The organism is Corallococcus sp. EGB (assembly GCF_019968905.1).
Classification (GTDB): domain Bacteria; phylum Myxococcota; class Myxococcia; order Myxococcales; family Myxococcaceae; genus Corallococcus.
In genome coordinates this window covers 4569236-4626906 of the sequence record NZ_CP079946.1, presented here as the reverse complement: position 1 = coordinate 4626906, position 57671 = coordinate 4569236, and the positions used below count along the sequence as shown (strand labels likewise).

47 protein-coding genes (2 of these 47 running past the window's edge) are annotated in these 57671 nt (G+C 71.2%); 15 read left to right on the top strand and 32 right to left on the bottom strand.

Going from position 1 to position 57671, the window contains the following annotated elements:
* Positions 1-882, bottom strand: partial view of a DUF1015 family protein gene (locus KYK13_RS19340; RefSeq protein ID WP_223646302.1) — the 5' portion only. It extends 264 nt beyond the left edge of the window; the window shows 882 of its 1146 coding nt (coding positions 1-882); the start codon lies at positions 880-882; the stop codon falls past the left edge of the window.
* 67 nt (positions 883-949) lie between these two features.
* A complete protein-coding gene (locus tag KYK13_RS19335; RefSeq protein WP_223646300.1) occupies positions 950-2173 on the bottom strand; it encodes a hypothetical protein in 1224 nt (407 codons plus the stop codon).
* A gap of 95 nt (positions 2174-2268) precedes the next feature.
* On the opposite strand from KYK13_RS19335, the gene KYK13_RS19330 reads away from it, so the two are divergent.
* Both KYK13_RS19330 and KYK13_RS19325 read left to right on the top strand, forming a co-directional pair.
* Positions 2269-3741, top strand: a complete 1473-nt coding sequence (locus KYK13_RS19330; protein ID WP_223646298.1) for a deoxyribodipyrimidine photo-lyase — start codon at positions 2269-2271, stop codon at positions 3739-3741.
* Between the two features lie 104 nt (positions 3742-3845).
* Entirely contained in the window at positions 3846-4169 is a 324-nt protein-coding gene (locus KYK13_RS19325; RefSeq protein WP_223646297.1) for a polyhydroxyalkanoic acid system family protein, read from the top strand.
* Between the two features lie 30 nt (positions 4170-4199).
* Here the strand turns inward: KYK13_RS19325 and KYK13_RS19320 are convergent, their stop codons facing one another.
* The 6 genes from KYK13_RS19320 to KYK13_RS19295 form a co-directional block, all read right to left on the bottom strand.
* Positions 4200-5981 carry a protein-glutamate O-methyltransferase gene (locus KYK13_RS19320; RefSeq protein WP_223646296.1) on the bottom strand — a complete coding sequence of 594 codons (1782 nt, stop codon included), beginning with the start codon at positions 5979-5981 and terminating at the stop codon, positions 4200-4202.
* Positions 5975-7006: a chemotaxis protein CheB gene (locus tag KYK13_RS19315; protein ID WP_223646295.1), complete on the bottom strand. Its 1032-nt coding sequence runs from the start codon at positions 7004-7006 to the stop codon at positions 5975-5977. Before KYK13_RS19315 ends, KYK13_RS19320 begins: the two co-directional genes overlap by 7 nt.
* 10 nt (positions 7007-7016) lie before the next feature.
* A complete protein-coding gene (locus KYK13_RS19310; protein ID WP_223646294.1) occupies positions 7017-9314 on the bottom strand; it encodes a hybrid sensor histidine kinase/response regulator in 2298 nt (765 codons plus the stop codon).
* A 68-nt stretch (positions 9315-9382) separates the two neighbouring features.
* Positions 9383-10645: a methyl-accepting chemotaxis protein gene (locus KYK13_RS19305; RefSeq protein WP_223646293.1), complete on the bottom strand. Its 1263-nt coding sequence runs from the start codon at positions 10643-10645 to the stop codon at positions 9383-9385.
* A 5-nt stretch (positions 10646-10650) separates the two neighbouring features.
* Positions 10651-11073 carry a Frizzy aggregation protein FrzB gene (locus KYK13_RS19300; protein WP_223646286.1) on the bottom strand — a complete coding sequence of 141 codons (423 nt, stop codon included), beginning with the start codon at positions 11071-11073 and terminating at the stop codon, positions 10651-10653.
* Positions 11070-11552, bottom strand: coding sequence for a chemotaxis protein CheW (locus tag KYK13_RS19295; protein ID WP_223646284.1), 483 nt, complete (start codon positions 11550-11552; stop codon positions 11070-11072). The genes KYK13_RS19300 and KYK13_RS19295 overlap by 4 nt, the downstream gene beginning before the upstream one ends.
* A gap of 180 nt (positions 11553-11732) precedes the next feature.
* Here KYK13_RS19295 and KYK13_RS19290 point away from each other — a divergent pair, with 180 nt between their 5' ends.
* Entirely contained in the window at positions 11733-12602 is an 870-nt protein-coding gene (locus KYK13_RS19290) for a response regulator (protein WP_223646282.1), read from the top strand.
* A 19-nt stretch (positions 12603-12621) separates the two neighbouring features.
* Here the strand turns inward: KYK13_RS19290 and KYK13_RS19285 are convergent, their stop codons facing one another.
* Positions 12622-13320, bottom strand: a complete 699-nt coding sequence (locus tag KYK13_RS19285) for a hypothetical protein (RefSeq protein ID WP_223646280.1) — start codon at positions 13318-13320, stop codon at positions 12622-12624.
* 32 nt (positions 13321-13352) lie between these two features.
* Entirely contained in the window at positions 13353-14663 is a 1311-nt protein-coding gene (locus KYK13_RS19280; RefSeq protein WP_223646278.1) for a radical SAM protein, read from the bottom strand.
* A 181-nt stretch (positions 14664-14844) separates the two neighbouring features.
* On the opposite strand from KYK13_RS19280, the gene ald reads away from it, so the two are divergent.
* The 4 genes from ald to KYK13_RS19260 all read left to right on the top strand — a co-directional run bounded on the left by ald (position 14845) and on the right by KYK13_RS19260 (position 19732).
* The gene (gene ald, locus KYK13_RS19275) at positions 14845-15972 is read left to right on the top strand and encodes an alanine dehydrogenase (RefSeq protein WP_223646277.1); all 1128 of its coding nucleotides are present in this window, start codon (positions 14845-14847) and stop codon (positions 15970-15972) included.
* A gap of 259 nt (positions 15973-16231) precedes the next feature.
* Positions 16232-16873, top strand: coding sequence for a sigma-70 family RNA polymerase sigma factor (locus tag KYK13_RS19270; protein WP_370645426.1), 642 nt, complete (start codon positions 16232-16234; stop codon positions 16871-16873).
* A 52-nt stretch (positions 16874-16925) separates the two neighbouring features.
* The gene (locus tag KYK13_RS19265; protein ID WP_223646275.1) at positions 16926-17777 is read left to right on the top strand and encodes an anti-sigma factor; all 852 of its coding nucleotides are present in this window, start codon (positions 16926-16928) and stop codon (positions 17775-17777) included.
* A gap of 188 nt (positions 17778-17965) precedes the next feature.
* Entirely contained in the window at positions 17966-19732 is a 1767-nt protein-coding gene (locus tag KYK13_RS19260; protein WP_223646274.1) for a response regulator, read from the top strand.
* A 53-nt stretch (positions 19733-19785) separates the two neighbouring features.
* Here KYK13_RS19260 and KYK13_RS19255 read toward each other — a convergent pair whose 3' ends face one another.
* The 6 genes from KYK13_RS19255 to KYK13_RS19230 are packed head-to-tail and all read right to left on the bottom strand — an operon-like array spanning position 19786 to position 26551.
* Complete coding sequence (locus KYK13_RS19255; RefSeq protein ID WP_223646273.1) at positions 19786-20928, bottom strand: hypothetical protein; 1143 nt, start codon at positions 20926-20928, stop codon at positions 19786-19788.
* The gene (locus KYK13_RS19250; RefSeq protein ID WP_223646272.1) at positions 20925-21695 is read right to left on the bottom strand and encodes a type III pantothenate kinase; all 771 of its coding nucleotides are present in this window, start codon (positions 21693-21695) and stop codon (positions 20925-20927) included. Before KYK13_RS19250 ends, KYK13_RS19255 begins: the two co-directional genes overlap by 4 nt.
* 12 nt (positions 21696-21707) lie before the next feature.
* On the bottom strand, positions 21708-22709 hold the full coding sequence (locus KYK13_RS19245) for a biotin--[acetyl-CoA-carboxylase] ligase (protein WP_223646271.1): 1002 nt from the start codon (positions 22707-22709) through the stop codon (positions 21708-21710).
* Positions 22710-22725: 16 nt separating this feature from the next.
* Positions 22726-23361, bottom strand: coding sequence for a hypothetical protein (locus KYK13_RS19240; RefSeq protein WP_223646269.1), 636 nt, complete (start codon positions 23359-23361; stop codon positions 22726-22728).
* 4 nt (positions 23362-23365) lie between these two features.
* Positions 23366-24283, bottom strand: a complete 918-nt coding sequence (locus KYK13_RS19235) for a HEAT repeat domain-containing protein (protein WP_223646267.1) — start codon at positions 24281-24283, stop codon at positions 23366-23368.
* Between the two features lie 54 nt (positions 24284-24337).
* The gene (locus KYK13_RS19230; protein ID WP_223646266.1) at positions 24338-26551 is read right to left on the bottom strand and encodes a restriction endonuclease; all 2214 of its coding nucleotides are present in this window, start codon (positions 26549-26551) and stop codon (positions 24338-24340) included.
* Positions 26552-26648: 97 nt separating this feature from the next.
* On the opposite strand from KYK13_RS19230, the gene KYK13_RS19225 reads away from it, so the two are divergent.
* On the top strand, positions 26649-28844 hold the full coding sequence (locus tag KYK13_RS19225; RefSeq protein ID WP_223646264.1) for a PQQ-binding-like beta-propeller repeat protein: 2196 nt from the start codon (positions 26649-26651) through the stop codon (positions 28842-28844).
* Positions 28845-28885: 41 nt separating this feature from the next.
* Here KYK13_RS19225 and KYK13_RS19220 read toward each other — a convergent pair whose 3' ends face one another.
* Positions 28886-29815, bottom strand: a complete 930-nt coding sequence (locus KYK13_RS19220) for a hypothetical protein (protein ID WP_223646262.1) — start codon at positions 29813-29815, stop codon at positions 28886-28888.
* A 35-nt stretch (positions 29816-29850) separates the two neighbouring features.
* On the opposite strand from KYK13_RS19220, the gene KYK13_RS19215 reads away from it, so the two are divergent.
* The gene (locus KYK13_RS19215) at positions 29851-30903 is read left to right on the top strand and encodes an alpha/beta fold hydrolase (protein ID WP_223646260.1); all 1053 of its coding nucleotides are present in this window, start codon (positions 29851-29853) and stop codon (positions 30901-30903) included.
* Here the strand turns inward: KYK13_RS19215 and udk are convergent.
* The 3 genes from udk to KYK13_RS19200 form a co-directional block, all read right to left on the bottom strand.
* A complete protein-coding gene (udk, locus tag KYK13_RS19210; RefSeq protein WP_223646258.1) occupies positions 30900-31538 on the bottom strand; it encodes a uridine kinase in 639 nt (212 codons plus the stop codon). The genes KYK13_RS19215 and udk overlap by 4 nt on opposite strands.
* Before the next feature lie 67 nt (positions 31539-31605).
* On the bottom strand, positions 31606-33252 hold the full coding sequence (locus tag KYK13_RS19205; RefSeq protein WP_223646256.1) for a DUF692 family multinuclear iron-containing protein: 1647 nt from the start codon (positions 33250-33252) through the stop codon (positions 31606-31608).
* 34 nt (positions 33253-33286) lie between these two features.
* A complete protein-coding gene (locus tag KYK13_RS19200) occupies positions 33287-33763 on the bottom strand; it encodes a helix-turn-helix domain-containing protein (protein ID WP_223646254.1) in 477 nt (158 codons plus the stop codon).
* A gap of 86 nt (positions 33764-33849) precedes the next feature.
* Between KYK13_RS19200 and KYK13_RS19195 the strand changes: the two genes are divergently transcribed.
* Entirely contained in the window at positions 33850-34635 is a 786-nt protein-coding gene (locus KYK13_RS19195) for an SDR family NAD(P)-dependent oxidoreductase (protein ID WP_223646252.1), read from the top strand.
* A 9-nt stretch (positions 34636-34644) separates the two neighbouring features.
* On the opposite strand, the gene KYK13_RS19190 is transcribed toward KYK13_RS19195, so the two are convergent.
* The 3 genes from KYK13_RS19190 to KYK13_RS19180 all read right to left on the bottom strand — a co-directional run bounded on the left by KYK13_RS19190 (position 34645) and on the right by KYK13_RS19180 (position 37695).
* Complete coding sequence (locus tag KYK13_RS19190) at positions 34645-35757, bottom strand: tetratricopeptide repeat protein (RefSeq protein WP_223646250.1); 1113 nt, start codon at positions 35755-35757, stop codon at positions 34645-34647.
* A complete protein-coding gene (locus KYK13_RS19185; protein WP_223646248.1) occupies positions 35754-36947 on the bottom strand; it encodes a DUF4331 family protein in 1194 nt (397 codons plus the stop codon). Before KYK13_RS19185 ends, KYK13_RS19190 begins: the two co-directional genes overlap by 4 nt.
* 409 nt (positions 36948-37356) lie before the next feature.
* On the bottom strand, positions 37357-37695 hold the full coding sequence (locus KYK13_RS19180) for a hypothetical protein (protein WP_223646246.1): 339 nt from the start codon (positions 37693-37695) through the stop codon (positions 37357-37359).
* A 215-nt stretch (positions 37696-37910) separates the two neighbouring features.
* Between KYK13_RS19180 and KYK13_RS19175 the strand changes: the two genes are divergently transcribed.
* The 4 genes from KYK13_RS19175 (at position 37911) to KYK13_RS19160 (ending at position 44281) form a co-directional block, all read left to right on the top strand.
* On the top strand, positions 37911-38714 hold the full coding sequence (locus tag KYK13_RS19175) for a GNAT family N-acetyltransferase (RefSeq protein WP_223646237.1): 804 nt from the start codon (positions 37911-37913) through the stop codon (positions 38712-38714).
* A 93-nt stretch (positions 38715-38807) separates the two neighbouring features.
* Positions 38808-41222 (top strand): YfhO family protein, encoded by a 2415-nt coding sequence (locus KYK13_RS19170; RefSeq protein WP_223646235.1) that lies wholly within the window; start codon positions 38808-38810, stop codon positions 41220-41222.
* Positions 41223-41363: 141 nt separating this feature from the next.
* On the top strand, positions 41364-42617 hold the full coding sequence (locus KYK13_RS19165) for a hypothetical protein (protein WP_223646233.1): 1254 nt from the start codon (positions 41364-41366) through the stop codon (positions 42615-42617).
* A 203-nt stretch (positions 42618-42820) separates the two neighbouring features.
* Positions 42821-44281, top strand: a complete 1461-nt coding sequence (locus KYK13_RS19160; protein ID WP_223646231.1) for an ATP-binding protein — start codon at positions 42821-42823, stop codon at positions 44279-44281.
* Positions 44282-44290: 9 nt separating this feature from the next.
* Here KYK13_RS19160 and KYK13_RS19155 read toward each other — a convergent pair whose 3' ends face one another.
* From KYK13_RS19155 to KYK13_RS19135, 5 genes are all read right to left on the bottom strand, one after another.
* Positions 44291-44470 (bottom strand): hypothetical protein, encoded by a 180-nt coding sequence (locus tag KYK13_RS19155; RefSeq protein ID WP_223646229.1) that lies wholly within the window; start codon positions 44468-44470, stop codon positions 44291-44293.
* 70 nt (positions 44471-44540) lie between these two features.
* On the bottom strand, positions 44541-45080 hold the full coding sequence (locus tag KYK13_RS19150; RefSeq protein ID WP_223646661.1) for a carboxypeptidase-like regulatory domain-containing protein: 540 nt from the start codon (positions 45078-45080) through the stop codon (positions 44541-44543).
* A gap of 106 nt (positions 45081-45186) precedes the next feature.
* Complete coding sequence (locus KYK13_RS19145) at positions 45187-47454, bottom strand: collagen binding domain-containing protein (protein ID WP_223646227.1); 2268 nt, start codon at positions 47452-47454, stop codon at positions 45187-45189.
* Positions 47455-47511: 57 nt separating this feature from the next.
* The gene (locus KYK13_RS19140) at positions 47512-48324 is read right to left on the bottom strand and encodes a TIGR02452 family protein (protein WP_223646226.1); all 813 of its coding nucleotides are present in this window, start codon (positions 48322-48324) and stop codon (positions 47512-47514) included.
* Positions 48325-48328: 4 nt separating this feature from the next.
* On the bottom strand, positions 48329-49174 hold the full coding sequence (locus KYK13_RS19135; RefSeq protein WP_223646225.1) for a hypothetical protein: 846 nt from the start codon (positions 49172-49174) through the stop codon (positions 48329-48331).
* 357 nt (positions 49175-49531) lie between these two features.
* Between KYK13_RS19135 and KYK13_RS19130 the strand changes: the two genes are divergently transcribed.
* Complete coding sequence (locus KYK13_RS19130; RefSeq protein ID WP_223646224.1) at positions 49532-52681, top strand: adenylate/guanylate cyclase domain-containing protein; 3150 nt, start codon at positions 49532-49534, stop codon at positions 52679-52681.
* A 12-nt stretch (positions 52682-52693) separates the two neighbouring features.
* Here KYK13_RS19130 and KYK13_RS19125 read toward each other — a convergent pair whose 3' ends face one another.
* The 4 genes in view from KYK13_RS19125 to KYK13_RS19110 are tightly spaced (at most 48 nt apart) and all read right to left on the bottom strand, a layout consistent with a single transcriptional unit that may run on beyond the window.
* Positions 52694-54310: a M28 family metallopeptidase gene (locus KYK13_RS19125; protein ID WP_223646223.1), complete on the bottom strand. Its 1617-nt coding sequence runs from the start codon at positions 54308-54310 to the stop codon at positions 52694-52696.
* A 42-nt stretch (positions 54311-54352) separates the two neighbouring features.
* Positions 54353-56377, bottom strand: a complete 2025-nt coding sequence (gene mdoH / locus KYK13_RS19120; protein ID WP_223646222.1) for a glucans biosynthesis glucosyltransferase MdoH — start codon at positions 56375-56377, stop codon at positions 54353-54355.
* A gap of 48 nt (positions 56378-56425) precedes the next feature.
* Entirely contained in the window at positions 56426-56941 is a 516-nt protein-coding gene (locus KYK13_RS19115) for a hypothetical protein (RefSeq protein WP_223646221.1), read from the bottom strand.
* Positions 56929-57671 carry the final stretch of a glucan biosynthesis protein gene (locus tag KYK13_RS19110; protein WP_370645425.1) on the bottom strand. 760 nt of this gene lie beyond the right edge of the window, so 743 of the gene's 1503 nt are visible here — the last part of the coding sequence; the start codon falls outside the window, past its right edge; its stop codon occupies positions 56929-56931. Before KYK13_RS19110 ends, KYK13_RS19115 begins: the two co-directional genes overlap by 13 nt.

Below are 57671 nucleotides of genomic sequence, written 5' to 3'. Positions count from 1 at the left end.
CAGCGCCAGGTCCAGGCTGCGCAGCGTGGGGTTTCGCGGCGCGCCCTTCAGGTGCGCCAGGTCCAGTCCCTGACGGAAGCGTAGGATGCGGCCCCGGCCTCCCGGCAGCACCAGCAGCACCGCGTGCTGTCCGGGTACCAGCGTGGCCAGCCGCTCGCGCGCCGCGGACAGCCCCGCGGGCGTGGTGAGGGGCGCGTCCAGCTCCATCACCCGTGCATAGGCGGACACCAGGGTGAGGAAGGTGTCCTCCTGGAAGGTCTCCACGCCCTTCAACGCGCGGTGGATGGGACAGAGCTCCAGGCCGGGCTCGGACAGGGGCACCACCGCCGCCAGCGTCTGGCCCTGCTCGCTCAGGGCCGCCAGGGGCCGCATGGGGGCCTCGTCCAGCACGGCCTGCAGGCGCTTGGACACCGGGGACGGTTCGATGCGCAGGAGCGACACCGGGTTGCCGTCGTACTGCCCCTTCCAGACGGAGATGCCGCGCTCGGCGGCCTCCGCCAGCAGGGCGCGAAGGGCGCCGTGGTCATCCGCCACCAGGGTGACGGCGGGCTCCACCTCCCACGCGCGGGGACGGTAGGGGTCCTGCTCCAGCGACGGCACCGCGTCCGGCGTCAGCGCGCACAGGAGGTAGCGCACCGGGGGGCCAGAGAAGCGGCCCGCAGGGCCGTGCAGCTCCACGACGTAGAGGGCGGGGCGCGCGTCCTTCAACAGCCCGCCCGAGTCCCGGAGCCGGCGCAGCTCCGCGCTCGGGTTGGCGGCCTCCAGCAGGGGCCGAACGTGCGTGGGCAGCGGGGCCGCGTTGCCGCGAGGAGGACCATCCCCGGGCTCCAGGGAGGAGCCCAGCGAGGTCAGGAGGGCCGAGAACGGGAGGACGCGCGCCATACCCGGGAAAGGTGGTGCCGCCCTCCCCCGCGCGCCATCACGCCTGCCCGCCCGCAGGCCAGGCCGTCTACCACCAGACGTTCTTGTAGGGCCGGTCCTTGGCGCCGTGCGAGCTGCGCACGACGGAGCGGTCCACGCTCTCCTCCCACAGGAGGCTCACGGTGGTGATGGCGCCCGCGGAGCCCAGGAAGGACAGCACGTAGGGGGTGGACTGGTTGAAGCCGCCCAGCACCAGGCCGGAGATGAGCAGCACCGCCGCGCCCACGCCCGCGCCGAACATGTCCGCGCGCAGGATCTGCGACGCCGTGGGGTTGTAGCGCATGGTCGCCAGGGCCAGCACGCCCGCGCCCACCCCCGGGGAGATGAGCAACATGTCCTTCCACGTCTTGCCGGAGATGGACGTGCCGGAGAAGTGAACGATGGCGAGGAACAGCGCGCTGTATGCCGCCGCCCAGCCCGCGCCAGAGGCCACCAGCAGGCCATCCGAGAGCGGCAGCTGCCCGCCGCCGATGCCCGCCGTCAGCCACGCGCCCAGCTCCGCGCCCAGGAACGCGGACCAGGTGAGCACGCCCGCGTCCTGGGTGATGAGGTCCATGAAGCCCGCGAGGAACATCCCGCCGATGCCCGAGTTGAGGATGGTGAAGTTCGCCATGGGCGTGTCCACCCAGTTGTTGAACTGCCACCACGCGGACGCACCGAAGCCCAGGCCCGCGCCGATGAGCGTGCCCGCGAGCATGGTCTCGCGCGAGGTGCGGTCGAAGTTGAACTCCTTGGAGAAGGCCTGCGTGAAGAAGCCGCCCAGCGCGCCCAGGGCCGTGTGGTGCAGCACGAAGCGCAGGCTGCCGGGGCCGGACAGGAACGGCCCCTGGCGGCGCTGGCCGTCCAGGTACATGCCGGTGTCCTCCGGCGGCGGGCGGATGCGCGAGGCGGCCGTCGCCGTCTCGTCGCGGAGGGACTCCGGGCGCACCTCCCGCGCGCCCTCCGTCAACGGCGCCTGCGGCTCGGTGCGCAGGCGGTCTGGAGGCGCGAGCGGCGCGTCGCTCGCGGGGGGCGGCACGTCCGACGGCTGACCGTACGCGCCGTTGGAGGGCGCCACCGGCTGCGGCTCTTCCTGAGGGGCCTCGGCCTGCGACGACGGCGCGGGGTACATGCCCGGCGCGGGCGGAGGCGGCGGCTGCGGCGCTGGATAGACGCCCGTGCCCCCCGCCTGCGCGAGGGCGAGGCCCGGCAACGTCAGCATGGCGACCGCGAGGACGGTGACAGGGAGGTTCCAGGTTCGACGGAGTGACACGCGAGGGGCTCCTTGGGTCCGGCCGTCCGGCAGAAAACCACAACCGGTGCGCACGTGTTGGTTTTCCGCCGCGCGTCGAAGATTCTCGCGAGCCCATGCCTGAAGGCATCTCGTGGTCCGAACTCGGCGTCGACTCCGCCCGCGTACAGGCGGTGAACGCAGTCCCCTTCCCTCCCGGCCAGCGCGACTTCGTCCTCTACTGGTGCATGGTCAATCACCGCTGGGAGGAGAACCACGCGCTGGATGCCGCCATCGCGCTGGGCAACCACCTGGGCCTGCCCGTCGTCGTCTATCAGGCCATCCGTCCAGACTACCCCTACGCCTCGGAGCGGCTACACGCGTGGGCACTGGAAGGCATGGCGGACATGGCGAAGGGCTGCGCCGCGCGCGGCCTGCCGTACTGGCTGGAGCTGCCGCGCACGAAGAAGGAACACACGCACCGGATCGCCAGCCTGGGCCGGCGCGCCGCGGCCGTGGTGTCGGACCTGTTCCCCACATACATCATCCCAGGCCACCTGCGCGGCGCGGCCCGAGCGCTGCGCGTGCCGCTGCTCGCGGTGGACGCGTCGTGCGTGGTGCCCATGCAGCGCATCCCCGCGGCCCAGGTGGGCGCGTACGCGCTGCGCCCCAAGCTGCGCAAGCTGTGGCCGGAGTACCTGGAGCGCACGCTGCCGAAGCGCCGCCCCCACGTGTCCGGCGCGAAGCTCCACCCGGACTTCGAGCTGTCCGACGCGGTGGAGGCGCGGGCCGCGCTGGACACGTTCGCGCTGGACCATTCCGTGAAGCCGCTGCCCGAGCGCGGCGGACGCAAGGCGGGCCTCAAGGCCCTGGACGCGTTCCTCGACCAGCGGCTGGAGGGCTACGACACGGGCCGGAACAATCCGGGCCTGGGCCAGCAGTCCAACCTGTCGCCCTACTTCCACTGGGGCAACCTCTTCCCCGGCGAGGCGGCGCGCGCGGCCATCGCGGCGAAGGGAAAGGACCACCCGGCGGTGCAGGCCTTCGTGGAGGAGCTGCTCGTGCGCCGCGAGCTGGGCTTCAACTACTGCTTCCACACGCCCGGCCCGAAGCAGCTGAGCGTGGACTCCCTGCCCGCGTGGGCGCGCGAGACGCTGACGCGCCACCGGAAGGATCCGCGCCCGCATCTCTACACGGACGAGGAGCTGGAGCAGGGCCGCACCCAGGACGCGCTCTGGAACGCAGCCCAGCGCGAGCTGCGGGAGCGCGGGCGGATCCACAACTACCTGCGCATGCTCTGGGGGAAGAAGATCCTGGAGTGGAGCGCCACGCCCGAGGAAGCGCTGGCCCGCATCGCGAGGCTCAACGACACCTACGCGGTGGACGGACGCGACCCGGCGAGCGTGGCCAACTTCATGTGGGTCCTGGGGCTGCACGACCGGCCCTTCCAGGAGCGCCCGGTGATTGGAAAGGTGCGCCCCATGAGCTCCCAGCGGACCGCGGCGAAATTCGACCTGGGTCCATACCTGGAGCGCTGGGGCGGCCCCCGGACCGAGGAGTCGAGGCCGGTCCCCCGGAAGGCGGGGAGGCCCCGCGGAGCGGCCCGGTAGGTCGCCGGTGGACATCCCCCTGAAGACAGCGGTTCACTTTCCCGCCCGGGGTCACTAAACCGGACGGACGCACCCGCTTTCGCGGAATGAATCAGGAGTCAGCCATGGGCACGATGAAGTTCGAGGTCCCCCACAGCCTTCCCAAGGACGAGGTCAAGAAGCGCGTCGAGCAGCTCCTGCAGTACTGGGGCAACAAGTACGGCGTGAAGTCCGACTGGCAGGGTGAAGAAGGCGCGAAGCTGGTCGGCAAGGTGATGGGCATCAACCTGGACGCCAGCTTCGTCATCACGGACAAGGCCATCTCCGGCGAGGGCACCGACCCCGGCATGCTCCTGCGCAACCAGGCCAAGACGTACATCCAGAAGAAGTTCGGCTCGGTGCTGGATCCGTCCAAGAGCCTGGAGCAGGTGAAGAGCAACCTGGACTGACGAAGCCCGACGTGCGCCGGGCCGCGGTCTTCAGCCCGGCTGCTCCTCCAGCGCGGCCAGCGCATAGCGGGCCGCGCGGGAGATGGACTCCGCGGAGTCGAGCATCTCCGGGTAGTGCCCCGCCAGCGGGCGCTGCGGATACTTCAGCTGCGCGACGGCGTTGCGGTAGCTGCGCCGGGCCGCCTCGAAGTCCTGCGTGCGCTCCTGCACCTGGGCCAGCAGGTAGTGACCGATGGCCAGCGTGGGCTCCAGGAACAGGGCCTTGGCCAGCTCGGAGCGCGCCTCGGCCAGGCTCCCCGCCTGCATCGCCGCCACCCCGCCGAAGATGCGCGCCTCCACGCACAGCGGCTCGCGCTGGAGCGCCTGCGCGAACGTGTCGCGCGCATCGTCGATGCGTCCGGTGAGCGAGTACAGGTTGCCCAGCGTCAGGAGCGCGTCCAGGTCGGAGGGCTCGTCCACCAGCAGGCGCTTCACGCCGTCGATGGCGGCCGGGAAGTCGCCCTGCGCCATCTTGCGCACGGCCATGTTCAGGCGCTCCGCGGGCGGCAGCAGCTGCGGCCACGAACCACTGGGCCGCGCGGGAGGCGCCTCCGCCAGGGGCCGGGACGTGGGCGGCTCCACGCGCACCGCCGCGAAGGAACCGGAGGGCCGGTCCGTCCCGGGCCGGCGCGGGGGCTCCACCGTGCGGGACGGCTCGGCCCCAAGCGCGGGGAACTCCCCCGTGCGGGTCGGCGCCGGTCGGACGGCGGGGTACTCGCCGGTGCGGCGCCCCGTCAGCGCCCCCACCGCGGGCAACTCCAGGGTGGGCCTGCGCACGGGCGCGTCCGGAGCCCGGGCCGCGTCGGTGGCGCTCGCGGTGCGCAGCCTCGCCGCGGTCTCCGCGCTGGCCTGCATCCGCTGACGCAGCTCCAGGGCGAAGGACTCCGGGCTGCCCGGACGGGCCTCCGTCAGCGGCGCCAGGGGTGGCAGCGCCTGCGGGCGTTCGCCCAGGGGGCGCCGGTACACGAACGCGCCGTCCACTTCGATCATCTCGAAGCGGTCATAGACCTTGAACAAGCTCTCCGAGTACCCGAGGAAGAGCAGCCCGCCCGGCCGCAGCGCCGCGAGGAAGCGGTCCATCAACCCGCGGATGGTGGGCAGGTCGAAGTAGATGATGACGTTGCGGCAGAGGATGAGGTCCAGCGACGCGGGCGCCACCTTGTCGAACACCGGCGCGGCCAGGTTCTGACCGTCGAAGCGGATGTACTCGCGCAGGATGGGCGACGCCTCGTAGCCGTCCTCCACCGGCCGGAAGAAGCGCTTGAGCCGCTCCTGTCCAATGGCCATCGCGCGCCGCGAGGAGAAGCGCCCCTGCCGCGCGGCCTCCACCGCGGCCAGGTTCAGGTCGGTGGCCCACAGGTCCACCTCCACCGCGAGCGCCCCCAGCTCCGCCATCACCAGCGCCAGGCTGTAGGGCTCCTCGCCGGTGGCGCAGCCCGCGGACCAGATGGACACCTTGCGCATCTCGCGCCGCGCCCGCGCGAGCAGCTCCGGCAGCACGCTCTCCTCCAGCGCGCGGAACTGCTTCGCGTCGCGGAAGAACTCCGTGTGCCCCACCGTCACCAGCGGCAACAGCGCGCGCAGCTCCTCCTCCCCGCTCGCGCTCATCAGCTTCTGCAGGTACTTCTCCGGGTCGCTCAGCCCCAGCGCGGGCATGCGCGTGGACAGGGCGAGCCGCAGGCTGTGGTACCCATCCAGGGTGATCTTCAGCCCCGCGCGCTCGAGCAGGAGCGCGGACAGCTGCTGGAGCACCTTGTTGCCCACGTTCAGCACGCGTCCACCCACTGCACGAGCGTCGGCGCGATGACGTCCAGCGGCAGCACCTGCTGCGCCGCGCCCAGGAGCACCGCCTCGCGCGGCATGCCGTAGACGATGCAGGTGGCCTCGTCCTGCGCGATGGTGCGCCCGCCCCGCTCGCGAATCTCCTTCAAGCCCCTGGCGCCGTCGCGGCCCATGCCCGTCAGGATGACGCCGATGCACCGGCGGCCGAAAGCCTCGCCCGCCGAAGTGAGCAGCATGTCACACGAGGGACGGAAGCCCCGCAGGGCAGGTCCAGTATCCAGTTCCAGACGGCCGTCCGACTTCACCAGCAGATGTCCTCCCGAAGGGGCGATGTACACCGTGCCCGGCTCCATGAACGCATCGTGCGTCGCCTCGACGACGCGCAACGCCGTCTCCGTGGAGAGCCAGTGCGCCAGGCCCTCCGTGAAGCCCTGGCTGATGTGCTGACAGTAGGCGATGGGCGCGGGGAAGCCCCGCGGAATCATCCGCAGCACCGTCGCGACGGCCTTCGGCCCACCCAGCGAGGCAGCCAACGCGACCAGGGGAAACGGCGCGGTGGGCCCCTCCTGCACGGCCGGCCTGGATTGCCGGGACGAGGATGGCGGAGAGCGGATGCCCTTCACCTGGGACAGCATCACCAGCTTGCGGTTCACCGCGTGCCAGAAGTCCGGCCCCGGGCTCATGGGCCGGTCCATCACGTCCAGCGCGCCCAGGGCCAGCGCCTGGAACGCCTGCTGTCCGGTGAGCACGCCCGGGTGCAGCGCGAGGATGGGCGTGGGCCGCATGGCCATGATGCGCTCGATGGCGCCCAGCGCCTCCGAGGACGTCAGGTCCACCAGCAGCACGTCCGGGAAGTGCCTGCGCACCACGCCCTCGGCGCCCACGAAGTCCGCCTCCGGCGGGCCCACGGCCACCAGCGATTCGCCGTCGAAGAGCCCGCGCACCAACGCGCGCAGACCCCGCCCCACCAGGAGTACCCGGAACGCGAGCCCCGTCACCGCCGTGCCGCCGCCCACAAGAGGCTCCTCAGGTCAGCCGATCGATGGACTGCGCCAGGCTCTCCACGCCCAGCTCGCCCTTCACCAGGTACGCATCCGCGCCCGCGTCCAGACCGCGCCGCTTGTCCTCCGGCGACGCGAGCGACGACAGGATGATGACCGGGATGCGCGCCACCGCCGGCGTGCCCTTCAGCCGCCGCGTGAGGGAGAAGCCGTCCAGCTTCGGCATCTGCACGTCCGTGAGGATGAGGTCGTACGTGTTCGTCTGCACCTTCGCGTACGCCTCCTCACCGTCCTGTGCCTCCTCCACGGAGTGGCCCAGCGCCTTGACGAGCGCGCCCTCCGTCGCGCGAGCGATGGGCGAGTCGTCCACCAGCAGCACGCGCAGCCGGCGCGTGGCGGGGGCCTGGGTGACGGGGCGGGCCATGCGGCGCACCTCCGTCATGATGTCCGGCACGTGCAGGAGCACCGCGATGCGCCCGTCCTCCAGCGCGGCCGTGCCCGCGATGAACGGCGCGCCCTTGAGGAACTCGCCGCCGCAGGGCTTCACCGCGACCTCGCGCTCGTCCACGAAGCCGTCCACCACCAGCGCGGCGTAGTCGTCGCCGTGGCGCACCACCACCGCGGGGGGCTTGTCGAAGCGGTTGCCGCCGTTGAGGCCCAACAGCGGCCCCAGCGCCACCAGCGCCGTGGGCTTGCCCCGGTGCCGCACCGCCAGCGTGCCGAAGACCTCCATGCGGTCATCCGGCTTGACGCGCATGACGGCCACCACGTCCGCGGCGGGCATGCCGTAGACGTCGTCGCCCAGGCGCACCAGCAGCACCTTCATGAGGGCCAGGGACTGCGGCAGGCGCAGCGTGATGGTGGTGCCGCGGCCCTGGCGGCTCTGCACGCCCACGGACCCGCCCAGGGTCTCCACCTTGCGCTTCACCACGTCCATGCCCACGCCGCGGCCGGACAGCTCGCTCACCTGTTCGCGCGTGGAGAAGCCAGGGCGGAAGATGAGCTCGATGGCCTCGCGCTCCGACAGCGCGGCGGCCTGCACCGGCGACAAGAGGCGCTTGTTGATGGCCACCTGCTTGAGCCGCTCGGTGTCCATGCCCCGGCCGTCGTCCTCCACCTCGATGTGGAGCATGTCACCGTCCACGCGCACGCGGATGCGGATGCGGCCCAGGGCGGGCTTGCCCATCTGCATGCGGAAGTCCGGCGACTCCAGGCCGTGGTCCACCGCGTTGCGCAACAGGTGCACCAGCGCGTCGCGCACGTCCGCCAGCATGGACCGGTCCACGCCGATGTCGGCGTTCTCGATGACCAGGTCCACTTCCTTGTTCTGCGTCTTCGCGATGTCGCGCACCGCGCGAGGGAACGCGTCGAACACGGTGGACAGCGGCACCAGGCGCGCCTCGGCCACGTGGTCCGCCAGCTGGGCCAGGTTGCCGTGCAGCGTGTTGATGCCGTCCCCGTTGCGGCGCACGAAGCGGAACGCGTCGTCGCGCAGCATGTGCAGGTCCGCCTCCGCGCGCTCCAGCTCCTTGCGGATGACGTCCGGGACGTCCACGTCCTCGGAGATGCGCAGGAAGCGGTCGCCCAGGCGGCTGAACCGCTCGAAGAGCTGCGCCGTCTCCGAGCTGCGCAGGCGGCCGCGAGCGCTCTCCACCAAGAGGTCGCCGGCGAGCAGGCCCAGCGAGTCCAGCACCTCCACGTTCACGCGGATGCTGCGGTCCGCGATGGAGCTGCTCTTCGCGGCGCTGGGGGCGTCTTCCTCCTTCGCCGCCGCGGGCGCGGGCTGCGGCATGGCCACGGGCTCCGGCGTGCGGGACGTGGCCTGCACGGGCGGGGCCGCTGCGGGGGGCGGCGCCACCGGAGCCGCGGGCTTGGGGGGCGCGGGCGGCTGCGCGGCGGAGGCGGCGGGCTTGCGCACCGGGCCCAGCGCGGGCACGGGGTGGCCGGACACGTCCGACAGCGCCTTCACCATCTCCTCGGTGGCGGACGTGCCGGTGTGGGCCGCGTCCAGGTCCTCCAGCAGGTCCGACAGCACGTCGCACGCGCGGAGCATGACGTCCGTGGCCGTCTCGGTGGCCGTCTTGCCTTCGCGCTCGGCGCGCAGCACGTCCTCGGCGGCGTGCGCGAGCTGCCCGATGGCGGCCAGGCCCAACATGCGGGCCTCGCCCTTCATCGTGTGCAGTTCGCGCGCGACGTCGTCCGCGGCCTGATCCGCGGTCTCCTTCTCCAGGTCGATGACTCCCAGCTGGATCTTCTGGAGTCGATCGGCCGTGACCTCCTGGAACTTCTTCAGGAGGGATTTCTTGAGGGCCTCGGTGTCCATGGGTCGCGGGCGTCAGGGCGCTGGTGGCGCCCCTCGACCCATTTCTCCCCTCAGGAGAACAACGACTGCTAGTCGGCCTTGAACCGCTTGATGAGCTCGGCGAGCCGGCCCGCGAGCTGGGTGAGCTCGGCGGCCGCCCCGGTGGCCTGCTTCGAGGCCTGCGTCGTCTGGCGCGTCACGTCTTCAATCTCCGCCATGGACGCCACCACCTGCTCGGTGGCCGTGCGCTGCTGCTGGGTCGCCAGGTTGATGACCCGGGCCGCGTCGCTCGTCTCCTGCACGCCGGCGAGGATGCCCTCCACGGCCTGCGCCGCCACCGCGCCCAGCTTCTCGCCGGACTCCGTGGCGTGCTTGGACGCGTCCGCCGCACCCGCCGCGGCCTGCGTGGCCTCGCGGATCTCGGTGATGAGGTTCTTGATCTCCTTGGTGGACTCCAGGACGTTCTCCGCCAGCCGGCGCATCTCCGCCGCGACGATGGAGAAGCCCTTGCCCGCCTCGCCCGCGCGGCTGCCTTCCAGCGCCGCGTTGAGCGCCAGGAGGTCGGAGCGGTCCGCGATCTCGTCAATCACCTCCACCACCGTGCCAATGCGCTCCACGCGCTTGGACAGCTTGGAGATGGAGTCCGCCACCGCGACGCCGTCGCTGCGGATCTGCTGCATGGCCTGGATGAACTCGCCAATGGCGCCCCGGCCCGCGCGGGCCGCGCCCAGCGTCTCCTCGGCCACGCGCGCCACGCTGCCCGCGTTCTCCGCGATCTGCGCGGACGCGTGCTTCAGCTCCTCCATGGTCGCGGTCGTCTCGTGGATGGCCGCGGCCTGCTCGGTGGAGGACGTCTCGTGCTGCGTGGACGCCGCCAGCACCTGGTTGGCGGAGGACGACAGCCGCAGCGCGGCCTCGTTGATCTCCCGCACGAAGATGCGCAGCGTTTCAATGACCTTGCCGAAGCCCTCCAGCAGGGGCCCCAGCTGGGGGTCTTCGGTGGACGTGTTCCAGCGCGACAGGTCGCCTTCGCGCACCAGGATGATCAGCGAGTCCAGCGCCTGATCAATCTCCTGGGCCGCCACCTGCTTGCGGTGCTCGGCCGAGGAGAACTGCTCCAGCACCTGGTTGAGCAGGTGGCCGAAGCCCGTGGGGTCCGCCTGCACGCGGTCCTGCGGGACGCGCGCGTTCAGGTTGCCGGACAGCACCGACATCAGCGTGTCGGTGAAGGGCTTGAGCGGATCCACCACGGTGTTCGCGACGCCGGCGGTGTCCGCACCGGCCTTCGCGCCCGGGGTCTTCCTCGCGCCGCGGGACTTCGCGGGCTTCTCGTTGGGGCTCTCCAGGGACATGTGTGTCAGTGCCTTCCTTGCGTCTTCAAGGTTTCCGCCAAATCAATGAGCAACACGGGACGTGCCGCCTCTTCATCCACGCCGAGGCAGACGCCCACCGCATACGAAGCCGCCGCCGCCGCCGCCGGCATGCGGCGCAGCCCGGCGAGCGGGATGGAGCGCACCCCGTTGACGGCGTCCACCTTCAGGTGGCCCTCGCCCTCGGGGGTGTCGAACACCAGCGCGCGGTGCCCCTTGTGGGGCAGGCCCAGGTCGCGCACGGTCAGATCATCCGGGAGCGCCCGGTCGATGCGCAGCACGGACGACGCGTCCGTGCCGTACTCCGAATCGCCAATCTGGAAGAAGAGGATGTCCACCTCCGCCAGGGCGGGGGCTTGGTCCGCGTCCAGCCCGGAGGCCGGCTCCTCGCGCGGGACATTGGCGCTCATCGCACCACCGCGCGCTGACGGGCCGTCTGCAGAAGCTTGGAGAAGTTGAGCAGGTTGAGGCCGTCCTGCGGCCCGGCCCCCTGCACGACGCCCAACAGGTGCTCCGCGGCCTGATCACCGCCCAGCGGCGGCGGCAGGATGTCCGCCACGGGGACGCGGCGCAGCCCGAGCACGGTGTCCGCCACCACGCCGGACACGTAGCTGCCGCTGACGCCCACGAAGATGCGGGTGCGCGGACCGATGCGCGCCTCGCCCTTGCTGAGGAAGCGCAACAGGTCCACCACCGGCAGCACCTGGCCCCGGTGGCCGGTGACGCCCAGGATGAAGGACGGCGTGCGTGGCAGCGGCGTGAGCAGCCCGGCGCGCATCACCTCGAGCACGTTCTCGCTGGGGATGCCGAAGCGCAGATCGCCCACGCGGAAACAGAAGAATTCCTGCTCCGGCCGGGCCTGGGCGGCCACCGTGCGATCTGGCGCCATGCGCAAGGCGCGTTGGAGGGGAGAGGAGGTCGAGGTCAAGGCAGTGAAGTATCCAAGACGAGGAAAGAGGGGGTCAAGGGTCCATCGTCCGGGGCAGGACAGCCCGCCTGCTCTCCGTTTCGATGGTCCGGCGTGACCCAAAGGTGTAGGGTTGTGCGCTGGCAGCCCCTGAGGAGGACGATGTCCCGCGTACTGGTCATTGACGACAGCCCGATGCTTCTGGAGCTCACCGTCCGGGCCCTGACCGCCGCCGGTTACGAGGCCAGCGGCGCGCAGGATCTGGCCGCGCTCGACCAGAAGCTCACCGAGGGCCCGTTCGCGCTCATCCTCATGGACGTGAACATGCCGGAGATGTTCGGCGACGACGTCGTCGAGTACCTCCGCAAGCAGAAGGGCGTCACCGCCAAGCTCGTCCTCTACTCCGACATCTCCGAGCAGGAGCTGGAGGCGAAGACGAAGAACTCCGGCGCGGACGGCTACATCCTGAAGAGCGGAGGCCTGGAGGGCGTGCTGGGCGGCGTGATGGGGCTCATCGGCGCCCCGGCGCTGAACATCCCCGTCGCGGTCCCCGCCCCGGCCCTGGCCGCCGCCCCTGCCGCCGCCGCGGCGGCTCCGGCCGCACCCGCCACGGGTTCCGGCGGACTCCCCAAGGCCCCCATGGCCGCGGGTGGACGCAAGCCGCGCATCCTCATCGTGGACGACAGCGAGATGACCGCGCGGATCATCGAAGCGGACCTCGTGTCCAAGGGCTTCGAGGTCCACGTCGCGGACACCGCGGACAAGGCCACGAAGATCATCCTGAAGAAACAGACGCGCCCGGACCTGGTGCTGCTGGACGTGCGCATGCCCAACGTGAACGGCGAACAGTTCTGCCGCTTCATCAAGAGCAACAGCCTCTTCAAGGGCATCAAGGTGCTGCTGTGCTCCGGTGAGAACGTCGAGGAGCTCCAGCGCATCTGCCGCGAGGCCGGCGCCGACGGCTACATCCCCAAGGACGCCGTGATGGGCAACCTCGTCGCCAAGGAGCTGATGCCCCCCGGCGCCGAGTAGCCGCCCCGCCCGGGCCCCCTCAGGGCTTCGCGGCCGCCTCCGGCTTCGCGCCCGCATCGGACGGCGCGGTCTCCTGCGCCGGGCAGCTCGTCCTGCTCGCGCGCTCCCGCAGCTGCGACTGCACTTCCGCGGACTTCGCCTCGGAGGGCTTCGCGTTCTCCACGAAGCGCTGGTACGCGGCCAATGCCTCGCAGGGCTTGCCCAGCGCGTCGTAGGACTTCACCAGCGCATTGAGGATGGGGCGCTGGCCGGGCTGCAGGTCGAAGGCCTTCTGGTAGTCCGCCGCGGCCTCCTCCGTGCGCGCCAGGGCCTCCAGCGAGAGGCCGCGCCACACGTGGTAGCTCGCGTTTTCAGGCTGCGCCGTCACCAGCCCGGTGGCGGCCTTCAGCGCCTGCTCCTTCTCACCGGCGCGCGCGTGCGCCGTGTACGCCAGCTGGAGCAGGACGATGTTCGGGCCGCACCTCTCCGTGAACGTGTCCGTCGCGCGGGCCAGGCCCTGGGTGTCACCGGTGTCCAGCAGCAGCTGCGCCAGCTGCTGCGCCTTCGCCTTGTCGCACGGCGTCTCCGCCAGGTCTTCGCGCAGCTTGCGCACGAGCGGCTTCTTCATGCCGTGGTCGAACTTCGGCTCCTCGGGTGCCTTGCTGCACGCACCGAGGACGGCACCGGAGGAGAGACAGAAGACGGCGAGGCGGAACGCGGAACGGGAGGAGGCGGACATGCCGCCCTGCGTAGCCCTTACCTCCCGGAGGGTCAAACCTCCAGCACGCCCGCGGCGTTCTCCCGCTCATCCAGGCCGCGCGCGAAGTTGCCGATGATCAGCCCCGGCCGCGCCGCCTTCAGCCGCTGGAGCAGCGCGCGGATCCCCACCGGCTCACCGCCCGCGCCCACTCCGCGCGCGACCTCCAGGTACTGGAGCGGATCAATGCACAGCGAGCGCGTCTGCACCTGATCCACGCGGTACCTGCGCACCAGGTTCTCCAGCGCCTGCACCTCGCCCTCGCGGTCGGTGACGCCGGGGAACAGGAGCAGGTTGAGCGCCAGGTACGCGCCCCGCTCGCGAGCCAGCGCGATGGACGCCTCCACGTCCTCCCAGCCGTACTTCACCGGCTTGTAGTAGGCCTCGTAGAGCCCCTTCGACGCGGAGTTGAGCGACACGCGCACGGCGTCCAGCCCCGCGTCCAGCAGGGCCGCGAGCCCGTGCGTGAGGCTGGCGTTGGTGTTGATGTTGATGGAGCCCTTGGCCGTCTTCGCGCGCATCAGGCGGATGGACTCCGCGATGAACTTCCAGCGCGTGAGCGGCTCGCCCTCGCACCCCTGGCCGAAGCTCACCATGGTGCGGCCCGGCGCGTTCTCCAGGTGGTACAGGCCGATGGCCGCCATCTCCTCCGCGGAGGGGCCGTCATCCATGCGCTCGTGCGAGGCGGGCGGGCCATCCGCGGGCTGATCCGAGATGCAGCCGACGCAGCGCGCGTTGCACATCACCGACGCGGGGATGGCGCCCTCGTCGCGTGCGTAGAAGATGTTCTGCGACGTGAAGCACCGGTACAAGAGCGCGCACGTCTTCAGCTGCTTGAGCACGCGGCTGTCCGGGAAGCGCTCCATGTGCGCCTTCACCAGGCCCTTCAGCTCCGGCGTGGAGTACGACTCCGGCTCCCAGTGCGAGCGACGGTCGGTGTGGATGGCCCACGCGAGCGGCCCCTTCTCTCCCCACGCCGCCGCCGTGTACGCCCACTGCGGCAGCACCGGCCCGCTGCCCTTCACCTCGCCGGGGAGGAACGTGCGCGTGTAGCCGGGGGGCAGGAGCGCGCCGACGGCATTGGGCACGAAGGTCTTGCCGCCCACCTTCATCTCGCGGACCAGCTCCAGCTCGCCCGTGTCCGGGTTGAGCCCCACGGGCAGCCGTCCAGGCAGGTGCACCAGGCGGCCGGCCGCTGGCAGGGCAATGGGCTTGTCCTGCGGGGGCACCAGCTCCTCGCCGCTTCGCAGCGTGGCGATGAGGTAGGGATGCTCCATGACCCGGCCCTTGGGGTCCGCGAAGAGCAGCTTCGGCGCGTGCGTCATGCGCCGTTAACTAACACGGGTCGGCCGTCATGCGTCCAACGCCTCGCGTCATGTGGATGGATGAATGAGGCCCATCACGGCCGGCACGTCGCGGAGCCGGGGCGCGCCTTGAAAGCGCCCATGCGCTGGTCTATGGGTCCGCCACGCTTTCCAGGCAGTCCCCCATTCGTCGGAGGCAGTCGTGATCGTCGGAGTTCCCAAGGAGATCAAAACCCGTGAGTACCGTGTCGGCATGGTGCCTGCGGGTGTGCGCGCGCTCACCAGCGCGGGCCACACGGTGCTGGTCGAGACGAACGCTGGCGTCGGCTCCGGCATCCCGGATTCGGAGTACCAGCGCGTCGGCGCGCAGATCATCTCCAGCGCGGATGAGGTGTGGAAGCGCGCGGAGATGGTCGTCAAGGTGAAGGAGCCCATCGCGCCCGAGTACGAGCGCATGCAGCCGGGGCAGATCGTCTACACGTACTTCCACCTGGCCGGCGTGGATCCGGAGCTCACCAAGACGCTCATCAAGAAGAAGGTGACCGCGGTCGCCTACGAGACGCTCCAGCTGGACGACGGCAGCCTCCCGCTGCTCAAGCCCATGTCCGAGGTGGCCGGCAAGATGGCCATCCAGGTGGGCGCCGCGTGCCTGGAGAAGGCCCACGGTGGCAAGGGCATCCTGCTGGGCGGCGTGCCCGGCGTGCGCCGCGGCCGCGTGGCCGTCATCGGCGGTGGCGTGGTGGGCCTGTGCGCCGCCAAGGTCGCCGTTGGCATGGGCGCGGAAGTGACCATCCTGGACGTGAACCTGGAGCGCCTCACCTACCTGGACGACGTGTTCCTCGGCCGCGCGCAGACGCTGGCCTCGGACACGGAGTCCATCGCGCGCACCGTGCGCGAGTCGGACCTCGTCGTCGGCGCGGTGCTCATCCCCGGCGGCAAGGCCCCCAAGCTGGTGTCGCGCGAGCTCATCGGCGAGATGGAGCCCGGCTCCGTCGTCGTCGACGTGGCGGTGGACCAGGGCGGCTGCATCGAGACCTGCAAGCCCACCACGCACGACAACCCCACCTTCACCGTGAGCGACGTCGTCCACTACTGCGTGGCGAACATGCCCGGCGCGGTGCCGCAGACGTCCACCTTCGCGCTCACCAACACCACCCGCCCCTACTCGCGGAAGATCGCGGACCTGGGCCTGGTGGAGGCCATCAAGGGCGACCGCGCCCTCCAGCGCGCTATCAACACCTACAACGGCCACATCACCTACGAGGCCGTCGCCAAGGACATGGGGTACGACTACGTGCCCCTGATGGATGCACTCGGCGGCAAGAAGTAACGCAGCGCCTGCCTCCCCTTCAGCCGGCCAGCCTCGTGCTGGCCGGTTGTCGGCACCGGCCCCTGGGACGGATGTCCCCTCCGGTTCCCATCCTGTGGAATAAATGATCCTGTCGAGCGTCTCCGCACCCCAGAAGCGGGCATGCGGGCGGCGTGGCAGGGGAAAGCGTTGTTGACCCGTCTGCTCCGGTGCATAGATTGACCGTTAGACAGGCGACGCATTCCCCAATCATTTCGGGCCCCTGGAAGGCGGGAGCATGATGCTGGACTTCAGGCAACCCAACCGGACGAAGCAGGAATTCGAAGAGCTGGCGCTGGCGCACCTGGATCCGCTCTATTCGGCGGCCCTCCGGTTGACCAAGAACGAGCGCGACGCCGAGGACCTGGTGCAGGACACCTGCATGCGGGCCTACCGCTTCTTCGACAAGTTCGAGCGCGGGACCAACATCAAGGCCTGGCTCTTCAAGATCCTCACGAACACCTTCATCAACCGCTACCGCCGCAAGGTGAAGGAGCGCACGGTGGTGGAGGGCGTGGAGCGCGAGGCGGTGCATGAGCGCTTCGTGAGCCGGGACGCGACGGACTTCGCGGCCAACCCGGAGCAGTACTTCTTCGACCGGCTCCTGTCGGACGACGTGCTGCGGGCCATCGACTCGCTGCCCATCGACTTCCGGCTGGTGGTCATCCTGGCGGACCTCCAGGAGTTCTCCTACAAGGAGATCGCGGAGATCCTGGAGTGCCCCGTGGGCACGGTGATGAGCCGCCTGTTCCGCGGCCGCAAGCTGCTGCAGAAGACGCTGCGCGAGTACGCGGAAGGTCAGGGCGTCTTCCGGCATGACGGGGAGCCGGTGCAGGTTCCGGCGGACCTGGAAGAGTACCGTCGTAGGAAGAAGGCAGGCTAGAAAGAGGTTGGAGGGGCGTCGCACTCCCTCCGGACCACCTCATCGAGCGCCCATGACCTGCCAGGAACTCGAGCGGTTGCTGTATCCGTACCTCGACGGCGAATTCCAGCCCGAGGAACGCCACGACGTGGAATCGCATCTCGAAGGTTGCGCCGCCTGTGTCGCGCGGGTGGACGAGGAGATGCAGCTGCGTCAGACGCTTCGCCGCGCGGCGAAGCACGCTGTCTCCACCCAGGGCACGCGCGCGCCGGCGTCGCTGCGCGCGGGCATCCAGTCCGGCCTGCACCGCGAGCACCGCCGCGCCCAGGTGAACCAGTGGCTGCGCGCCGGGGCCCTGGCCCTGGTGGTGGTGACCGTGAGCGGCGGCTGGATGCTGTACCAGTCCGGCAAGGCGCAGAAGGCCACCATCCTGGAGGCCGTGCAGCGCCACACGCGCCAGCGTCCCCTGGAGTTCGTCGCGGGCACGCCGGAGCAGATCGAAGCGTGGTTCAACGACAAGGTGGAGCACCGCATCACCCTGCCCCGCCTGCAGCAGGCGCGGCCCGTGGGCGCGCGCTTCTCCACGCTCAACGGCCAGGAGGTCGTCTACGTCAGCTACGAGACGCAGCCTCGCGCCACCACCGAACCCAAGCGCAACATCGGCGTGTTCGTCTATCCGGCCACGGGGCAGCGGGTGATCAAGGACGAGGGCCCCACGGTGGAGAACGTCGCCGTGGACTCGAGCCAGGCGTACAACGTCGTGACGTGGCGTGATCAGGACGTCACCTATGAGCTGGTGACGGACCTGGATGACGCCGCCATCCTGCAGATGCTGCGGGATCAGGAGCACCGCTCCAACGGTCTCGCGCGCCCCGCGCAGGTGAAGCCCGCGGTGAGCGTGCAGCCCGTGTCGCTACAGCCCTGAAGCCCTCGGACAGCGAGGGCTCGGGCGGTCGCCTGCTCAACTGAATACCGGGCGTTGCGCCCGGTGTGAAGATTGACGGTCCCAGGTATGGCCGATAGCCTCGACGGCGTCTTCACTCTCGCGCGCCGCCGTGTCTGTTCCTCGCGGTGTTACACCGCGCGCCGTACTCCCAGGATGGCCGTCCCTTCATGTCCAAGCGAATCCTGATCGTCGAAAGCGACGCCACCCTCGCCACCGCCCTGCAGCAGGCCCTGGAGGCCCGGGGCTTCTCCGCGCAGACGACGGGCGACGGCAAGGGCAGCGTGGAGCTGATCCGCCGTGAGCGCCCCGACCTCGTGGTGCTCGCGGTGGACCTGTCCGCGGGACAGAACGGCTATCTCATCTGCGGCAAGCTGAAGAAGGATGACGAGCTCAAGGCGGTTCCCATCGTCATCATCGGCAGCCCGGACGGCTTCGCGGCGCACAGCAAGCTGAAGGCGCGCGCGGACGAGTACGTGGCCAAGCCCGTGGACGCGAACGTCCTCATCGAGCGCGTGGGCGGCGTCATCGGCTTCCCGGAGCCGCCCGTCAGCCACGAGGTCGTGGACGAGAGCCTCACGCTGGACTCGCTGGGCGAGGAGCCCGCGACGGACTTCGGCGAGGAGATCGCCGTCGACACGGGCGAGGAGCCCGCGGTGGCCGGGGAAGACCTGGACATGCTCGACGACGCCTTCGGCGACATGACCTCCGAGCCCGTGGCGGGCAGCGCCGAGGAGCCCGTGGTGGCGCCTCCGGAGGAGCTGGAGTCCCCGTCCGGCCTGGAGGAGATCTCCGCGCTCGACTCGCTGGGCCCCGAGAGCGACGACTCGCTGGACATGCTGGGCAGCCTGGACGAGCCGGAGGAGAAGACCGTGGTCGGCTTCATGCCGCCGGTGGAGCCGGAGCCCGCCGCGGCCGCCCCCACCCCGCCGCCCACGCGCCCCGCTCCCACGCCCCTGCGCGCGGTGCCCCCGCCCGCCGCCACGACCCGCCCCGCTCCGGTGACGCCGGCCGCCGCCCCGGGCCCATCCGCCGCGGACCTGGCGGAGCTGCGCAACCTGCGCGCGAAGGTGGCGGAGCTGCAGAGCGCGCTGGAGGACTCTCGCGCCGAGACGACGCAGGTCGAGGAGCGCGTGCAGGTGCTGGAGTCCGAGCTCCAGGCGAAGGCCACGGAGCTGGAGGCGTCCCGCTCCACCGCCGGCAAGAACGACAAGGACACCTTCGCGCTGCGTGACACCGTCAACAAGCGCGACAAGGAGATCCTCCGCCTCAAGTCCGAGCTGAACCAGAAGGACCAGGAGATCATCGAGCTGAAGGATCAGCACCTGGAGCTGGAGCAGAAGGCCTCCACCTCCGAGGAGGAGCTGAACCGCCGCGACGCGCAGATCAAGACGCTCACCACGCGCACCGAGCAGCTCACCACGGAGCGCAAGCGCGTGGATCAGCAGCTGGCCACGGCGAAGGAGGAGGCGCGCGGCGCCACCGCGAAGCTGGGCACGCTCCAGGCGGAGCTGGATCAGCACCAGGCCCAGGCCCAGGCGCTCCAGGGCGAGGTGGAGAGCCTGCGCGCCCAGGTGGCCCAGCAGGACGCGGACCTCCAGGCCGTGCGCGAGGAGGCCGAAGGGCTGCGCTCGCAGGTGGAGGCGGCGCAGGGCGAGCTGGAAGGCCTGCGTGGCCAGCTGGAGCAGGCCCAGGCGGAGCTCTCCAACCAGAGCGCCCAGGCGGCCGCGGAGGCGGATGGCCTGCGCGCGCGCATCACCGAGCTGGAGCAGGCGGCGGTGCGCAACGAGGAGCGCGTCACGAAGCTCTACGCGCGCATCAAGGGCGACGAGAAGCTGCGCGAGAAGACCAAGAAGGCGCTCGCCATCGCGCAGCAGCTGCTGGACGAGCCGGGCACCTCCGTGGGCGACGACGCCGACGAGGAAGCCGCGGCCTGAAGCACCGGCCGGGGGAAGGCGCGGACCGCCCTCCCCCACTTCCAGCCCTCGCGCTACTTCCCGGCCTCCTTCTTGGGGGCCGTTTTCTTTTCGTGCAGCTTCTTGGCGAAGGACTGCACGGCGGCGGGCACGTTCTTGTCGCGGGACAGGTCCTTGAGCTCCGCGTCGCGCAGGGTGTTGAGGAACTTCATGGTGACGGTGAGCGGCACCTTGGGGTTCTTCACCAGCGCGAGCTTCACCTTCTGCATCTTCGTCCACTCGCGGTTGTTGTAGATGACGCGCAGCACGTCCTCGTTGATGGCGCGGTTCGCGGCGCACGCGAGCACCTCGCCGTCGGTGATGCGGGGGCTGCGGATCACGGCCACGCAGACGAGCTTGTTGGTGTCGCGGATGAGCGCGGAGCGGGCCTCCTTGTTGCCCAGCGTGCCCAGCTTGATCTTCTCCGCGATGGACATCTTCATGATCCGCTGCGCGAGCGTCAGGCGCTTGCCCTCCTCCATGGGAGCAGCGTCCTCGGCCTGCGCGTCCGAGCCCAGCTCCTGGAGCACCTCCTCCGCGGTGGGGCCCGGATCCGGCGGCGCGGCGGCGGCCTGCGGGCCGTAGATGCGCACGCGGGCGGCCTGCATCTGGGGCACGTCCGCCAGCACCAGGCCGCTGCGGACCGCGAAGTCACAGACGCCGTCCACCAGCGACACCGGGACGCCGGGGTTGGCGCACAGGTTGCGGATGATGGACTCGTTGCGCAGCAGGCGCAGCTGGTTCTGGGAGATGATCTCCGCCACCTTCGGGCTGCACGTGGCCGCCACGCTGGACACGGCGTCGTCCGGCGTCTCCGAGTTGAGGACGAGCATCTCCGCGTAGGCTTCCTTGTCCTTCAACAGGCCCAGGAAGTAGCCCAGCACGGGCGGCTGCACGCCCTCGTCGCGCAGCGCGGAGCCGAGGATGCGATCCGGCAGGTTCGCGGACGTCTTGGCGGCCGTCTCGCGCACGCCCGCGTCCGGGTCGAACGTGAGCATGTAGAGCGCGCCCAGCATGTCCGCCGGGTTGAGCGGCACCAGCGACTTGGCGGCCATCATCCGCAGCGGCACGGGGGCGTTGGGGTCCACGTGCTTGCGCAGGTTGGGCGGCAGGAACTCCGCGTTGAAGGGGCAGCCTGGGGGCGGGGCCGGAATGCTGGGGTCGGCGGCGGTGCTCATGTCGCGTGATTCCTTCCGTAGATGATGCGCAGCCCCTCCAGGGTGAGGAACTCGTCCACCTCCTGGATGGCCTTCGATTCACTGGCCACCAGCGGGGCGAGGCCCCCGGTGGCCACCACTTTCGCGGAGAAGCCCATCTCCGCCTCCATGCGCGCGCACAGGCCGTCCACCATGCTCACGTAGCCGTGGACCAGGCCGGACTGCATGGAGTGCACCGTGTTGCGGCCCACCACGTGCGGCGGCCGGGCGAACTCCACGCGCGGCAGCTTGGAGGCGTTCTGGAACAGGGCCTCCATGGAGATGTTGATGCCGGGACAGATGGCGCCGCCCAGGTACTCGCCCTTGGGCGTCACCGCGTCCAGCGTCGTCGCGGTGCCGAAGTCCACCACGATGAGGCCGCGGTGGTGCTTCTCATAGGCGGCCACCGCGTTGACGATGCGGTCCGCGCCCACTTCACGCGGGTTGTCGTAGAGGATGGGCATGCCCGTCTTCACGCCCGGCCCCACGAACATGGGGCGCGTCTTGAAGTAGCGCTCGCTCATCTTCTCCAGGATGTACTGGAGCGGCGGCACCACGCTGGACACGGCCAGGGCCTTCACCTGGTTCGCGTCGATGCCGCTCCACGCGAAGAGCTGGCGCACGAGGATGCCGTACTCGTCCGCGCTCCGGCGCGCGCTCGTCTCCAGGCGCCAGTGGTCCAGCAGCCGGCGGCCCTCGTACACGCCCAGGACGGTGTTGGTGTTGCCGACGTCGATGGCCAGGAGCATCAGGGGCGCACTCTAGCGCTGGGGACGCAGCTGCTCCACGTCCCCCGCCAGCACGCGCTCCACACGCCCGTCCGCCATGCGCACCAGCAGGGCGCCCGTGGGGTCGATGTCCTCCGCGAACCCCTCCCAGTCCCCCCGGTCCGTCTTCACCCGGACCGGCACGCCCAGGGTGCTGGAGAGCGCCTTCCAGCGGGCGCGCACCGCGTCGAAGCCGGTGGCCAGGTACGTGTCCAGCCAGGTCTCCAACCGGTTCCACAGGGCCGCGGTGAACGTCGCGCGGGGCACCGGCCGTCCCAGCGCCAGGGAGAGTGACGTGGCCGTGGCGCGCAGCTCCTCGGGGAAGTGCTCCTCGCCGGCGTTGAGGTTCACGCCCACGCCCACGACGACGAAGTGCACGCGCTCGGGTTCGGCGGACAGCTCCGTGAGGATGCCGGCCACCTTGCGGCCTGAAATCTGGACGTCGTTGGGCCACTTGATGGCGGCGTCCGCGCCCGCGTCGCGCAGCGTCTCCGCCAGGGCCACGGCGGCCACCAGCGTGAGCTCCGGCGCGCGCTGGGGGGGCAGTTCCGGGCGCAGGATGGCGGAGAAGTACAGGTTCAGGTTCGGCGGCGACACCCAGGCGCGGCCCCGGCGGCCCTTGCCCGCCGTCTGCTGCTCGGCCACCACCACCGTGCCATGCGCGGCGCCGTCCTGGGCCAGCCGGAAGGCCGCCGCGTTGGTGGAGCCGATGGTGTCGTGGTGGTGCAGCACGCGGCCCAGCGCGCGCGTGGTGAGCAGCGGGTGGACCTCCAGCGCGGACAGCCGGTCCGGCCGGCCCACCAGCCGGTAGCCCTTCGCGGGCACCGCTTCGATGCGGTAGCCCTTCAGACGCAGGGCCTCCACGTGCTTCCACACCGCCGTGCGCGACAGCCCCAGCCGGGTGGAAAGCGCCTCGCCGGAGATGAAACCCTCCCCTCCTTCCGCGAGGAAGTTGAGGATGCGCGCGTCCTGCGTCAGCTCGTTCGTCGTCTCCACGGTGGGGCGAGCCGCTTCAGTTCGAGGCGGGAGCGGCCTGCGTCGAGGGCGCGGCGCCCGGGCTGGCCTTGAAGGAGATGAGCTCCAGTTCGGTCTGCGGCACGCGCTGGCCGTCCTGCTCCGTGGCCACGTCCACGCGGACCAGGCCCACGCCCGCGGCGAAGGTCATCGTGTTGACGAGCGTCGTCTTCCCGTCCACCTTGTTGCGGCCTTCCACGCTCACGCAGTTGGGGAACGAGCCCGCGGGCACCTGGCACGCGAAGCCCACCTGCACCAGCTGGTAGCGCTCCGTGGAGGACACGGACACGACGTTGTTCCAGCCGCGCCCGGCCTCCAGCGGACCGCGCAGGAGGTAGCGCTTGGGGTCGCGCAGGCCGAAGGCGTCCACCGTGAGCTGGCCGCCCTGATTGTCCACGAAGTACCCGTCCTGCTCCTTGACGATCTCCACCGTGACGGGTTTGTCGTCGCGCCCATCGATGCGGTACGTCCACGCGTTGCCCACCGCCAGCGGGTAGTACTGGGCAATGGACTCGGGCGAGGGGCGCGCGTCCGCTTCGACGCGCTTCGCGCAGCCGGAGCCCACCAGCGTGGAGGCCAGGAGGGCCAGGCCCCCCACCATCGACAGCGACTGCTTCAAGGACGGCTGCTTCATGCGCTCAAGGGTCCGCGTGGCCCTGGCCACGCGCCTCCGCGGTTGCGTGGTTGCGTGATGCGTAGAGGGTGTCCAGCGCCTGCTGCGCGGCGGCCTGCACGGACGGCGTGTCGTGCCCCTGGGCCACCGTGTAGAGGTACGCCTCCGCCTCGGGGCCGCCAATCTCGCCCACGGCGAAGACGATCTCCTGCAGGAAGCCCGAGTCGCGGCCGCGCGCCAGGTCGATGAGCGCCGGCACTGCGCTCTTGGCCTTCATCTCCGCCAGCGCGCCGATGGTGCGGCGCACCTGATCCGCGTCGCTGGTGTCCTTGAGGCGATCAATCAACAGCGGCGCCGCGGCCGGGTGCTTGCGCTCGGCCAGCGTCCGCAGGGCGAACTCGCGGATGCGCGCGTCGGTGGCCTGGAGGTCCGCCACCAGCGCCTCGTCCGAGCGGTCCAACGCGGCGAACTGCAGCGCCGCGGACTCCGCGACCTGCCTGAGCGCGCTCTCCAGCGCGGCGCGCATGGCCGTCCGGCGCCCCTCCGGCGAGTCCTCCTGAACCGCCGCCTCGCCCAGGCCCACGACCTCGTAGCGCTGGGGTGTGTTGCCGCCGAAGCGCTCCAGGGACAGGTTGGCGCCCACCTCCGCGAAGCTGTGCGGATTGCCGTCCTTCAGCACCTCGCGGGTGAAGGGCACGTCCAGCGAAAGCCGCCAGGGGCGGGACTTCTTGGGGACCTCTTCGTCCACCAGCTCGAAGCGGCCGGAGGACTGCAGCGCGCCGTCGAACAGGTCCCGCACGCCTTCCGGGCCGAAGCCCAGGAGGGCGTTGTCCCGCAGGGTGGCCCCGGAGAGCTCCACCGGCGCCACCGGATAGCGCGGAGCCTGCGAGCGGCAGGCCCCGAGGAACAGCACGCAGGAGGTAAGCAGCAGGGCCGGCTTCATGGCCTCCACAGGCTAACACTCCCGCGTCCACCGCACCTGATTCCGTGCGGGGGCTCAGCCTTCCTTGTTGCCCTCGGACGAACCGTCCGTCCCAGGCGACGGCGCTTCGTTGGCGGGCTGCGCGGACACCTCGGCGGTGGCCGCATCCGGAGGCAGCGCCTGCGAGGCCGCCGGAGTCTCCGCGTCGGACGCGGCCCGCGTGGCTTCGCCGGACTCCAAGGTGGCCTGCACCGCTTCGCCCGCCTGCCAGGTCCTGCCCACGGCGGGCGACGTGGCGTCGGACTCTCCCTGCGCGGGGCTGGCGGACGCCTGCGCCGTCATGGGCAGGGCCTCACCCGCGAGAGCGACGGGCTCGCCCGTGACGCTGCCAGCCGGCGAAGGCGCGGCGATGGCACCAGAGGTCCCCTCCCCTTCGGAGGCGACCGCCGCCACCGTGGTGGCACCGGCCGACTCGGTGGTGGCGGTGGCTCCGCCCGCGGACGCGGCGGCCTCACCGGTGGCCGCGCCCGCTTCACCCGCGGGCGAGCCCTCCGCTCCGCGCGTGCCACGGCCGCGACGGCCGCGGCGGCGGCGGCGGCGGCGCTTGCGCTCGGAGGCGTTGCCCTCGGCGGCGCCGGCCTCGGCGCCCTCCTTGGCTCCGCCCACGAAGGCGCTGGCGGCCTCCAGATCCTCGTCGTCACCCTCGTCGTCGCCCTCCTCGGACTCGTCCTCTTCCGACGCGGGCGTGAACCCGGCGGCGGCCGGCGGCGCGGGGGCCACCGGCGAGGCCTTGGCCTCGGAGCCCTCGGCGCCCGGCTGGGCGGCGTCGCGGGACTCGGCGCGCTCGCGCTGACGGTCGCGGCGGCGCTCGGCGCGATCCGGACGCTCGCTCCGCTCGGGACGGTCCGTGCGCTCGGAGGTGGCGGCGACAGCGACCTCGCCATCGCCCTCCTCGCGGGCCTGCTTCTCGCTCTTGCGCTCCTCGCGGCGCCGCTGGGCCTCCTCGGCGTCCAGCTTGGCGGCCTCGAAGAAGCGCTCGTCGATGTCGTACAGCTCCACCTGGGTGACGGTGACGGCGGTCTTCGCCTCCAGGAACTTCTCGCCCAGGGCGTCACCGCACCACAGCATCACCAGCGAGCCGGAGGCCTGCGCCTCGGAGCGCGCGTCGCCGCGCACCTCGCCCGCGCTCACCAGCAGGCCCACCTGCGCGGAGTAGTGGCCCAGGTCGCGCCGCAGCTCCTGCACCGTCTTGCGGTCGATGCCCGGCGTGCCCTTGAGCATGCGCACGGCGTAGCGCAGCTCCACGCTGCCCTCGCGCTTGCGCGCGGTGAGCAGGGGACCTTCCTTGGAGCGCTTGGCGACCTTCAGCTCGCGGAAGCCCAGCCCGTGCATCATCTTCACCACGGACTTCTCGAAGGTGCCCACGTCCGCGTCGCCCAGGCGCTTGCGCAGCCCGCGCGCCACCGCCCGGCGCGCGTCCTTGAGGGCCGTGCGCGCGGTGGTGATGAGGGCCTCGTCCACCAGCGGCTCGCCGGCCGCGGCGGGCTTGCCCAGCACCGGGCGGCCCCCCTCCAGCGGGATGCCCAGGGCCTGCGCGAAGGCGGCCTGGAGCTCCAGGGGCGGCGCCTCGCTCGGCGCGCCCGCGCGCTCCAGGGACACCTCGCCGGTCTCCTGGTTGAAGGCGTACTGGGGGCGGCGGCCGGCGTCGATGCGGCGCTGGTTGTCCTCCAGCAGGGCGGTGAGCACCGCCTCCACCGTGGTCTCCTCCGCGCACAGCTCCTTGCCCTTGGCGCGCTCGATGATCTGATCCGTGCGCAGCGCGGCCTCCGCCTCGCTGAGGATCTCGAACACCACCTCCGGCAGCGGCGGGAAGCGCTTGCGGCGGCCACCCCGCTCCTCTTCGCCCTCGTCACGGCGGCGCTTGCGCTCCGTGCCCCGGCCCGACGCGCGGACGTTGTCCGTGCGCGGCTCCGGGTGGCGCTCCACCGGCCGCAGCGGAGGCAAGTCCTCCTCCGGATGCGGCTCCATCACGCCCGTCTGTGCAAGTGCCTCGATGTCCTCGGGAAGCGACCAGTCCGTCAATGCGAAGGTATCCTTCGCCGTGACAATCACCTTGCGATCCCGCGTCCGTCGCGCCATGGCGGCCAGTCGCGACAGCATCGTCACTTCCGGCGTCTTACCGATGTGGGACAGCAGGCTCAGCTGGATGGACTTCTCCGTGATCTCAAGGAAATGCAGGGGGCGACCTTCGCTCTCCAGTACCCGGAGCGCGGCCTCGTAAAATGTCATCGAGTATTCCCCAAGAATTCCGAACGGTTACAAAAATGTAGGTCCGTATGGGCGGCGGATGCTAGCCACCGCTAAACTGGCTTGTCAACGAACGTCAATGACCCGTCTTCGCATCGGACACCATTGGAAGCGCGAACCGTCAGCCTCCCCGCTCGATTCCATCGCGCTGGAACTGGACGGGGTGAACCTGTTGCCCGGGGCGGTGGAGGAGCCCCTGGCGGAGGTCGTCCCCGCGCTGGTGGAGGCGGTAGCCGCCCTGCACGCGGGGAAGCGGCGGCTGGCGCAGGTGTCACTGACGGAGGCGCACCTGGAGCTCGTGTTGCGGCGCGTCGGGCCGGACATCGAGCTGTCGGTGGCCAGCCTCGCCCGGCCCGCGCACCTGCTGCGCCCGCCCATCCGGGTGGACGCCGAGGAGCTGACGAAGGCCACCCGCCAGAGCGGTCAGCGCTTCCTCCAGGACGTGACGAAGCTCGCCCCCAAGGCGCTGTCCGCCTCGGCCGCCCGGAAGCTGGGCGAGGCGCTCCAGGGCCTGGGCAAGGCCGCCCCGCATGCGGAAGGGCCACCGGTGCCCCCCACCCCGCTGCGGATCGAGCCCGTCTCCGTGCCGGGGTTCGGCTTCGAGCTGAAGGACATCTCCCCCGCCTCGCGCGAGGCGCCCTCGAAGGGCACCTCCGGGGCGCTGGCGCCGCTGTTGGGTGCGGGCGAGGTGTGGCTGGCGCTGCCCGGACGGCCGCAGGCGTGGCGCGCGCAGGGGCCGCCGTTCCTCACGGTGCTGGAGCTGTCTCGGCAGGCGGTGGAGCTGGCGCGGGCGGTGGAGCTGGGCGAGGCCCGCTTCGAGTTCGAGCCCGCGGGCGTGCGCCCCCTGCTGACGCTGGACCTGCCAGGACGGCGGGCGAAGCTGGGGCCCACCGGCACCTGGTTCGAGCTGGAGCCGGCGGCGCTCCTGTCCGCCCTCTTCCAGTTGGGCGAGGCGCTGGGCCTGGCGTTCGCGGAGGCGCACCGGGTCCAGGTCTCCAACCCGTACCTCGTGGAGCTGGCGGAGCGCTGCCGCGAGGGGCTGTCGCACCTGCGGGGCGCCCACAAGCCGCCCGAGGCCGAGGGCGAGGCACGCGAGCGCAAGCCTTCCCCGGCGCGCGGTGAGTCCCGCCCCCTGAAGGTGCCCGGGAAGCTGAGGCGCCTGCGCTTCGAGAAGCTGTGGGAGCAGCGCGGGCTGGAGGAGCCGGAGGAGGCGCGGCTGCTGTTGGGCCGGCATGGGCCGGTGTACTGCGCGCCGGGGCTGGCGGGGGCGTTCTCGCGCAAGGACGGCGGGCTCTTGTGGCGCCGGGCCGCGTCGCTGGGCGTGGCGGCGTCCGCGGATGGCCACGCGGTGGCGGCGGACGACACGCGCGTGTACGGCTTCACCGGCCGGGGCGCGGGGGCCCGATGGCTGCACGACCATGACGGAATCCCGCTGGGACCGCTGCTCCTGCGCCAGGACGGGCTGCTCGTGACGCTGTCGGAGGACCGCACGGCGGTGGCCTTCGCGGAGGCCACGGGCCGCGAGGTGTGGCGCCTGGCCCCGCCGCGCACGCAGCGCGGGTGGCTGGCCACGCAGGGACACCGGGCGCTCCTGTCCACGGACTCGGGCTACCTGTACGGCCTGGACCTGGAGGACGGCCAGGTGCGCTACCGGCTGCGCTCACCGCTGCCCTTCCATGGGCCCCCGGTCCCGTGGGGCCGGCGCTTCCTGGCGCTCATGGGGCGCGGCTCGCACCACGCGCTGCTGCTCGCGGACGCGCACACCGGAGAGGCGCAGTGGACGTTCGAGCCGGACCTCCTCCTGCCCTCCACGCCGCTGCCGGTGGGCCAGCGGGTGCTCATGGCCGGGATGCGCGACCAGGACGGGTTCCTGGTGTGCCTGGACGCGCGCGGACGCAAGGTCTGGGAGCGCGCGCTGCACCTGGGCCCCGGGCCCTACGCGCTGGCGCCGCTGCCTCGCGCGGTGGTGGTGACGAGCGCATCCGGGGCCGCCGCTCGCGTGGCCCTGTCCGGACAGGTGGACTGGCGCGTGGGCGCGGCGGGTGAGCCGCTGATCACCGCGCTGCCGGCGCGCACCGCCCGCGACGTGACGCTCATCGCGGGCGAGGTGGTGCGCGCGGTGGATCCTCGCGGCGGTCAGGTGCTCGCGGAGGTGCGCGCGGGGGTGGGGCTCGTCGCGCTCCAGGCCGACGTGCGCCTCAACCTGTACTTCCTGGACGACGCCGGCACGCTGTCCGCGTACCGGCTGGGTTCGCACTTCGCCGTGGTGAAGTGACGACGACGAAGGGCTCCCCGCCCTTCATCCGAAACGAAGGGCTACCCGCCCTTCTTGGCGGAGGCCTTGGCCGGGTCGATCTCCTCCTCCGGCCGCTCCTCCTGCGTGGCGCCTTCCCACGTCTCGTTGGCGCCCAGCTTCCACTCCGACGGCACGTCCATCTTCCACACGTAGGTGGCGTTGGCGTTGCCGCCCGACGCCGCGTGCGAGGAGACGTTGATGGTCATCTCCAGCTTCGACACGTCCGCGGGCATGAGGTCCAGGTCGTAGTGGCCCAGCACCATCTGCGGGGGGAACTCGGCGATGAGGCGCTCGGGGTAGTCGATCTTCATCGACGGGTCGGCGCCGCGCATCTCGCCCAGGAGCTTGCCCTTCGCGTCCGTGAGCTTCCACACCGTGTCGAACGTGGCGCTGGTGACCATCTTCTTCACCTTGCCCTCGTCCTTCTCCACGCGCTGCGCGCCCCAGAGCACCAGCTGCAGGCGGATCTGCGGCTTGCCCATCACCATCACCACGTCGTTGGACACCACGTCCAGGCGCATGCCCTTGTCCGTGGCGGTCCACACCGGGCGGTAGCGGCCCTCGTGCAGGGCGTCGAACTGCTTGCGCGCGTACTCGTAGAAGGCCTTGCGGTCCGTGGCGCGGTTGTCCTTCTTGTCGCCGCCCGACTCCGCGCGCTTGTCCAGCTCCGCCAGGTAGTTGTCGAACTTCTTGTTGCCGTGGAAGCGGTCCAGGTGGCCGTCGATGTCGTCGAAGTACGCCTTGAAGAACGACCTCAGCTCGTCCCGGTAGGACGCCTCATCCGGGTTGGAGCGCATCCACCCCACCCGCTCCAGGTAGACCGACTGGATCCGGCGGAAGTCCGCGTCCCGCTCCGCCTCGAGTGCCCGGGCGGAGGCGGTGCGGTGGCTCGCCACTGCGGCGACGATCACCAGGGCGATGACAACGATGATTCCGAAGTAGCGCTTCAAGCGACAGGCTCCTGTGCGTACGGGCAGGCAATGATATGAGCCCCATCATCGTGCCCCAGGCCGAGGGAATCCAACTGTTCACCGTGCCCCTTCCGCTGGAGGAAGGGGAGCTGCTGGGAAGTCCCCAGATCGCCTGGCAGGCCCATGGGAAACCGTCAGACGGCAAAGCGGTGGTGGTGCTGCACGACCTGTCGCACTCCCATCAAGCGCTGCGCACGGAAGTGAACGGTGCGTACGAACCTTCGGGCTGGGGGCGCGAGCTGATCGGCCCGGGCAAGGCGCTGGATCCGGAGGTGACGCCGGTCATCGTGCCCAACCTGCTGGGCAGCCCGTTCGGCTCCACGTCGCCGCTGACGCCGGATCCGCACACCGGCGCGCCGTGGGGCGCGACGCTCCCGCCGCTCACCGTGCTGGACATGGCGCGAGGCGTGTCCGCGCTCCTGCGCTCCATGGAGCTCACGCGCGTGCGGGCCCTGGTGGGCGTGGGCCTGGGAGGGCTGGTGGCGCTGCGGCTCGCGGCGCTGTTCCCGGAGCTGACCGACGGCGTGGTGGTGCTGGGCGCGGCGCGGGCGCTGCCGGAGGGGCTGCGCGAGAAGCTGGGGCTCACGTCGCAGGTGCTGCGCATGGCGCCCGACAACGAGGACACCCCGCCCCTGCGCGAGCGCGCGCCGAACCGGACGCTGGCGCGGCTGCGGCTGGACTACCTCAAGCTGCTCTACGGGCGCGACCACCTGGCCAGCGCGTATCCGGACAGCGCGGCGGCGCAGGCGGCGCTGGAGGCGGAGGCCGCGTCATTCGCGGACACGTTCGATCCGGTGGCGTGGTCGCTGCTGTGCTCCGCGTACGCGGGCTGCGACCTGACGGAGACGTTCCCGAAGATCCGCGCGCGGGTGCTCCTGCTCGTGGGCTCGACGGACGCGTTGGCCCCGGCGGGCCGCGTGCGGGACACCTACCACCAGCTGACGGCGGCGGGGGTGCAGGCGCGGTTCGTGGAGCTGCAGGGGCCGGGGGATCACGGCACCCTGCTGTCGGACGCGCACCGGCTCAAGGGGCCGGTGCAGGACTTCCTGCGCTGGCTGCGTGGCTAGCGCTGGGCCTGATGCTGCGTGGCGAGCCGCGCCCGGAGCGCGCCCACCAGCATCCCGATGGCGATGTCGTTGTTGCCGCCGTGCGGGATGATGATGTCCGCGTGGTGCTTGGACGGCTCCACGAAGCCCATGTGCATGGGGCGCACGTGGCGCAGGTACTGGCCCACCACGTGGTCGAAGTCGCGGCCGCGGTCCTTGATGTCGCGGGTGAGGCGGCGAAGGATGCGCAGGTCGTCGTCCGCGTCGACGTAGATCTTCACGTCCATCTCGTCGCGCACCTCCTTCATGTGGAGCACGAGGATGCCCTCGATGAGGATGATGTCCCCGGGGTCCACGCGGTGCGTGTGCGGCTGACGGCCGGACGTGACGAAGTCGTAGACGGGCTTCTGGATGGCGTGGCCCTGCTTGAGCGCGCGCAGGTGGCTGACCAACAGCTCCGTGTCGAAGGCGTCGGGATGGTCGAAGTTCACCTCCCGCCGCTCTTCGAGGGACATGTCCTTCAGGTCCCGGTAGTACGAATCCTGATCAATGAAGGCGACCCGGCAGTCGGCAAGGGCCTCACGCACCTTGCGGGCCACCGTGGTCTTGCCGGACGCGGTGCCGCCCGCGATGCCAACGACGAGGGGTGACGACATGCGGCGGGCACTACCCCACCAGACAGGTGGGCGCAAGGGTCCGTTCACCTACGGACACTGCCGCCCCTTATGCCCGCCGCAAGAGACCGCGCGCCTGCCCTTCCGCGAGCAGCCATCCGGGCAGGGACTCCGCCGGGAGCGGGCCGTCCGCGAGCCCCCGAAGCCCCTCGGCCACCTCCGGCGGGAGCGTCAGGACCTCGAAGCCCGGGGCCTTGCGGCGGATGGCGAAGCGCCAGGGGCCGGGTCCCGGCCGGGCCGCCACCTGCGCCAGGGCCTCCAGGCCGGACACCTCCAGCGCCCCACAGGCCCATGCGCGGCCGGTGAGGTGCCGCCGCAACGCCCGTGCGGCGAAGACGAGCTCCGTCAGGTCCGCGGGGAACGAGCCCAGCCGGACGTCCTCGGCCAGCGCCACCTGGCCCGGCGCGGGGGCCGGAGGCTCCTGGAGGAAGGCGTGCGGCAGCATCATCTCCAGGGACAGCGCGGCGGCCACCCCGTCCGACGGCGAGGCCATCACGCGCTTGCGGGCCCAGGACGCGAAGGCGTGGGACAGCGACCTGCCCAGCCCGTCGAAGAGCCCTCGGTACTCGCGCGAGCGGGTGAAGGACTCCAGCCCCTCCGGCGTCGCCGCGAGCAGCAGGCGCGTGAGGGGCCACTCCTTGTCCAGCTGCTCCGCCACCACCGCCAGGCGGAAGTCCCGGTCCGCGCGCGTGCCCTCGGGGTCCTCGTCCTCCGCGGCCGGCGTGACGCCGTGCCCTGCGTCGAAGAGCGCCCATGGGCGGCTGTCCCCGGTGAGCGCGGGCACGGGCGCGCGCGACGCGGGGACGTCGATGGCGGGCCGTGACGCTCCTGTCACAAGCGCGCGCAGCCTCCGCAGCGACGCGAGCGCGACCTCCGGCGGATGGCCATCGCCCTCGAAGGTGACGGCGCGCAGGCGCGGGCAGCGCGGGAGGACCTCCGCCAGCAGTTCGAACAGCTCCTCGCGCACGGGCTGCGTGTGATCATCCACGTAGAAGGTCCGCCCTCCCCTGCGTGTCACCACGCCGCCCGCGATGTGGAGCTCCACGACCTGATCCAGCGGGAAGCCATCCAGCCCCGTGCGCAGGGGCAGGCCCGCGGAGAGCTGGTGGCTGAAGAGGTGGCCCAGGTCCAGGAGCAGCGGCAGGCCCGTGCGCGCGTGCAGCTTCGCCATGAAGTCCAGCGCGTGCATCCCACCGCGCGTGGCGAGCACCGCGGGGTTCTCAATCACCAGCGGGACGCTCAAGCCCGCCTGGATGTGGAGCGCGTGCGCCGCGCTGTCCCGCACGCCCGCTTCGTTGAACGGCGGCGTGACATAGAGGTAGCCCGGGAAGGGCTGACCGCCCGCGTGCCACCAGCCCACGTCGTTGCCCACCCACGGGCTGCCCACCGCGCGCGCGTGCGCGTCCAGCTGCGCGAGCGCGGACGCGGGCTCCAGCTCCGGCCCCCACAGGTTCAGGTGCACGGGATGGAAGAGGACCGGCACCTCCGAGCGCCGGCGCCACATCTCCGGAAAGAGCGTGGCCTGGGCCTTCGCCTCCTCCAGCGCGATGGGCGCGCTGTACTCCACGAAGTCGAAGAGGCCGGGCGAGGCATCGAGCAACCGGTACGGCTGCGGCACGTCCGAGGCGCTCAGGTTGCTGCTCAGCCCCAGCCCCATCCAGGGCAGTGACCACGAATCCGATGCAGGGCGCGTCATGGGCACACCCTAACCAGCCCGGCTCCGGGTGGCGCTACCCTTGTGAGGGCGGCCGCTCCAGGCGCACGTCCTTCAGCGTCAGCACCCGGCCGTCCGCCGCGCGCACCTCCAGCGGCTTCACCGGCTTTCCGTGCGCCTTGTCGAGCACCCGCGTGCGGGGTTCGCCCGCCTGGAAACAGTGCTCCTGCCCCCACTGCCCCAGCGCGACCAGGATGGGAAAGAGGCTCTGGCCCTTCTCCGTCAGCACGTACTCCTGCCAGGCGCTGCCGTCGGAGGCCGGCTGCGTTTCGAGGATGCCGTGGTCCACCAGGTGCCGCAGGCGCTGGGCCAGGATGTTCTTCGCCACGCCCAGGCTCTTCTGGAACTCACCGAAGCGGCGCAGGCCGTACTGCGCATCCCGCACGATGAGCAGCGACCACCAGTCCCCGATGACGTCCAGCGACCGGGCCACCGGGCACATCACCCCTTCCATGCTCGTCCGCTTCACCGCCGCCTCCTTCCTCGGGCTCATCCACAACTGGTTGCATAACGAAACCAGGGTTTTTATTCATCCGGCGATTGGTTTCATCATGAAACCAAAAACGCGGAGGCAGGCGGATGCGGCTCAAGGGAAAGACGGCGCTGATCACGGGCGGTAACAGTGGCATCGGGCTGGCGACGGCGCGGCTGTTCGTGGCGGAGGGGGCGCGGGTGGCCATCACCGGCCGCAACCGGGAGACGCTGGACGCGGTGGTGAAGAAGCTGGGCGCGAACGTGCTGGCGGTGCAGGCGGACGCCACGGAGCCATCCGCCCTGGAGCGCGCGGTGGCGGCGACGGTGGAGCGCTTCGGCGGATTGGACATCGTGTTCGCCAACGCCGGCATCGCGGAACGGACGCCCGTGGGCAGGACGTCGCATGAGGCGTTCACGTCCGTGCTCCAGACCAACGTCACCGGGGTGTTCTTCACGGTGCAGGCCGCGGCCGCGCACCTGAAGCCCGGCGCGTCGGTCATCCTCACCAGCTCCGTGCACAGCGAGTTGGGGATGCCGGGCTACTCCGCATACGCGGCGAGCAAGGGCGCGCTGAAGGCGATGGCGAGCGTGCTCGCGGCGGAGCTCGCGCCACAGGGCATCCGCGTCAACGTCGTGTCCCCTGGCGCGACGAACACGCCCATCTGGGAGAAGGACGCGCCCACGCCGGAGTCCTTCGCGAAGCTGGAGCGCCGCATGTCCGCCACCATCCCCCTGGGGCGCATCGGCAAGCCGGAGGAGATCGCCAGGACGGTGCTGTTTCTCGCATCCGACGAAGCGTCCTACGTGAACGGGCAGGATCTGTTCGTCGATGGCGGCGTCAACGGTGCGGCGCTGGGTGCGCCCTTGTTCCGCGCGCCCCAGTCGGCCTGAGGCAGCGCGCTACGGGCATCCGTCCCCGGGGACTGGCAAGCCCCGGGCCCGGCTCGCTTCGACGAGCACGCAGGCCTCGCACTCGCGTCCCGTCGCACGCGCGGCCTCGATGGCCAGGGTGAAGGCGCTGGCGGTTTGACGGCCCTCCAGGCTCTGTTGCGCCAGCACCCAGGCCCGCTCCGGGTCCGCGCCCGGCCCCAGGTAGAACCTCGCGGCGTGGTCCGCGAAGGCCAGCGGTTGGCGGACCAGGAGCGCTTCGAAGCGCTCGCGCGCGGCGGTGATTTCGCTCCGGCCGCGCACCGGTGCACCGGTGCGAAGGTGCAGCGTTCCCAGGAGTGCCAGGGCCTCGGGCTCGTGCGTCGAAGCGACGACGCGTTCGAGCCGTGTCATCGCGGACGCCACGTCGCCACGCGCGGCCTCGAGCTCGGCGAGGTGCACGTTCGCCATCGCGAACTCGGGGAGATGGGCGAGCGCCCGGGCATAGAGCGGCTCGGCGCGTGCGGGGTCTCCAGCCTGTTCGGCCCACATCACGCCGCGCGCGAAGTAGATCCAGGCGTAGGGAAACGGTGAAGTGGTGTCGAGGTCCGCGAGCGCTTCGGAATACAGCCGGTCCGCGTCGGTGAAGCGGCCCACCGCCGCGTAGGCGCCCGCGAGTGCGCTCCGCGACGCGTAGCCGGGACGCTGCGCCACCCTTGCCTCGAGCCGGGAGATCGCTTCGCTCGCGTGTCCGGTCGCGACGAGGATCGAAGCACGCAGATCGCTGCTCGCTTCGTCATCCTTTCCGGCTGCGTCCAGGTCCGTGAGCGCCTCCGCGAACCGGTGGACCGCCGAGCGTGCGCGCGCACGCTCCAGGAGGTCACCCGCCGTCCTCGAACGTTCTTCCGCGAGCGTGCTCGCGCGGTCCAGTGCGTCGTAGTCGCTCAGGAATCGCGCCCGCAGGAGCAGCAGCTCCCCGACGCCCGCGTCCGCGCGTTGGAGCGCGATGCGGTGGTCGAGGTTCTCGATCGCCAGGGCCCCCGTGGTCGTGACGTACCGCGGAGCCTCTCCCCACGCGGCGGTGGCTCCGCCGCAGACCATGACCGCGACTGCCAGCCACGTGCTCCAGGATTCACTCGGTCTCATGGGGCCGCCAGGAACGGGAAGTCGGACAGGGAATGGACATGGTCGTCCTCCTTCACTCCGTCATCGATACCGGACGTCGCGCCGAGAGCGAGGAGCGACCGGAACACGTCGTTCGAGTCTTCGAGGGGCGTCCTGCCGCCGCAGTCGGTGCCCGGCTTCCCCGGAGTCGAAAGCTCTGCCAGTTCGACAGAGAGGTACTGCTTGCACACAGTGGCCCGGCTGTTGATCCACAGCCGGTCGTCCGCGAGCAGCTTCGCGAGGCGCTGATATCGCTGCGCGGGTTCGCCACCCGCATTGGCGAGCCACTGGTTCCCACACGTTCCATCCAGCCCGTCGTAGAGCCCGAGCGTGCGCTGCAGGTCCGGTGCGAATCCAGCCCAGTCCGCGGGAGCCGCGCGGTTGTATTCCTCCTTGCGCCGGTCGCTCACGTCATCCGGCTCCAGCGGACCGATCAACGCATTGCCCGTCAGCGGCCGCCCGATGCGATCCACCGGCGCACCGAGCTTCGGCCGAGCCGAGGTCCCCTTCCGTGCGTCCGGGTTGCTCTTGTAGATCCCTGCCCACACCGCGAGGTACGGCCCTGCCTTGCCGACGGCGTCACGGTCGATGGAGACCACCAGCGCCGAAGACGACCAGCCCGCCAGGAAGTTCTTTCCCGGCCCGCCCTGGGTCTGGCGCCACTGCTCGAGGATGGACCGCGTGGTCGCCGCGTCGAAGCGGGGGCATCGGGCGGCATCCACGGGCGCGCCGCCCTGGAGCGCGGCCTTCGCCACGTCCAGGGCGGCGCGGGTGCCCTTCACATTGTTGAAGAAGGGGTCGTCGCGCAGTCCCGCGAACACGCGGAAGCGCTTCTGACGCCCTTCGATTCCCGCCACGCGGCTCGCATCTCCACGGACATGGTCGACGTCACCGGCCCAGCACTCCGCGGTGTTCGCTGCATCGAAGCGGCACTGGATGGACAGGTCAGCAGTGGTCTCTCCGAAGCGCTTCCCGCTGCTGACATGGAACACGTACTGGAGCTGGTCCGAGAACCGGTGCGCGACCACGGTCATGGCCAGGTTCAGCCGCTGACCATCGGGCGACATCCAGGCGAAGAGGTCGGCGATGTCCGCCGAGGGATCCTCGATGACCGTAGGCGTATCGAGGTGGTCCGAAGCGGAGGCGCTGCCCGCCCCCAGGGACAACGCCATTCCCACGGCCATCGGCGCACCGAACCGGAGGATTCTGGATGGAACTCGCTGCACGGGAAGTCTCCTGTCATCGCGGACGGGTCGCGAAACGCGAAGACTCATAGGGCCCGGGGCGGACGAACGACTTGGTGAAAATTGCGCGCGAACCTCAGGAGTCGCGCGTGAACACCGGCGTCCCAGGTCCGCATCGCCGAGGACAAGCCGCGCCACGCGGGCCTGTCGTGGGACATCGACCAGTGGGCGCGCGCGGCTGTCCGCCACGGAGCAGGATGCGCTGCGCGGGGCCCTGCTGCGCGCGGAGGTCGCGGTGCAGCCCTACGCGACGCTCGTCACGGAGGCGGGGATGCCCACGCCCGAGGTGGCGTCGGCGTTGCTCGATGCTCTGGATCAGGAACTCGGGGCCTGAACGTCACTCGGAGGGCGGCGGCTTGTTGCGCGTGGCGGCTTCGCGCGCCGCCTGGAGCACGTCATCCACCGCGGACTCCACCGCGTCGCTGACCAGCTCCGGCGCGGAGGTGCGCCAGCGCTCCAGCGCCGCTTCGTGCATGGCTTCTGGATCCTGGAGCTTCGCGTCCGTCTCCGGAGCCACCTCCGCGATGCAGTCCGGGCACACGCCCTCGAGCGCCCGCGACCACACCTCCAGGTGCGTGGTGATGAGCACCCCCTCCATCGCGAGCGCTTCGCGCAGGCCGCGGCGGCCCGCGCCGCGCATCTGCGCGCCGTGCACGCGGTCCAGCATCGTCCGCATCCATGAGGCCACCGCCTCCGGTTTCGGGCAGGTCTGCCTGCCACATACCCGGCACGTCGTCTGCCAGGGCTGCCCTTCCATGGGATTCATCGCGACCGCTCCTCACGCCCGGATCGAGCCCTCGCTTTAGCAGGCCCCCTCCCTGCTCGCACATAGACGCGAGCGTCCGCGATTGCGGAGAATCCTACTTCTTGACCCCATCTGGAGGCACGCCCGTGTCCCGAGCCGAGATCGACGAGTCGCATGCGCAGTTCCGTGGCGCCTGGAGGCTGATGACGCTGGGCCTGCCCCATGGAGAGGTCGTGGAGCGGGCGGACGTGTTCATCACCGCGGGCCACGTGACGTGGTCGCTGATGAACATGGCGTTCCTCAACCGGCCGGCGGAGACGGAGGCGGAGCTGATGCGTGCGGTGGACTCGGCCGCGAGCTACTTCGCGCGGGGGCCCCACGGGTGGGCCTTCACGTTGACGCCGGAGTGGCTGGCACCAGGGCTGCGGGAGCGCACGGATGCACTGCTCGCCACGCGAGGGCTCAAGCCGGGGATGACCACGACCGGCATGGTGGCGGACCGGCTGCTGGAGCCGGTGCGCCCCCTGCCGCCGCTCGACGTCCGGCCGGTGCGGGACACCTGGGGATACAACGCCGTCGCGGACGTGAACGCCGCCAGCTACGACACGCCCCAGGCGCTGGGACGTGAAGCCCTGGCCGCTCCCGGCATCTTCGGCCCCGAGAGCCGGGCCTTCGTCGGCTGCCACGACGGCGTTCCGTCGACGAGCACGGTGGCGCTGCGTGTGGACGGCATTGCATACATCGCGCTCGTGGCGACGCTCGCGGAGCACCGTCGCAAGAGCGCCGCGGAGACGGTGCTCCGGCGCGCGCTGGAGGAGGCGAAGCACGCGTGGGGCCTGGAGCGCACGGTGCTCCATGCCACGGAGGCCGGCGCGCCCGTCTACCGCCGCATGGGCTACCGGGACGTGGCGCCGTTCTGCTCGTACTTCGCCCCCGCGAAGGGAGCATGAGGCGTCGTTCCTGTCTCGCGGGAGCGCCCCCTCGCACGGCGGTGTTCCCACGCTGGACGGGAACACCCGCGACCGGGAACAATCCGCGCCCCGATGGAGCCCCCTGCATCCTCCGAGCGCGCCGAGCCACGAGTCCCGGGTCCGCGCGCGGCGTGGACCGTCGTGGGCGCGGCGCTCGCGCTCACGTGCCTGTTCTTCCACCGGGCCGTCTTCAGCGCGCAGGTCTTCGCCGGACGAGACATGCTGCTCGTCTACGCCCCGCTGCGCCGCTACTGGGCGCAGCGCGTGTCCGGTGGCGAGTTCCCGGGCTGGTATCCCTTCGACGGTCTGGGGCAGTCCTTTCCCGGGATGATGCTGTCCGCGGCGTTCCACCCATCGCAGTGGCTGGGACTGGTGCTGTCCACCGGCGCGGCGATGAAGGTCTCCGTGCTGCTGTGCCCGCCGCTCGCGCTGCTCGGCACGTATGCGCTGCTGCGCCTGTACGCGGTCCCCCGGGCCGGTGCGTTCTTCGCGGGGCTCGCGTTCGCGTTCAGCGGCTACATGGTGAGCCTCACCAGCAGCCTCGCGTACCTGATGGCGGGCGCCACCCTGCCCTTCTGTCTCTGGGCGGCGATCCGCTTCCTTCGTGACGCCACGCCTGCGCGTGCCGCCGTCGCCGCGCTCGGCCTGGGCGGCGTGCTCCTGGCCGGAGATACCTGGGCCTATGCGTTCGCGAACGCGTTCGTGCTGCTGCTTGCGCTGACGGAGGCCGGACCTCGCGCGGGGCTCGTGCGACGGGGGCTGGTGCTCGTGGCCCTGGGCGCGGGGATGGCCGCTCCGCAGTTGTTCGCGGGCGTGGCCGTGTTCGCGGGCGGCGCGCCTGGCGCGAGCTCCGTCGAGGACGCGCTGCGCTGGTCGGTGGATCCGCTGCGACTGCCGGAGCTACTGCTCGGACCGTTCCTGGCGAACCCCACCGTCGAGCGCGCCGCACCGGAGGCGCTCGTCAAAGCGCTGCTTCACACCGGCGGCTTCTCCACGCTGTGGTCGGAGTCGCTGTTCATCGGCGTGCCCGTGTTCGTGCTCGCCGTGGCGGGGCTGCGCTTCATTCCCTCCCGCCGCTGGGCTCCGTTCGGAGCGGCGTGGACCGCGCTGCTCGCGCTGGCGCTGGGTTCCGCCCTGCCCTTCTACGCGCTGCTCTATCGCGTGCTGCCGCTGTGGCGGCCGTTCCGCTATCCGGAGAAGCTCGTCGTGCATCTGTCGCTGAGCCTCGCGCTGCTGGCGGGGTTCGGGTGGAAGGCCATCGTGGCCTCACCGGAGCGTCTGCGCTGGACGGCTCGCGCGGCCGGAGTCCTGGCCGCGCTCCTCGCTCTCGTGGCGATCGCCGAACGCATGATGGGCGCGTGGTCGCACGCGTTCGTGCTCACCCGCTGGCCTCAAGTCCCCGCTGAGACGTTGGACACCGTCTCCCATGCGTTCAGCACCGCGGGCTTCATCGCGGCGGGGATCGCGGTCGGTTGCGCGCTCGTGCTGCCAGGCCTCGCGGAGTCCCGCGCGCGCATGGCCATGATGATGGCGTTGCAGCTGGGCGCGGCGTTCACCGCGAATGAGCCGCTCTACATCATCGGCTCCGAGGAGCTGCTCGATACGCCACCGCCCTTCATCGAGACCGTGAAGGCCTGGGCCGCTCGCACCGGCGACACCGTTCCTCGCGTCACCTCGCGCGTCCAGCGCTACCGCCTGCCGCGCTTCGAAGGCTTCGAGTACCAGGACAGCGTCGCGCTCATGTCGCGGGCCATGCTGGCGCCGGACAGTCCCGCGCTGTGGGGCGTAGGCACCGCGGAGGCCTACCTCCCCGCGGCCAGCCCCCGGCTGCTGCACCTCCAGGACGACACCCCCGGCCTCTTCACGGAGCTGTTGCCCGTCTTCGGCGTGCGTTTCAGCGTCTACACGCCGGCGGACTACGATGCCCTCAAGCACAAGCCCGGCACCCTCGTGGCCAGGGACTCCGTCTTCGAGTTGCTCCTGGTGGAACACCCGGACGCCCGCCCGCGCGTGTCGTTGGCGAAGCCCCGATGCGTCCCGGACGCGGTGGCGGCACTCGGGTTTCTGCGCGACGCGTCCTTGCGCGCTCGCAAAGCCGCGGTGGAGTGTGGCGACGTGGCCCTCGCGCCCGCCAGTGACGCGCCCCTGGCAGGCCCGCTCCGCGTGGAAGTGGACGCGCCCGAACACCTCGTCGTGAACGTGGAGGCCTCCGAGGACGCGGTGCTGCTGATCAACGACGCGTGGCAGCCCGGCTGGACGGCGTTCCTCGACGGGGCGCTTACGCCTCTGCTGCCCGCGAACGTGGCGGTGCGTGCCGTGCCCACGCCCCGGGGACCCCACCGCGTCGAACTGCGCTACCGGGCCCCCGGCGTGCTCCCGGGCCTCTGGCTCTTCGCCGCGACCTGCGTGGGACTCGCCGGGGCCGAAGTCCTGCGCCGCCGACGACTTCCCCGGAAGACCGGCACACTCGCGGGAGTTGGAAGCTGACCCCACGCGTCAGTCATGCGCGGCGGATCCACAAGGGTCATCCATTCAACGTTGCATGAATTCTCCGACGCGGCCTGGGGTTTGGCCTGGCGCTACCACTGCCTAGCTTGGCGCATCCCCCCAACACCCTGGACATTCACCGTGGAGATTCCTGCTCGCACCGACGTGCGCCATTTCACCGTCGCGCTGCTCGGCGCGTTCCTTGTCCTGACCTCCGCCTCCGCCCGAGCGCAGTCCGCGCCCACACCGCTGGAGGACAACCGCACCATCACGCTGGGTTACATCGACATCGCGTATGAGCTGGGCGGCATCATCGACCCCACGTTGCAACCCGGTAGCACCAGCAGTGCGCGTCCCAACTGGTTCACCTTCGCGCCGCACGCGTCCCAGGCCGGCGGCAAGGGCATGTACTGCGCGGCGCTCGCCCGGCACTTCATCAACGCCGCTCGGGGGCAGCCCTCGGTGTCGCTGACGGGCGCGCTGAACCGGCTGGGGCTGGGCGACGTGGTGCGGCTGCGGGTGCAGGACCTGTCCCTCCAGCTCATCGCGCAGGGCCTGACCGTGGACGCGGCCGCGGCGCTCAGCGTGCTGACCAGCTCGCTCAACGTCGCGGCCCTCGGCGATCCGCGCACGCTGACGACCACCGCGTCGCGCATGGGCGCGATGTACTGGAGCGCCCCGGGCGCGACGCCGCTCGACAAGGTGGAGACCATCGTCATCACGCTGGAGCGCACGCTCCACGAGGGCAACCTCGCCATCTTCAACGACATCGGTGGTTCGGCGCGCCTGTACCTGGGCTGGCGCGCCGGCGCCACCGGGCCCATCACTCCCGCGCGCGTGCTCTCCGAGTTCACCCTCGTGGACGCATACAACGCGGAGGCGCAGCAGGCGTATGCCTGGGCCGTCGCGCACGCGGAGGACTCGCCGCGCCCCACGCGCATGGACGTGCTCTTCCCCGGCATGCACTGGAAGAGCCTGCTCATCGCCGCGTTCGCGCTCTACGAGGACGCCCGGCTCGCGCCCACGCCCGCGCGGCGCGACGCGCTCATCGCCATGGGCACCAACTTCGTCGCGTGGCGCGAACAGTTTGATCAGGCCCAGGCCGTCTTCACGCCCGCGGGCGCGCCCGCCGACGAGATCTCCCGCGCGGCCGTCCTCCAGGCGCTCACGCCGTTCCTGATGACGGACTTCGGCACGGTGCGGTGGACCTACGCGGACTTTGCGTATGCCCAGCCAGACCGTGACGGCAACCCGCTCACCTCCCCTCCGACCGAGTACAGCTGGGCGGACTTCTGGGACCGGTGGAACGGCATCCTCTTCGCGTTCGACCAGGCCTACGCGCGTCCCACGGAGCTGTGGGTCATGCCTGAACCCCTCACGGATCCGCTGGGCTGACAGACGGCCTGGGCGGCCTGTGTGCTCGCTTGACGGGCGCGGGGGCCGTGCGGGAGCGTGTAAACCCGATGAGTCCCCTCCCCGGTGGTCCATTCGAACCTGTTCGTCACGCGTCCCAGGACGATGCGTCCTCACCGGGCCCGGCGGCCTCGCGCACGCCGAAGGACGCGAACCAGCCCGCCGCTCCGGCCGACGAGGCCAGCATGTCCGCGCAGACCCGCCTGCAGGTGTTGCGGGAGATGATGGCCGAGGCGTTCCTCGCGCTCGATGCGCAGGGAACCATCCATGAGCTCAACCACCGTGCCGCGTCGCTCCTGGGCCTGCCGTATGGCTCCTGCGAGGGCATGACGCCGTGGGCGGCGCAGCCGATGCTGGCCGGCACGACGTTGCACGAGCGCATCCTGGACGCGCTCACCACGCGCGAGCCGGCGCGGTTCCTGGCGGAGCTGCCGTCGGGCGTGTGGCTGGAGCTGTCCGTCCGGCCGGTGGGCGGGGAGACGTGGGTGCTGGCCACGGACATCACCCGCCGTCAGCGCGCGGAGTCCGAGGTCGCGCGCACCGAGGAGCGCTTCCGCCAGCTGGGCGAGCGCTTCCAGGTGGCGCTGGAGTCCGCGCAGATGGCGGTCTGGGAGACGAACCTCGTCACCGGGCAGGTGTTCCGCTCGGAGGGGCACGACCGGCTCTACGGCTACCCGCAGCCGCTGGCGGAGTGGACGCACGAGCGGTTCCTGGCGTCGCTGCATCCGGATGACCGGCCTGCGGTGGAAGCGCAGGTGTCGTCCATCTTCCACAACGACGTGCTGTCGTACGCGTCCACGTTCCGCACGCACTGGCCGGACGGCACGTGGCACTGGCTCAACAGCCGCTCGCGCGTCATCCGCGACGCGCAGGGCAAGGTGATGGTGGTGCGCGGGGCCATCCTGGACATCACCGCGCTGAAGGAGACCGAGGAGGCGTTGCAGGAGGCGGTGCGCACGCGCGACGACTTCCTGTCGGTGGCGAGCCACGAGCTGCGCACACCGCTCACGTCGCTGCGGCTGCAGGTGGACCTGCTGCGTCGCATGTCCGAGGGAAAGGGCCCGGAGCCCGTGGGCTCGGACAAGGTGAAGGTGCGGCTGGACGCGGCGGACCGGCAGCTCAAGCGGCTGGCGTCGCTCCTGGACAACCTGCTGGACGTGAGCCGCATCCGCACGGGCAAGCTGGACTTCGAGTTGGAGAGCGGAGACCTGGCGCCGCTGGTGCAGGACCTGGTGGCGCGCTTCAGCGACGAGGCGAAGCAGGCCGCGGTGGAGCTGGACGCGCGCGTGGAGGGGCCGGCGCCGTGCCGGTTCGACCGCATCCGGATGGAGCAGGTGGTGAGCAACCTCCTGTCCAATGCCCTGCGCTACGGCCAGGGCACACCGGTGCACGTGACGCTGCGCCAGCAGGACGGTCAGCTGCGGCTGACGGTGCGGGACGGAGGTCCCGGGGTCCCCGTGGCCGAACGCGAGCGCATCTTCCAGCGCTTCGCCCAGGTGCAGGGCTCCGCGCGCACGGGGGGCCTGGGACTGGGGCTCTACATCGTGCAGCAGATTCTCGAAGCGCACGGCGGCCGCGTCTGGGTGGAGGACGCGCCCGGCGGCGGCGCGGCGTTCATGGTGACGCTGCCAGTGGCGGGGACGTAGGCGCGGGCTTCAGGGAACGAGCCATGTGCCTCCGCTCTCGGTGGGGAAGCTGAGCTGGAGAGACTTCGTCTCGCCTTGCTTCAGCTCCACGGGCACGCGCAGGACCGAGGTCGCTCCGTCCTGTTGAGGCTCGATGGCGAAGAGCGTGTAGCGCGTCCCGACGGTGTCTGGAACGAGGAACGTCTCCAAGCGCTCGCGAGTCGTCGGGAAGTGGACCTGGAGAGCGGCGTCTCCCTGCCTTGGGACGAAGTCCCTGCGTTCATGTTGGCTGGGAGCGAGGGACACAGGCTGGAGAGAGAAGACGGGCGGCGCGGGCCGGGGCCACGAGTAGATCCAGCGCCGGTCCTCTGGGAAGTGCACGAAGCAGTTCCGGTCCCATCCTCGAAGGTGAACTGGCCCTGCGCGCCGCTGACGGCTTGAACAAAGGGGACCGAGGGGTTGGCAGAAGCGAACCGGATCCGGACGCCCGGCACGGGCTTCCCTTCCCCATCCACCACCCTTCCAGAGGGGGCACGGAGCGAACCAGCGGCAGATCGAGCCGCGGAGTTGATTCCGGTGGAATCCGGATGTCTTCGTGGAATGCAGTCACGAAGCCAGGCGCCTGGACCTTCGCGCTGTACTGGCCCGGCTTCAGGTGAAGGCGTCCTGTCCCCTGCGCGTCCGTCGTGCCGGGCTGCTCGGATGCAGGCGTCTGATCCGCGCGCCAGACATTCACCCGTGCGCCCGTGACAGGATGCCCTTGCGGATCCACGACCCGGAACACCCACGTCACGTCCTTCGCCGGGCCCTGATTCTCCATCACTGGAAGCGGCGCTCCCGCGCACGCGACCACCATGGCCAAGAGCCCCACCCAGTTCCAACGCACGCCCCGAAGGTTAACAGGGCCTGACGCAGCGCTGTCACTGTCAGTGAACGAAGTGAACGCCGCCCACTTCGGGGCGCTTTGTCTCGAACCGGAGGACGCCGGGCTCCGTCAGGTTCACGGGGTAGCGGAGCACGACGGGGTCGAAACGGCCTTCGAGCACGAACACCGTGTAGCGCCCCAGGGGCAACTGGCTGAATCGGGGCTTACTCCAGGAGCGAGCCTCCCAGTTCTCGACCTGGCGCTCCGGCCGCTGGTCCGCGGGTGCTGAATCCTGCTCGACGGCGGCATCCATCAACGCACTCATGGCGTCGGCTGTCGGCGGCATCGGAACGTCGCCTGGGACGAGGAAGACCCAGTCCCATTCGCCCGCGCCGGGAAACGACACCTCCACGGCAGCCGGTCCATTGCGCGGCCTCAGATCCACGCGGACCGTCCCTCCTGGACGGCCACTGCTGAAGCGCTGGGGCCAGAAGACGCGCAGCGGCGGTGAAGGCCAACCAGCGGGGCCTCCATTGCGGACGATGCGCAAGATGCACTCACGCCCCGGGACGACGGGCAGTCTGAACCGGCCTTCCGCGTCGGTTTCCGGCATCCGGTCGGGATAGACCTCGCACCCGGTCATCAAGCTGAAGCCCTGCAACGGACGCCCCGCTTCATCCGCCACCGTGCCTGCCACGAAGGCATCCGGGACGAGCGGCATCGTCACCTCCTCCACGTCCACGTCCACCGGCTGTGAGGCCGTTCCCTCTTCTTGCGTCTCTGCCTTGAGGATGAACGGTTCGCGCGGCACGTCGTCCAGCACATATCGGCCGTCCGCATCCACTTTCAGGAACGACTGGGACCAGGCGAACGTCGACTCCCGCCCGGGCGGCGGTCGCAGGCCTACCCGTCCCTTCGACAGGGCCGGCTGCCCGTCTTCCCGCATGAGCCGGACGCGCACGGTGCGGCTCTCCTTCAGGATCACGTCCGGAAGGTGGACGGTCCCTCCCTCCCGGGGTTCCACCCGCCTGCGCGTGAGCGCAAGCCCTTCCGCCGCGAAGGCCAACCCTTGGGGCCAGGCGTCCTCCAGCACGTACCGATATCGCCCTTCCGGATCCTCGTAGTCCTCTGAGTTCACCTTGAAGCGGGTCAGGGGCTTTCCACCCGGCCCCAGCACACGCCCTTCCACGAACGTATCGGGATGGCACTCCACCGACACGTCCTTCGCATCTGGCTCGAGCTCGACCTTCGCGCCGCGCCCGCGCACGGTCGACACGCGCACGGGCCCCCGCGGCAGTTGCTCGAACGTGAACCGGCCGTCCGCATCCGACCTGGTGGCGTTCCGGCTCGCGAAGACGTCCTGCTCCGGAGCTCCCACCGAGGCATTCACCCACACGTCTTCCAGGGGCCGTCCGTCGCCGCCAACGACCCGGCCCCGAAGCGGTGCTCGCAGCCCCGCACCGTCGAAGCGAAGCGCCAGCTCGCGGGTCTGCCCCGCCGCGACCTCCACCTCCGCAGAGGTCGTCCACTCCGCATTCCCCTCTATCGAATGAGTGAACGTCACCCGGTAACGTCCCGCCTCCAGGCCCCGGTACATCCGGGCGTCCTTCACGTGGTCGTCGATCCACGCCCGGTCCTTCGCCACGGGATCGAGCGCCTTGACCTTCACCTCCGGCGAGTCCACCCGACGCCCATCTCGAGCGAACGCCGTCACCCGCAGCGCGCCCTGCTCGCGCATGACGAGCGTCAGGTCCGCCGGGGGCGCGTTGAACTCCCGGCGCTCATCGCTGTAACCCTTGCGACGCGCGAGCAACACCCCCGGGCCCGGCCCCATGCCTTCGAACAGGTAGGTCCCATCCGGGTTCCCCACGACGTCCAATCGGGGCGCCGTCGTATCCGAGGGAATCCACGACAACGACACGGCCCGCAGAGGCTTGCCCGCACTGTCCACCACGCGCCCCGCGACCGGAACGGAGGGCCGCAGCGTCATTGTCACGGTCGCCGGATGATCACGCCCGAGCCGGACATCCGGATCCACGAAGCCCTGGTAGCCCGAGGCCTGGGCCGTGAGCACGTACCACCCGGGCGTCAGCCACAGCTGGCCCCGTCCCCCATCGGCCGTCGTGCCCCAGGCGCCATTGAGAGGCGTCGCCATCGCGTTGCGGATCCGGAACTCGATTTCGGGGAGCGGCTGGCCCGCCGCGTCCTTCGCCACCACCGTGAGCAGCACGGACGCGGGCGCCGACTCGGTGCGCACCACTTCGGACGTCGCCACCGGCTTCGGGTTCGACGTGCCCGCGCACGCGAGCACCCCCACCACGATCCCCACCCAGCTCCATCGCATGCGCGCAAGGCTAACAGGCGCCCCCCAACGACAGACAGCCCCTCAGCCGAAGCGTTCGCGGAAGGTGCTCAGGTTGGGCCCCTTTCCATCGCGCTCGTACACGGCGAACACCACGCGGCGGAACGCGCCCGCCATCGTGGTCAGGCCTCGCGCGAAGGCCTCCGCCGCGTCGTGCGGGTTGTTGCGGAACGCGCCACAGCCCCAGGCCCCCAGGATGATCGTGCGGTGCCCGTGGTGCGCCGCCACCTGCAACACCTTGAGCGCCCGCGCGAACAACACCTCGCGCAGCTTCCGCGCGACCTCCGGATCGCTCGCCGGCAACTGCCTCGCGTTGGGTGCGGGCGCCGTCAGCAGCGACACGAGGAAGGGCCGTTCCAACAGGTCGTAGCGCTCGTTGCGGAAGAACGGCACGTCGGGCGAATAGATGAAGTGGTCCGTGTACAGCGGCGACCGCAGCTTGCGGTTCACGTCGTAGTACTCCGGCCACTTCAGCAGGCACGGATACAGCGCCGAGCACCGCGCCAGGTCCTCCTCCTGCGCCTTCGCGCCCGTGAGGAAGCCGCCGCCCGGGTTCGTCGCCGACGCGAAGTTGAGCGCCAGCACGCGCGCTTCCCCTTCCTGCTCCACCAGCCGGCGCGCGGCGTCGCCCGTCTTCTCCGGCGTCACCTCGACGGTGAAGCCCGGTACCGGCGCGGGCCGCGTGAGGTGTTCGAAGTCACCGGGGCGCACCAGCACGGTGCCCCCGACGGCGCGCGCCATCGCGTCGCGGATGGAGACCTCGTGCCCGGACAGCGGCACGTAGGTGCCCTGCTCCAGGATGTGAAGCGTCTCGTCCGCGACGCGGTTCAATGCCATGGCGTCACTCGCAGCCGATGCGCTCGGGCGCCACCGCGAGGTCGTCGATCCACGTCTCCGACGCGGAGTCGCCCTTCGGGTGCACGAAGCCGTAGCCCACTCCGAAGTTGGTGAACGGCCGGATGCCCACGTTCGGGAAGTCGTAGGCCTGCTTCCCATCCACCCACACCAGCGCGTGGCCCGTGGTCGCGGAGGTGTTCGCGCGCTCCACGCCCCACTCGATGCACGTCCACTTGTTGGGCGACACCGTGACGTTGGTGTCCTCCTGGAGGTTCCAGCCCGTGCCCTTGATGCCGCTCCAGTCATCCAGCGCGAAGGCGCCGTTGTGCATCCCCTGCAGCTCGATGCCACCGAAGTCGGTGTCCTTCGGGGAGAAGAGGATGAAGTACGTCCCCATCACGCCCTCCGGAGAAGCCCGGTCCAGGTACACGTACGCACGCGTGTAGAGCTTCGTGCCGAACGCCGGGATGTCCTTGCGCAGGTGCGCGATGGCCTGCGGGTCCGGCTGGCTGTGGTCATCCTCGTTGAAGCCCGGGTTCGTCTTCACGTGCACCGCGCCGCTGCCGGACCGGGTGCGCGTACCGTCCACGGCGATGGTGGCGTTGTGCTTCTCGTCCGGCTGCCTCCAGGTGCCCTGCCCCTGGTCGAAGTTGTCACAGATGTAGGCGGAGGCCGGGCACTTGCCGTTGCCCGTGCCGGCGTCCGTGTTGGTACCCGCGTCCGTCCCCGAGCCCGCATCCGTGCTCGTGCCCGAGTCCGGGGTGTTCTTCGTGTCGTCGTCGCCGCAGGCCGACAGCGCGCCCACCGCGAGGGAAGCCATCATCAACGCCAGTGCCGAAGTCGAACGCATGAGTCCTTCCAGGAAGAGGCGCCGCGCCCTCGCGCTCCTGCCGCGGGGACGGGACGTGTCTCCGTCCTAACACGGCTTCCCGCCTTCCTTGGACTGGGGCTCGCCAGACCCCGGAGGCCCACGGCGCATGGCGCCGACAGGCCCCGCGGGGCAATGCAGGTGTCGTCCCTGGATGGATGCGTGCTCAGCGCGATGACAAATGCTCACTAGCGGCACACCGCCCTGCCCGGCAGGTGCGCGTTGCCGTTCCGGCCCGTACTGCTTTCCATGTGAAGCGCCAGCGGCATGGGCGTCACCCTCACGGGCAACGGGATGGGTGGGAGCGGGTGGGGGTCCAGGCATCGGGGAGAGCGGGAGATGGGAGAGGCCTTCCTAAGACTCACGGTCGTCGCGCCTCCGGCCGACGAAGGCGCCTCCGCTCCTGCCCCGACGCCGTCCGCCCGGCACCTGCCCCCCACCGGTTCGGTGGCGCTCGTCTTCACCGACATCCAGGGGTCCACGCGGCTGTGGGAGCGCTGCGGGCAGGCCATGCGCGACGCCTTGGAGCTGCACGACGGCGTGCTGCGCGCGCTGCTCCAGGGCACCGGCGGCTACGAGGTGAAGTCTCAGGGCGATGCCCTGATGGTCGCGTTCGCGTCGCCGGTGGAGGCGGTGCACTGGTGTCTGCGCGCGCAGGAGGCGCTGCTGCACGCGAGCTGGCCGGAGGCGCTCCTCGAGGAGCCGGACGCGGCGGAGGAGCACGCGCCGGAAGGCCTGACCCACCGGGGCCTGCGCGTGCGCATGGGCGTGCACGTGGGCGAACCCGACTGCCGCCTGGATCCGTCCACGCACCGGCTGGACTACCTGGGGCCTCCGGTGAACATCGCGGCGAGGGTCACGGCCGCGGGCCACGGCGGCCAGGTGCTGCTCAGCGGCGCGGCGTGGGCCCGCATCCAGCCGGAGCTGGCGGCGCTGGGAATGCCCACCGCGCGCACGCTGGGGACCTACCGCCTGCGCGGCGTGAGTGAAAGCGTGCCCCTGGTGGAGCTGGTGCCCGCGTCGCTCGCGCACCGCAGCTTCGGTCCCCTGCGCGCCCCGCGCGAGCGGCCCGGCAACGTGCCCACGCTGCGGCAGGACCTGGTGGGGCGCGCCGAGGAGCTGGACACCCTCCGGCAATGGATGTCCGAGGGCGCCCGGCTGATCACCATCCTGGGGCCCGGAGGCATGGGCAAGACCCGGCTGGCCACGCACTTCGGCGCGCAGGAGTCCGACGCGGGCACGTGGGAGGGCGGCGTCTGGCGGTGTGACCTGGAGGAGGCGCGGACGGAGGGCGACCTCTGCCACGCGGTGGGCCGGGCCCTGGGCGTGCCGCTGACGGCGGATGGAGACGGCAGCATGCCCGCGGAGCGGCTGGGCTGCGCGCTCGCGGGGTGTGGGGACGTGCTGGTCATCCTGGACAACGTGGAGCAGGTGGTGCGGCACGTGCCCGGGACGCTGGGGCGCTGGCGGGTGCTGGCGCCACGCGCGCGGTTCCTCGTCACCACGCGCGAGGCCCTGCGACTGCCCGGCGAGCGCGTGCTGGACCTGGCCCCGCTGGGCCTGCCGGATCCGGACGAGACCCGCTGGGACGTCATCCTGCGCTCGGACGCGGTGCGCCTGTTCGTGCAGCGCGCCTGCGAGGCGCGCGGCGACTTCATCCTGAGCGACGCGGAGGCCCCGCGCGTCGCGGACATCGTGCGGCAGTTGGACGGCATCGCGCTGGCCATCGAGCTGGCCGCCGCGCGCGTGAGCGTGCTGGGCGTGGAGCAGCTGCGCGAGCGCCTGTCGAAGCGCTTCGACCTGCTGCGCATGGGAAGGCGGGACGCGCCCGCGCGGCAGGCGACGCTGCAAGGCACCATCGACTGGTCCTGGAACCTGCTGGAGCCGGCCGAGCGCGCCGCGCTGGCGCAGTGCTCGGTGTTCCGGGGCGGCTTCACGCTGGAGGCCGCGGAGGCCGTGCTGGTGCTGCCGGAGGGGGCGCCGGACGTGCTGGAGGTGATTCACTCGCTGCGCTCCCAGTCGCTGATCTGCGCGCGCGAGGTGGACGCCCCGGGCTGCTTCCTGCGGCTGGGCCTGTACGAGAGCATCCGCGAGTACGCGGCGATGCGGCTGCGGGAGCTGGGAGACGTGGCGGCGTGCGAGGCCCGGCACGCGGACACGTACCTCCAGGTCGCGGGCCGGCTGAGCGAGCGCGTGCAGAAGACGGGAGGCGCCACGGCGCTGCGGCGGCTGGCCCTGGAGCGCGAGAACCTGCTGGCCGCGTGCGAGAACGCGATGGCCGTCCGCCCCGCCACCCCCGAGTCCCTGGGCCGCGCGCTGGAGACGCTGGTGGTGCTGGAGCCGGATGCGCGCACGCGCGGGCCGGTGGGGCTGCTCGTGGGACCGCTGGAGCGCGCGCTGGAGGCGTCAGCGTACGTGGCCGTGGCGCCGCTGAAGCGCGCGGAGGCGCTCGCGGTGCTGGGCCGCGCGTACCTGGACGCGGGGCAGGCGGAGTTCGCGCGCCAGGCCCTGGATGAGGCGCGCGGCGTCTTCCACACGCTGGGCGAGACGGCGTCGGAGAAGCGCGTGCTCGTGGACCTGTCCATCGTCGCCCGTCACGCCGGAGACGGGACCGCCGCGTGGACGCTGATGCGCGACGCGCAGGCGCTGCCCTCCGGAAGCGACCGCTGGCTGGAGGCCTACGCGGTGGGCAACCTGGGCCTGCTCGAACAGCTGCGCCACGGCCCGGAGGCGGCCATCCCGCACCTGCGCGCGTCGCTGGCGCTGTTCCACGAGGTAGGCGACGTGACGTTCGAGGTGGGCTTCCTCACCAACTGCGCGGTCGCCATCGGCGAGGCGGGCGACAGCGGCGAGGCGGTGATGATGCTGGGCGAGGCGCTGGGCCGGGCGCTGAGCGTGGAGGACCGCTCGGGACAGGCGCTCGCGCGGCTCAACCTGGGCTGCTACCTGATGGACGCGGGCGGCCTCTCCGATGCGTGCGAGCACCTGGAGGCCGCGGTGCGCCTGTCGCGGCTCTTGGGCCAGCGGCTCATGGAGGGCACGGCGCTGGGTGAGCTGGGGCGCGCCCTGCTCGCGCGGGGGGACTGGAAGCAGGCGCGCGAGGCGCTGGCGGAGGCGATCTCCATCCTGGGCCGTGCGTCCCGCTGGCAGGCCCTGCGCTTCATCGCGCACCGGGCCGCGCTGGAAGCCGCATGCGGAGAGCTGTGGGCCGCGCGCGAGGGCTTCGCCACGCTGGAGGGCGCGCCGGAGCTGCGCGAGGACCCCTCCCTCTTCCAACTGGTGGACCTGCTCCGCGCCGCGCTCGACCTGGCCGAAGCCGACGCCGCGCCCGTGCAAAGCGCCGAAGGCACCCGGGCGCGGGCCGCCGCGCGCCGCCGCATCGAAGCCGCCCGGAACGCCCCGCGAGAGATCGTGTCGTCCGACCTCCGCGGCGCCCTCCGCTTCCTGGAGGCGCGCCCCGGCGTCACCGACCCGCGCGTGGACGCGTGAAGGCGCGGCGGCTCACGGTGCCGGCGCGGGCTTCGCGAAGCGGCGGAAGAAGCTGTCGTCGTTCCAGTACGGCCGGCCGGGGGCGTCCGCCACCGCGTTCGTCAGCGCGGTCAGGAAGGTGATGAAGCGCGCGGCGCCCGCGTGGTCCACGGGCTGCTGCGCCAGGTCATCCGACGGCGCGTGGTAGCGCTCGGCCAGCCACTGCTTGAAGATCTTCTGCTCCTCGGAGCCCGGCGTGTAGCCGAACTTGAAGAACAGCGCGGGCACGCCCTCGCGGATGAACGAGTACTGATCGCTGCGCACGAACAGGTTGCGGTCCGGCTCCGGATCCGGGAGCACCTGCACGTCCATCTTCGCCGCCACCTCCGCCAGCGGCACCGCGAGCGAGGACTCGTCCTTGCCATGCGCCACCACCGACGTGAACGGCCAGTGGGGCATGAACATGTCCAGGTTGAAGTCCGCCACGACGGAGGTGATGGGCACCGGCGGCCGTGAAGCGAAGTACTTCGACCCGAGCAGCCCCTTCTCCTCTCCCGTCACCAGCGCGAACACCACCGAGCGCTTCGGCTTCTCCTGCTGCTCATGCAGCCGCCGCGCGACCTCCAGCACCGCCGCCACGCCGGACGCGTTGTCCATGGCGCCGTTGTAGATGCGGTCCCCCTTCACCGGCTCGCCAATGCCCACGTGGTCCAGGTGCGCGCTGAGCACCACGTACTCCTCCGCGAGCACCGGATCCGCCCCCGGCATCACGCCCACCACGTTCATGGACTTGAGCGGCTTCACGTCGAACGCCAGCTTCGCCTTCATGCGCAGCGGGATGTCGAACTTCGGCAATGGCTGGTCCGCGTTGGCCAGCGCGACCAACTCCTCGTAGGTATGCGGCGCGCCCTCCAGCCACTTCTGGGACTGAGAGACGTTCGCCACCACCAGCACCTTCATCCCGCGCGAGCCGTTGAGCGATGGATCCGCGAACACGACGGTGGGGCTCCTGCTGGAGCCCACGATGCGCTCCCACGGCAGCTCCAGCAGCTTCGGGTTCTGGAGGTACACGACCCCCACGGCCCCCGCCGCCTTGAGCACCTTCATCCGCTCCTCCCACGAGGAGAAGTGCGACTTCACCGGCCCGGGGATGTTCCCCGGCCCGCCCTGGAGCAGCACCACCACCTTGCCCTTCAGGTCCAGGCCCGCGTAGTCGTCGTGGCCCAGCTCGGGGATGGACAGGCCGTAGCCCACGAACACCAGCGGCGCGTCCACGGCGCCGTTGTCACCCTGCCGCGAGGACAGCACGACGTCCTCGCCCTGCACCAGCGGCACCGCCTTGCCGTCCTTCACCAGCGCGACGCTGGACTTCGACTCGATGAGGCGGCGCGACTGCAATGCCATGGGCTGCAGGAAGCCCGTCTTCAGCATCGGCTTCACGCCCAGCGCGGCCAGCTCCTTGGACACATACCCCGCGGCCGTCGCGTAGCCCTTGCTGCCCGTGTCGCGCCCCTCCATCGCGTCACTGGCCAGCACCTCCACGTGCTTCCACCAGCGGTCCTCATCGGCCTTGGATGCGGGGGCCTCCGCGGCGAAAGCCCCGGAGGAGACGAACAGCGCGAGCGCGGCGGCGGAGGAGAACCGGTTCATGTCCCGGAGCATCCAGGGCGCCGCCGGGTCATGCAACCGCGTTCACGCCTGCGCGCCCAGCCGCCGACCGCGCAGCTCCGACAGCGTGCGCGCGTCCAGCAGCACCGCGGACTTCTCCTGCGGGGACAGGGGCTCCACGCCGCCCGCGAGCAGCTTGCGACGCGCGGAGGCCAGCGCCACGGGGACGGTGGCCGTCGGGTGGGCCTCCAGCAGCGCCAGGTGCAGCGCGTGCGCGCGAGGGTCGGTGAGCACATGGTCCAACGCGTCGTCCACCGGCTCCATCCCCTCCTCCGCCAGCTCCTGCGCGCGCACCAGCACGGTGGGCGGCTGGACCTCCTCGGGGATGAGGAGCAGGCCCTTCCGCTGCAACCACAGGCCCAGCGACGCGCGCGCGGTGAAGACGGAGATGGCCGGGGACAGCCACAGCCCCAGGATGACCGGCGACAGCCACGCCAGCATCCCCGGCGCCACCGCGACCGCGAGCGCCGCGAGCACCACGCCGATCGCCATGTGCCACTTGTGCCGCCGCAGCGCCTCCGACCACGGCAGGTCCGTGTCCTCGCGCTGCTGGCTGGACCAGTTCACCTTGTACCCAAGCAGCGTCCCGAACACGAAGTGCGACTGGAAGAGCATCATCACCGGCGCCATCAGCGTGGAGACGAAGCCCTCCAGCATCACGCTCAGCACCAGCTTGAAGCGGCCGCCCATCCGCGCGGCCTCCTCGCGGTTGGCCAGCACCAGCCCCATGCCCAGCAGCCGGGGAATCCACAGCAGCGCCAGCGACAGGCCCATCAGCCGCAGCGCGCCCACCGTGTCGAACGCGTCCCCGCCCGGCAGCGTGGACTGGAAGCCCACCAGCGTCGCGGGCGAGAAGAACCACTCGTGCAGCGCGGCGAACAGGCCCGCCACCAGGAAGATGAGCCACAGGGGCGACGCCACGTAGGACATCACGCCCATGAGGAAGTGCATCCGGCTCATGGGGTGCAGGCCGCCCGCCATCACCAGGCCCAGGTGCTGGAGGTTGCCCTGGCACCAGCGGCGGTCGCGCTGCGCGTACGCGAGCAGGTCCGGCGGCGGCTGCTCGTAGCTGCCCCCCAGCTCCGGCACCAGCCACACCGTGTAACCGGCGCGGCGCATCAGCGCGGCCTCCACGAAGTCGTGGCTGAGGATGTGGCCGCCGAAGGGCTGCTGGCCCGGCAGCACCGGCAGGCCGCAGTGCTCGATGAAGGGCGCCATGCGCAGGATGGCGTTGTGGCCCCAGTAGTTGGAGTCCCCCAACTGCCACGCCGCCGCGCCCGCTGCCACGATGGGGCCGTACACGCGCCCCGCGAACTGCTGCAGCCGCGCGAACAGCGTGGAGCGGCCCACGTTCTGCGGCGGCACCTGGAGGATGCCCGCGCCCGGGTTCAGCTCCATCAGCCGCGCCATCTGAACCACGCTGTCGCCGGCCATCAGGCTGTCGGCGTCCAGCACCAGGAGGAAGTCGTAGCGGCGGCCCCAGCGCTCGCAGAACTCCGCCAGGTTGCCCGCCTTCTTCGCCGTGTTGTCGGAGCGGCGGCGGTAGAAGATGCGGCCCTGTCCGCCCACCCGGCGGCACAGCTCCGACCACGCCAGCTCCTCCGCCACCCACGACTCCGCTCGCGTGGAGTCGCTCAGGACGTAGAAGTCGAACGCGTCCAGCTGCCCCGTCGCGGCGATGGACTCATAGGTGGCCTGCACGTGCGCGAACACGGCGGCCGGGTCCTCGTTGTAGACGGGCATCACCACGGCGGTGCGGCGCGTGAGGGGCTGCCGGGCCTCTTCCGCCGTGGGCCAGCGCAGCCCCGGCACGCGCTGGTTCGACACCCGTTGGAGGAAGCCCGCGACGCCGCTCCAGAACGACAGGGCGATCCACGCGAAGCACAGCGCGAACAGGCCCAGCACGAACAACTCCGGCACCGTGGTGCCGTGCGCCGCGAGCAACCGGTACATCTCCACCGAGGCGAACCCGGTGGACAGGGCCGCCAGTCCCAGCACCATGACGCGGCGGGGACGCGCCAGGGCCGGAGTGTAGGGTTGGGCGTTCATGCGGACTCCGGGCTCCCGTGCGGCTTCGCTGTGTGCGTGGCGCCGCGCCTAGCGCGACGGCGACACGCCAGCCTGGCTGGTGGCGGGACGCAGCCAGCGGCGCAGCATGTCCATGAAGGGATTGAGCACGAGCTGCTGCTCGCGCATCTGGCAGGGCACCTCCGCCGGGGCGGACATGGGCACTGCTTCACACACCGCCCGGCGCCAGGCCTCCGGCAGCGACGACGGAGCGCGCATCAGCACGTCCGAGCCCCAGCGCGCGCCGCCCACCAGCACGAACGCGGCCCGGCCCCGCACCAGCAGGGACGGCCCCACGTGCGCCGGACCCAGCACCTCCGCCAGCCACCCCTCCACCCGCCACCGCGCGAGCGCCAGCGCCGCCTCCGGAGACAGGGACATCTCGCGCGTGCCCAGGACCCAGCCCGCCAGCTTCTCCAGGTCGGCGCGGCCGGTGAAGCCGAAGTCCTGGAAGAAGCCCACCAGCGCGGCGCGGGTGTCCGCGCGGGGCTCCTGGGGCATCGCCGGGGCGAAGGAGATGAACGGGTGCGTGGTTACGGAATCCACAGATAACTCCAGGTTTCGGTGAGGGTCTCGGAACCGCGTTTCAGGAAGCAGCGCAGCTCGACGGGGCCTTCTCCGTCGGGCATGAGCTCGAAGGCCGCGCGGAAGCCACCGGAGACCGCGTGGACCTCCGCGCGCGGGTGCAGCACCTGCCCGCGAGAAGCGGTGACGACCGCCTCCACCGGGCCCGCGCCCTCGCTGCTGGCCTTCGTGAAGTCGAGGACGAAGCGGCGCGCCCCCGGCTTGCTGCCCGCCGCGATGCGCGTCGCCGCGACGGTGGAACCTCCGGCCTTCACGCCCTCGGGGGAAAAGCCCCAGGACAGCCGGTAGGAGAAGCGAAGCTGCGCACCCGCCTGCACCGGTGCATCCGGAACCCAGAAGGCCACGATGTTGTCGTGGATCTCCTCGCGGGTCGGAATCTCCACGAGCCGCACGGAGCCCGCGCCCCAGTCCCCCACCGGCTCCACCCAGGCGCCCGGACGGCGCTCGTAGCGCGCCTCCAGGTCCTCGTAGCTGGTGAACGCCTGGTCGCGCTGCAGCAGGCCGAAGCCGGACAGCCCATCCGTGTGGAAGCTGCTCATCTCCAGCTGCTTCGGGTTCTTCAGGGGGCGCCACAGCTTCTCGCCGTTCTTCATCCACACGGAGATGCCGTCGGAGTCGTGCACCTCCGGGCGGAAGTCGTCGAAGTCGCCCGGGTCGTTCTCCCCGAAGAGGAACATGCTGGTCAGCGGCG

Bases quoted from the DNA above. Each gene is read 5' to 3' on its own strand.
- KYK13_RS19330 (WP_223646298.1), top strand. From the start codon at position 2,269: ATGCCTGAAGGCATCTCGTGGTCCGAACTCGGCGTCGACTCCGCCCGC.
- KYK13_RS19325 (WP_223646297.1), top strand. From the start codon at position 3,846: ATGGGCACGATGAAGTTCGAGGTCCCCCACAGCCTTCCCAAGGACGAG.
- KYK13_RS19310 (WP_223646294.1), bottom strand. From the start codon at position 9,314: ATGGACACCGAGGCCCTCAAGAAATCCCTCCTGAAGAAGTTCCAGGAG.
- KYK13_RS19305 (WP_223646293.1), bottom strand. From the start codon at position 10,645: ATGTCCCTGGAGAGCCCCAACGAGAAGCCCGCGAAGTCCCGCGGCGCG.
- KYK13_RS19300 (WP_223646286.1), bottom strand. From the start codon at position 11,073: ATGAGCGCCAATGTCCCGCGCGAGGAGCCGGCCTCCGGGCTGGACGCG.
- KYK13_RS19295 (WP_223646284.1), bottom strand. From the start codon at position 11,552: ATGGCGCCAGATCGCACGGTGGCCGCCCAGGCCCGGCCGGAGCAGGAA.
- KYK13_RS19290 (WP_223646282.1), top strand. From the start codon at position 11,733: ATGTCCCGCGTACTGGTCATTGACGACAGCCCGATGCTTCTGGAGCTC.
- KYK13_RS19285 (WP_223646280.1), bottom strand. From the start codon at position 13,320: ATGTCCGCCTCCTCCCGTTCCGCGTTCCGCCTCGCCGTCTTCTGTCTC.
- KYK13_RS19280 (WP_223646278.1), bottom strand. From the start codon at position 14,663: ATGACGCACGCGCCGAAGCTGCTCTTCGCGGACCCCAAGGGCCGGGTC.
- KYK13_RS19270 (WP_370645426.1), top strand. From the start codon at position 16,232: ATGCTGGACTTCAGGCAACCCAACCGGACGAAGCAGGAATTCGAAGAG.
- KYK13_RS19265 (WP_223646275.1), top strand. From the start codon at position 16,926: ATGACCTGCCAGGAACTCGAGCGGTTGCTGTATCCGTACCTCGACGGC.
- KYK13_RS19260 (WP_223646274.1), top strand. From the start codon at position 17,966: ATGTCCAAGCGAATCCTGATCGTCGAAAGCGACGCCACCCTCGCCACC.
- KYK13_RS19255 (WP_223646273.1), bottom strand. From the start codon at position 20,928: ATGAGCACCGCCGCCGACCCCAGCATTCCGGCCCCGCCCCCAGGCTGC.
- KYK13_RS19250 (WP_223646272.1), bottom strand. From the start codon at position 21,695: ATGCTCCTGGCCATCGACGTCGGCAACACCAACACCGTCCTGGGCGTG.
- KYK13_RS19240 (WP_223646269.1), bottom strand. From the start codon at position 23,361: ATGAAGCAGCCGTCCTTGAAGCAGTCGCTGTCGATGGTGGGGGGCCTG.
- KYK13_RS19235 (WP_223646267.1), bottom strand. From the start codon at position 24,283: ATGAAGCCGGCCCTGCTGCTTACCTCCTGCGTGCTGTTCCTCGGGGCC.
- KYK13_RS19230 (WP_223646266.1), bottom strand. From the start codon at position 26,551: ATGACATTTTACGAGGCCGCGCTCCGGGTACTGGAGAGCGAAGGTCGC.
- KYK13_RS19225 (WP_223646264.1), top strand. From the start codon at position 26,649: ATGACCCGTCTTCGCATCGGACACCATTGGAAGCGCGAACCGTCAGCC.
- KYK13_RS19215 (WP_223646260.1), top strand. From the start codon at position 29,851: ATGAGCCCCATCATCGTGCCCCAGGCCGAGGGAATCCAACTGTTCACC.
- udk (WP_223646258.1), bottom strand. From the start codon at position 31,538: ATGTCGTCACCCCTCGTCGTTGGCATCGCGGGCGGCACCGCGTCCGGC.
- KYK13_RS19205 (WP_223646256.1), bottom strand. From the start codon at position 33,252: ATGACGCGCCCTGCATCGGATTCGTGGTCACTGCCCTGGATGGGGCTG.
- KYK13_RS19200 (WP_223646254.1), bottom strand. From the start codon at position 33,763: ATGAGCCCGAGGAAGGAGGCGGCGGTGAAGCGGACGAGCATGGAAGGG.
- KYK13_RS19195 (WP_223646252.1), top strand. From the start codon at position 33,850: ATGCGGCTCAAGGGAAAGACGGCGCTGATCACGGGCGGTAACAGTGGC.
- KYK13_RS19190 (WP_223646250.1), bottom strand. From the start codon at position 35,757: ATGAGACCGAGTGAATCCTGGAGCACGTGGCTGGCAGTCGCGGTCATG.
- KYK13_RS19185 (WP_223646248.1), bottom strand. From the start codon at position 36,947: ATGGCGTTGTCCCTGGGGGCGGGCAGCGCCTCCGCTTCGGACCACCTC.
- KYK13_RS19180 (WP_223646246.1), bottom strand. From the start codon at position 37,695: ATGCGGACGATGCTGGACCGCGTGCACGGCGCGCAGATGCGCGGCGCG.
- KYK13_RS19170 (WP_223646235.1), top strand. From the start codon at position 38,808: ATGGAGCCCCCTGCATCCTCCGAGCGCGCCGAGCCACGAGTCCCGGGT.
- KYK13_RS19160 (WP_223646231.1), top strand. From the start codon at position 42,821: ATGTCCGCGCAGACCCGCCTGCAGGTGTTGCGGGAGATGATGGCCGAG.
- KYK13_RS19150 (WP_223646661.1), bottom strand. From the start codon at position 45,080: ATGGAGAATCAGGGCCCGGCGAAGGACGTGACGTGGGTGTTCCGGGTC.
- KYK13_RS19140 (WP_223646226.1), bottom strand. From the start codon at position 48,324: ATGGCATTGAACCGCGTCGCGGACGAGACGCTTCACATCCTGGAGCAG.
- KYK13_RS19135 (WP_223646225.1), bottom strand. From the start codon at position 49,174: ATGCGTTCGACTTCGGCACTGGCGTTGATGATGGCTTCCCTCGCGGTG.
- KYK13_RS19130 (WP_223646224.1), top strand. From the start codon at position 49,532: ATGGGAGAGGCCTTCCTAAGACTCACGGTCGTCGCGCCTCCGGCCGAC.
- KYK13_RS19125 (WP_223646223.1), bottom strand. From the start codon at position 54,310: ATGAACCGGTTCTCCTCCGCCGCCGCGCTCGCGCTGTTCGTCTCCTCC.
- mdoH (WP_223646222.1), bottom strand. From the start codon at position 56,377: ATGAACGCCCAACCCTACACTCCGGCCCTGGCGCGTCCCCGCCGCGTC.